66 protein-coding genes and 5 pseudogenes (1 of these 71 cut by a window edge) are annotated in these 53,857 nt (G+C 44.9%); 28 read left to right on the top strand and 43 right to left on the bottom strand.

All coding sequences use genetic code 11. The features are described from left to right. The 18 genes from DW039_RS17545 to DW039_RS17460 all read right to left on the bottom strand — a co-directional run. A protein-coding gene (locus DW039_RS17545; RefSeq protein WP_049703626.1) for a DUF3945 domain-containing protein crosses the window boundary here: on the bottom strand, positions 1-1,020 show its 5' portion. 453 nt of this gene lie to the left of the window's left edge; only the first 1,020 of its 1,473 coding nucleotides appear in the window; it begins with the start codon at positions 1,018-1,020; its stop codon lies beyond the left edge, outside the window. Next, entirely contained in the window at positions 1,017-2,129 is a 1,113-nt protein-coding gene (locus tag DW039_RS17540) for a DUF4138 domain-containing protein (RefSeq protein ID WP_005868893.1), read from the bottom strand. Before DW039_RS17540 ends, DW039_RS17545 begins: the two co-directional genes overlap by 4 nt. Positions 2,130-2,141: 12 nt before the next feature. Next, complete coding sequence (locus tag DW039_RS17535) at positions 2,142-2,327, bottom strand: hypothetical protein (protein ID WP_007564699.1); 186 nt, start codon at positions 2,325-2,327, stop codon at positions 2,142-2,144. Next, on the bottom strand, positions 2,324-3,607 hold the full coding sequence (gene traM / locus DW039_RS17530; protein ID WP_005868892.1) for a conjugative transposon protein TraM: 1,284 nt from the start codon (positions 3,605-3,607) through the stop codon (positions 2,324-2,326). Before traM ends, DW039_RS17535 begins: the two co-directional genes overlap by 4 nt. Next, positions 3,594-4,292 carry a hypothetical protein gene (locus DW039_RS17525; RefSeq protein ID WP_005868891.1) on the bottom strand — a complete coding sequence of 233 codons (699 nt, stop codon included), beginning with the start codon at positions 4,290-4,292 and terminating at the stop codon, positions 3,594-3,596. Before DW039_RS17525 ends, traM begins: the two co-directional genes overlap by 14 nt. Before the next feature lie 4 nt (positions 4,293-4,296). Beyond that, positions 4,297-5,352, bottom strand: a complete 1,056-nt coding sequence (locus tag DW039_RS17520; protein ID WP_005868890.1) for a hypothetical protein — start codon at positions 5,350-5,352, stop codon at positions 4,297-4,299. Positions 5,353-5,358: 6 nt separating this feature from the next. Next, on the bottom strand, positions 5,359-5,955 hold the full coding sequence (locus tag DW039_RS17515; RefSeq protein ID WP_005868889.1) for a hypothetical protein: 597 nt from the start codon (positions 5,953-5,955) through the stop codon (positions 5,359-5,361). Between the two features lie 5 nt (positions 5,956-5,960). Further along, entirely contained in the window at positions 5,961-6,182 is a 222-nt protein-coding gene (locus tag DW039_RS17510; protein ID WP_005868888.1) for a hypothetical protein, read from the bottom strand. Continuing rightward, positions 6,175-8,781 carry a TraG family conjugative transposon ATPase gene (locus tag DW039_RS17505; protein ID WP_005868887.1) on the bottom strand — a complete coding sequence of 869 codons (2,607 nt, stop codon included), beginning with the start codon at positions 8,779-8,781 and terminating at the stop codon, positions 6,175-6,177. Before DW039_RS17505 ends, DW039_RS17510 begins: the two co-directional genes overlap by 8 nt. Further along, complete coding sequence (locus DW039_RS17500) at positions 8,778-9,089, bottom strand: hypothetical protein (RefSeq protein WP_005868885.1); 312 nt, start codon at positions 9,087-9,089, stop codon at positions 8,778-8,780. The genes DW039_RS17505 and DW039_RS17500 overlap by 4 nt, the downstream gene beginning before the upstream one ends. A 12-nt stretch (positions 9,090-9,101) precedes the next feature. After that, a complete protein-coding gene (locus DW039_RS17495; protein ID WP_005868883.1) occupies positions 9,102-9,446 on the bottom strand; it encodes a hypothetical protein in 345 nt (114 codons plus the stop codon). A gap of 18 nt (positions 9,447-9,464) precedes the next feature. Further along, positions 9,465-9,809, bottom strand: a complete 345-nt coding sequence (locus DW039_RS17490; protein ID WP_005868881.1) for a hypothetical protein — start codon at positions 9,807-9,809, stop codon at positions 9,465-9,467. Beyond that, positions 9,806-10,018: a hypothetical protein gene (locus DW039_RS17485; RefSeq protein ID WP_005868879.1), complete on the bottom strand. Its 213-nt coding sequence runs from the start codon at positions 10,016-10,018 to the stop codon at positions 9,806-9,808. Before DW039_RS17485 ends, DW039_RS17490 begins: the two co-directional genes overlap by 4 nt. A gap of 18 nt (positions 10,019-10,036) precedes the next feature. After that, positions 10,037-10,615 (bottom strand): conjugal transfer protein TraO, encoded by a 579-nt coding sequence (locus DW039_RS17480; protein WP_005868877.1) that lies wholly within the window; start codon positions 10,613-10,615, stop codon positions 10,037-10,039. A 309-nt stretch (positions 10,616-10,924) separates the two neighbouring features. Next, the gene (locus DW039_RS17475) at positions 10,925-11,518 is read right to left on the bottom strand and encodes a Crp/Fnr family transcriptional regulator (protein ID WP_005868875.1); all 594 of its coding nucleotides are present in this window, start codon (positions 11,516-11,518) and stop codon (positions 10,925-10,927) included. Positions 11,519-11,762: 244 nt separating this feature from the next. Next, a complete protein-coding gene (locus DW039_RS17470; RefSeq protein ID WP_005868874.1) occupies positions 11,763-12,893 on the bottom strand; it encodes a hypothetical protein in 1,131 nt (376 codons plus the stop codon). Between the two features lie 692 nt (positions 12,894-13,585). Then, positions 13,586-14,068 (bottom strand): DUF3408 domain-containing protein, encoded by a 483-nt coding sequence (locus DW039_RS17465; protein ID WP_005868873.1) that lies wholly within the window; start codon positions 14,066-14,068, stop codon positions 13,586-13,588. Positions 14,069-14,072: 4 nt separating this feature from the next. Further along, positions 14,073-14,771 carry a ParA family protein gene (locus DW039_RS17460; protein WP_005868872.1) on the bottom strand — a complete coding sequence of 233 codons (699 nt, stop codon included), beginning with the start codon at positions 14,769-14,771 and terminating at the stop codon, positions 14,073-14,075. Positions 14,772-15,174: 403 nt separating this feature from the next. Between DW039_RS17460 and mobC the strand changes: the two genes are divergently transcribed. The 3 genes from mobC to DW039_RS17445 are packed head-to-tail and all read left to right on the top strand — an operon-like array spanning position 15,175 to position 17,921. Next, the gene (gene mobC / locus DW039_RS17455; RefSeq protein WP_008770294.1) at positions 15,175-15,513 is read left to right on the top strand and encodes a plasmid mobilization relaxosome protein MobC; all 339 of its coding nucleotides are present in this window, start codon (positions 15,175-15,177) and stop codon (positions 15,511-15,513) included. Further along, complete coding sequence (locus tag DW039_RS17450; protein WP_005868870.1) at positions 15,510-16,910, top strand: relaxase/mobilization nuclease domain-containing protein; 1,401 nt, start codon at positions 15,510-15,512, stop codon at positions 16,908-16,910. The genes mobC and DW039_RS17450 overlap by 4 nt, the downstream gene beginning before the upstream one ends. Positions 16,911-16,937: 27 nt before the next feature. Then, positions 16,938-17,921 carry a hypothetical protein gene (locus tag DW039_RS17445; RefSeq protein WP_005868869.1) on the top strand — a complete coding sequence of 328 codons (984 nt, stop codon included), beginning with the start codon at positions 16,938-16,940 and terminating at the stop codon, positions 17,919-17,921. A gap of 44 nt (positions 17,922-17,965) precedes the next feature. Here the strand turns inward: DW039_RS17445 and tnpB are convergent, their stop codons facing one another. Together tnpB and DW039_RS17435 are read right to left on the bottom strand one after the other, a co-directional pair. After that, entirely contained in the window at positions 17,966-18,268 is a 303-nt protein-coding gene (gene tnpB, locus DW039_RS21345) for an IS66 family insertion sequence element accessory protein TnpB (protein WP_083444256.1), read from the bottom strand. Between the two features lie 3 nt (positions 18,269-18,271). Then, on the bottom strand, positions 18,272-18,628 hold the full coding sequence (locus DW039_RS17435) for a hypothetical protein (RefSeq protein ID WP_004319780.1): 357 nt from the start codon (positions 18,626-18,628) through the stop codon (positions 18,272-18,274). Between the two features lie 648 nt (positions 18,629-19,276). On the opposite strand from DW039_RS17435, the gene DW039_RS17425 reads away from it, so the two are divergent. The 5 genes from DW039_RS17425 to DW039_RS17405 all read left to right on the top strand — a co-directional run bounded on the left by DW039_RS17425 (position 19,277) and on the right by DW039_RS17405 (position 21,418). Continuing rightward, a complete protein-coding gene (locus tag DW039_RS17425; protein WP_005868826.1) occupies positions 19,277-19,588 on the top strand; it encodes a DUF2958 domain-containing protein in 312 nt (103 codons plus the stop codon). A gap of 73 nt (positions 19,589-19,661) precedes the next feature. Next, entirely contained in the window at positions 19,662-19,898 is a 237-nt protein-coding gene (locus tag DW039_RS17420; RefSeq protein WP_005868824.1) for a hypothetical protein, read from the top strand. Between the two features lie 13 nt (positions 19,899-19,911). Continuing rightward, positions 19,912-20,160 carry a hypothetical protein gene (locus DW039_RS17415; RefSeq protein ID WP_005868823.1) on the top strand — a complete coding sequence of 83 codons (249 nt, stop codon included), beginning with the start codon at positions 19,912-19,914 and terminating at the stop codon, positions 20,158-20,160. 43 nt (positions 20,161-20,203) lie between these two features. After that, positions 20,204-20,641, top strand: coding sequence for a hypothetical protein (locus DW039_RS17410; RefSeq protein ID WP_005868821.1), 438 nt, complete (start codon positions 20,204-20,206; stop codon positions 20,639-20,641). A 267-nt stretch (positions 20,642-20,908) separates the two neighbouring features. Then, positions 20,909-21,418, top strand: coding sequence for a hypothetical protein (locus tag DW039_RS17405; protein WP_007569216.1), 510 nt, complete (start codon positions 20,909-20,911; stop codon positions 21,416-21,418). Positions 21,419-21,433: 15 nt separating this feature from the next. Here DW039_RS17405 and DW039_RS17400 read toward each other — a convergent pair whose 3' ends face one another. The 5 genes from DW039_RS17400 to DW039_RS17380 form a co-directional block, all read right to left on the bottom strand. Next, entirely contained in the window at positions 21,434-21,721 is a 288-nt protein-coding gene (locus tag DW039_RS17400; protein WP_007569214.1) for a hypothetical protein, read from the bottom strand. A 110-nt stretch (positions 21,722-21,831) separates the two neighbouring features. After that, positions 21,832-23,358, bottom strand: coding sequence for a type II toxin-antitoxin system HipA family toxin (locus DW039_RS17395; RefSeq protein WP_005868817.1), 1,527 nt, complete (start codon positions 23,356-23,358; stop codon positions 21,832-21,834). Beyond that, positions 23,348-23,668 carry a helix-turn-helix transcriptional regulator gene (locus DW039_RS17390; RefSeq protein WP_005868815.1) on the bottom strand — a complete coding sequence of 107 codons (321 nt, stop codon included), beginning with the start codon at positions 23,666-23,668 and terminating at the stop codon, positions 23,348-23,350. Before DW039_RS17390 ends, DW039_RS17395 begins: the two co-directional genes overlap by 11 nt. A 99-nt stretch (positions 23,669-23,767) precedes the next feature. Continuing rightward, positions 23,768-25,357 carry a type II toxin-antitoxin system HipA family toxin gene (locus DW039_RS17385; RefSeq protein ID WP_005868813.1) on the bottom strand — a complete coding sequence of 530 codons (1,590 nt, stop codon included), beginning with the start codon at positions 25,355-25,357 and terminating at the stop codon, positions 23,768-23,770. Beyond that, entirely contained in the window at positions 25,350-25,700 is a 351-nt protein-coding gene (locus DW039_RS17380) for a helix-turn-helix transcriptional regulator (RefSeq protein ID WP_005868812.1), read from the bottom strand. Before DW039_RS17380 ends, DW039_RS17385 begins: the two co-directional genes overlap by 8 nt. Positions 25,701-25,829: 129 nt before the next feature. Here DW039_RS17380 and DW039_RS21340 point away from each other — a divergent pair. Together DW039_RS21340 and DW039_RS17370 are read left to right on the top strand one after the other, a co-directional pair. After that, positions 25,830-25,989: pseudogene (locus DW039_RS21340) on the top strand (helix-turn-helix domain-containing protein). 126 nt (positions 25,990-26,115) lie between these two features. Next, positions 26,116-27,396, top strand: a complete 1,281-nt coding sequence (locus DW039_RS17370; RefSeq protein ID WP_005868811.1) for an ATP-binding protein — start codon at positions 26,116-26,118, stop codon at positions 27,394-27,396. Positions 27,397-27,701: 305 nt separating this feature from the next. On the opposite strand, the gene DW039_RS17365 is transcribed toward DW039_RS17370, so the two are convergent. Continuing rightward, positions 27,702-28,760: a LuxR C-terminal-related transcriptional regulator gene (locus DW039_RS17365; protein ID WP_007564609.1), complete on the bottom strand. Its 1,059-nt coding sequence runs from the start codon at positions 28,758-28,760 to the stop codon at positions 27,702-27,704. Between the two features lie 304 nt (positions 28,761-29,064). On the opposite strand from DW039_RS17365, the gene DW039_RS17360 reads away from it, so the two are divergent. The 3 genes from DW039_RS17360 to DW039_RS17350 all read left to right on the top strand — a co-directional run bounded on the left by DW039_RS17360 (position 29,065) and on the right by DW039_RS17350 (position 32,459). Further along, positions 29,065-30,297, top strand: coding sequence for a DUF3575 domain-containing protein (locus tag DW039_RS17360; RefSeq protein WP_117853909.1), 1,233 nt, complete (start codon positions 29,065-29,067; stop codon positions 30,295-30,297). Continuing rightward, positions 30,294-31,214, top strand: coding sequence for a DUF5119 domain-containing protein (locus DW039_RS17355; protein ID WP_007564613.1), 921 nt, complete (start codon positions 30,294-30,296; stop codon positions 31,212-31,214). The genes DW039_RS17360 and DW039_RS17355 overlap by 4 nt, the downstream gene beginning before the upstream one ends. 108 nt (positions 31,215-31,322) lie before the next feature. Further along, positions 31,323-32,459, top strand: a complete 1,137-nt coding sequence (locus DW039_RS17350) for a fimbrillin family protein (protein WP_181993396.1) — start codon at positions 31,323-31,325, stop codon at positions 32,457-32,459. Positions 32,460-32,647: 188 nt separating this feature from the next. On the opposite strand, the gene DW039_RS17345 is transcribed toward DW039_RS17350, so the two are convergent. After that, complete coding sequence (locus tag DW039_RS17345; protein WP_005648607.1) at positions 32,648-32,905, bottom strand: hypothetical protein; 258 nt, start codon at positions 32,903-32,905, stop codon at positions 32,648-32,650. A 4-nt stretch (positions 32,906-32,909) separates the two neighbouring features. Then, positions 32,910-33,669 (bottom strand): annotated as a pseudogene (locus tag DW039_RS17340) (ParA family protein). 286 nt (positions 33,670-33,955) lie between these two features. Here DW039_RS17340 and DW039_RS17335 point away from each other — a divergent pair. From DW039_RS17335 to DW039_RS17325, 3 genes are all read left to right on the top strand, one after another. Further along, on the top strand, positions 33,956-34,285 hold the full coding sequence (locus DW039_RS17335) for a hypothetical protein (protein WP_007564632.1): 330 nt from the start codon (positions 33,956-33,958) through the stop codon (positions 34,283-34,285). 3 nt (positions 34,286-34,288) lie between these two features. Beyond that, positions 34,289-35,125, top strand: a complete 837-nt coding sequence (locus tag DW039_RS17330) for a virulence RhuM family protein (RefSeq protein ID WP_007564633.1) — start codon at positions 34,289-34,291, stop codon at positions 35,123-35,125. A gap of 241 nt (positions 35,126-35,366) precedes the next feature. Continuing rightward, on the top strand, positions 35,367-36,005 hold the full coding sequence (locus DW039_RS17325; RefSeq protein WP_007564634.1) for a recombinase family protein: 639 nt from the start codon (positions 35,367-35,369) through the stop codon (positions 36,003-36,005). Positions 36,006-36,279: 274 nt separating this feature from the next. On the opposite strand, the pseudogene DW039_RS17320 reads toward DW039_RS17325, so the two are convergent. The 4 genes and pseudogenes from DW039_RS17320 to DW039_RS17305 form a co-directional block, all read right to left on the bottom strand. Then, positions 36,280-36,771 (bottom strand): annotated as a pseudogene (locus tag DW039_RS17320) (sensor histidine kinase); the annotation flags it as partial. Beyond that, positions 36,772-37,647 carry a radical SAM mobile pair protein B gene (locus tag DW039_RS17315; RefSeq protein WP_004329298.1) on the bottom strand — a complete coding sequence of 292 codons (876 nt, stop codon included), beginning with the start codon at positions 37,645-37,647 and terminating at the stop codon, positions 36,772-36,774. Then, positions 37,644-38,312, bottom strand: a complete 669-nt coding sequence (locus tag DW039_RS17310; protein WP_004329299.1) for a radical SAM mobile pair protein A — start codon at positions 38,310-38,312, stop codon at positions 37,644-37,646. Before DW039_RS17310 ends, DW039_RS17315 begins: the two co-directional genes overlap by 4 nt. Continuing rightward, complete coding sequence (locus DW039_RS17305) at positions 38,309-39,085, bottom strand: MBL fold metallo-hydrolase (protein WP_004329300.1); 777 nt, start codon at positions 39,083-39,085, stop codon at positions 38,309-38,311. The genes DW039_RS17310 and DW039_RS17305 overlap by 4 nt, the downstream gene beginning before the upstream one ends. A gap of 130 nt (positions 39,086-39,215) precedes the next feature. Between DW039_RS17305 and DW039_RS17300 the strand changes: the two genes are divergently transcribed. Then, on the top strand, positions 39,216-40,115 hold the full coding sequence (locus tag DW039_RS17300) for an AraC family transcriptional regulator (protein ID WP_004329302.1): 900 nt from the start codon (positions 39,216-39,218) through the stop codon (positions 40,113-40,115). A 47-nt stretch (positions 40,116-40,162) separates the two neighbouring features. Here DW039_RS17300 and DW039_RS20985 read toward each other — a convergent pair whose 3' ends face one another. Continuing rightward, positions 40,163-40,312, bottom strand: a complete 150-nt coding sequence (locus DW039_RS20985) for a hypothetical protein (RefSeq protein ID WP_004329303.1) — start codon at positions 40,310-40,312, stop codon at positions 40,163-40,165. A 62-nt stretch (positions 40,313-40,374) separates the two neighbouring features. Between DW039_RS20985 and DW039_RS17295 the strand changes: the two genes are divergently transcribed. Beyond that, positions 40,375-41,034 (top strand): AraC family transcriptional regulator, encoded by a 660-nt coding sequence (locus DW039_RS17295; RefSeq protein WP_004329304.1) that lies wholly within the window; start codon positions 40,375-40,377, stop codon positions 41,032-41,034. A 21-nt stretch (positions 41,035-41,055) separates the two neighbouring features. On the opposite strand, the gene DW039_RS17290 is transcribed toward DW039_RS17295, so the two are convergent. The 3 genes and pseudogenes from DW039_RS17290 to DW039_RS17275 all read right to left on the bottom strand — a co-directional run. Beyond that, a complete protein-coding gene (locus DW039_RS17290) occupies positions 41,056-42,003 on the bottom strand; it encodes a relaxase/mobilization nuclease domain-containing protein (protein WP_005868790.1) in 948 nt (315 codons plus the stop codon). Then, positions 42,000-42,392, bottom strand: a complete 393-nt coding sequence (locus DW039_RS17285) for a MobC family plasmid mobilization relaxosome protein (RefSeq protein ID WP_005868789.1) — start codon at positions 42,390-42,392, stop codon at positions 42,000-42,002. The genes DW039_RS17290 and DW039_RS17285 overlap by 4 nt, the downstream gene beginning before the upstream one ends. A 114-nt stretch (positions 42,393-42,506) precedes the next feature. Then, positions 42,507-43,766: pseudogene (locus DW039_RS17275) on the bottom strand (IS1380 family transposase); the annotation flags it as partial. Here DW039_RS17275 and DW039_RS17270 point away from each other — a divergent pair. The 5 genes from DW039_RS17270 to DW039_RS17245 all read left to right on the top strand — a co-directional run bounded on the left by DW039_RS17270 (position 43,748) and on the right by DW039_RS17245 (position 48,175). Continuing rightward, on the top strand, positions 43,748-43,921 hold the full coding sequence (locus tag DW039_RS17270) for a hypothetical protein (protein ID WP_224201638.1): 174 nt from the start codon (positions 43,748-43,750) through the stop codon (positions 43,919-43,921). The pseudogene DW039_RS17275 and the gene DW039_RS17270 overlap by 19 nt on opposite strands. 203 nt (positions 43,922-44,124) lie before the next feature. Then, positions 44,125-45,333: a hypothetical protein gene (locus DW039_RS17265; protein WP_005868786.1), complete on the top strand. Its 1,209-nt coding sequence runs from the start codon at positions 44,125-44,127 to the stop codon at positions 45,331-45,333. 881 nt (positions 45,334-46,214) lie between these two features. Further along, on the top strand, positions 46,215-46,832 hold the full coding sequence (locus tag DW039_RS17260) for a RadC family protein (RefSeq protein ID WP_243635047.1): 618 nt from the start codon (positions 46,215-46,217) through the stop codon (positions 46,830-46,832). A gap of 185 nt (positions 46,833-47,017) precedes the next feature. Next, a complete protein-coding gene (locus DW039_RS17250) occupies positions 47,018-47,428 on the top strand; it encodes a hypothetical protein (protein ID WP_005868783.1) in 411 nt (136 codons plus the stop codon). Positions 47,429-47,776: 348 nt separating this feature from the next. After that, the gene (locus DW039_RS17245; RefSeq protein WP_005868782.1) at positions 47,777-48,175 is read left to right on the top strand and encodes a hypothetical protein; all 399 of its coding nucleotides are present in this window, start codon (positions 47,777-47,779) and stop codon (positions 48,173-48,175) included. Positions 48,176-48,287: 112 nt separating this feature from the next. On the opposite strand, the gene DW039_RS17240 is transcribed toward DW039_RS17245, so the two are convergent. The 3 genes and pseudogenes from DW039_RS17240 to DW039_RS17225 form a co-directional block, all read right to left on the bottom strand. After that, the gene (locus DW039_RS17240; RefSeq protein ID WP_005868781.1) at positions 48,288-48,884 is read right to left on the bottom strand and encodes a recombinase family protein; all 597 of its coding nucleotides are present in this window, start codon (positions 48,882-48,884) and stop codon (positions 48,288-48,290) included. Between the two features lie 41 nt (positions 48,885-48,925). Then, positions 48,926-49,255: a hypothetical protein gene (locus DW039_RS17235; protein ID WP_005868780.1), complete on the bottom strand. Its 330-nt coding sequence runs from the start codon at positions 49,253-49,255 to the stop codon at positions 48,926-48,928. Positions 49,256-49,271: 16 nt separating this feature from the next. Next, positions 49,272-50,124: pseudogene (locus DW039_RS17225) on the bottom strand (virulence RhuM family protein). A 433-nt stretch (positions 50,125-50,557) separates the two neighbouring features. On the opposite strand from DW039_RS17225, the gene DW039_RS17220 reads away from it, so the two are divergent. From DW039_RS17220 to DW039_RS17200, 5 genes are all read left to right on the top strand, one after another. Beyond that, positions 50,558-50,806 carry an AbrB/MazE/SpoVT family DNA-binding domain-containing protein gene (locus DW039_RS17220; RefSeq protein ID WP_005868778.1) on the top strand — a complete coding sequence of 83 codons (249 nt, stop codon included), beginning with the start codon at positions 50,558-50,560 and terminating at the stop codon, positions 50,804-50,806. Then, the gene (locus tag DW039_RS17215; protein ID WP_005868777.1) at positions 50,800-51,120 is read left to right on the top strand and encodes a type II toxin-antitoxin system PemK/MazF family toxin; all 321 of its coding nucleotides are present in this window, start codon (positions 50,800-50,802) and stop codon (positions 51,118-51,120) included. Before DW039_RS17220 ends, DW039_RS17215 begins: the two co-directional genes overlap by 7 nt. 49 nt (positions 51,121-51,169) lie before the next feature. Further along, positions 51,170-51,568: a hypothetical protein gene (locus tag DW039_RS17210; RefSeq protein WP_005868776.1), complete on the top strand. Its 399-nt coding sequence runs from the start codon at positions 51,170-51,172 to the stop codon at positions 51,566-51,568. 99 nt (positions 51,569-51,667) lie between these two features. Continuing rightward, positions 51,668-51,952, top strand: coding sequence for an HU family DNA-binding protein (locus DW039_RS17205; protein ID WP_005868774.1), 285 nt, complete (start codon positions 51,668-51,670; stop codon positions 51,950-51,952). Between the two features lie 12 nt (positions 51,953-51,964). Next, positions 51,965-52,237: a hypothetical protein gene (locus tag DW039_RS17200; protein WP_005868772.1), complete on the top strand. Its 273-nt coding sequence runs from the start codon at positions 51,965-51,967 to the stop codon at positions 52,235-52,237. A 61-nt stretch (positions 52,238-52,298) separates the two neighbouring features. Here the strand turns inward: DW039_RS17200 and DW039_RS17195 are convergent, their stop codons facing one another. The 4 genes from DW039_RS17195 to DW039_RS20980 form a co-directional block, all read right to left on the bottom strand. Next, positions 52,299-52,676, bottom strand: coding sequence for a hypothetical protein (locus DW039_RS17195; protein WP_005868770.1), 378 nt, complete (start codon positions 52,674-52,676; stop codon positions 52,299-52,301). 14 nt (positions 52,677-52,690) lie between these two features. Then, complete coding sequence (locus DW039_RS17190) at positions 52,691-53,017, bottom strand: hypothetical protein (protein ID WP_005868769.1); 327 nt, start codon at positions 53,015-53,017, stop codon at positions 52,691-52,693. 45 nt (positions 53,018-53,062) lie between these two features. Continuing rightward, positions 53,063-53,317: a hypothetical protein gene (locus DW039_RS17185; protein WP_005868768.1), complete on the bottom strand. Its 255-nt coding sequence runs from the start codon at positions 53,315-53,317 to the stop codon at positions 53,063-53,065. A gap of 197 nt (positions 53,318-53,514) precedes the next feature. Further along, positions 53,515-53,715 carry a hypothetical protein gene (locus DW039_RS20980; RefSeq protein ID WP_007564649.1) on the bottom strand — a complete coding sequence of 67 codons (201 nt, stop codon included), beginning with the start codon at positions 53,713-53,715 and terminating at the stop codon, positions 53,515-53,517. Positions 53,716-53,857: the final 142 nt, after the last annotated feature.

The raw sequence follows: 53,857 nt of genomic DNA, 5'->3' as shown, positions 1-53,857 counted from the left end.
CGCTTCCTTAAACTCGGCTTCCATATTGCGCCCCTCTTCGTGTTTTTGCTCTTTTGCAGCTTCTATGTTGGCCGCATGGGCTTCCAGTTTGGGGGTCATGGCCTTGATCAGCTCTTGTGCCTTGCCGGGAGTGATACTCTGTATGTTCTGTATCATGACTCCTTTCCTGTCATCCGTCAGTTGGATGTCGGCAATGAAGTAGCCTTCCGGACTGTGCAGCAGCTTGTTCTCCAGTGCATGGCCGTTGGCGAGCAGGTATTTGTCGGCTTTGGTTAACTTGTAGCCGCCATATTCGCTGGTCTGCCCGATGATGTCGGGAATCTTGATTTCCTGGTTGGTGCGCAGGATGACGGAGTTCAGATCCCGGTCAACTTGCAGCAGGATGTCCTTCTTATTTACGGTGATGGGTACGATGTCACCGGCAAGCAGCTGTTCTTTCTCTTTCTTGCCCAACTTCTTTCCCAGCACCTTGTCCGGGATAACCAACGCCTCTTTGCGGTAGAATACGGAGATTCCGTCATCGTTGAAACGGAGCTTCCCCGGTTTGCCGTGTATCTCCATCAAATCAGACATGACACCCTTTTCCAGCTTGGTGCCTTTCCCGTCGAGGATGTTCCCTTGCTTGTAGGCGTATTCATAGAGCGACTGTCCGGTGTAGCATACCTTCAGGCGATGGTCGATGACGGTAAAGCCGTCCTTGTCATGTCCCTTCAGGTTCTCCCACCGCTTGATGCTGATGCCATCCTTCTCCAGCTCGGCGACATATTTAGGATCATTGGCACGTTCCTTGTCAAAAAGGGCGGATACACGTTCTTTTGATTGGTCACGAAGGCTTTCATCGTACTTTGCTCCGGCTTTTTCCCTGATTTCGCTTACGCTCATGCTCAGCTCTTCCCCGTCTTTGCGGAACCGGAAATATCCGTCCCGGTATTCGGTCTGATAGCCCAGTGATTCGGCGATGCCGCCGAACTGTCCCACGTTGTCGAACATATAGGTGTCTAATGCTTCTCTCAGTTTCATGGCTGTGGCTTGTATAAGGGTTCTGCGGAAAGGATGTATTCGTTCAACACGGCCAGCTTGATGTGCCGCCCGCCGTTTCGCTCGTAAATCTCGATCTCGAATACCTTATCATCGGGTATCGTGAATTTGTCGAAACCAAGTATCAGCCGGTTCCGGCTCTTGCCCTTGATTTTCGTATCAAAATCTTTCTGATAGATAGGTTCGATGGTCGTTTCTTGCTGGATGGCGTTCTTGCTCTTCTTTTGGTCACGCTGGAAACATTTGACAAACTCGATGTCGTAGTCGATGTATGATTTGTTTTTCAGGTCAAAGATGAAAAACATGAAGTCCTCATGCACATACAGATTGGCCATTGACAACTCAAACTTGTTCTCGATGACCCCCAGGCTGTAGATGTTGCGCTTCTTGGTGCGCAGCTCTTGGATGCATCTTTCCATTTCCTCGCTGTTCACATCCACATGGGCGGTATATTTGCGCTGGTCATCAAAATTGTAGGTGAATACGGAGGTATTGCCCCGTTTGATGGTGATGTGGTAAGTGTTCATGGCCTTATCCACCACAAACAGGTTGGAATATGCCACGGCATCTTTGGCGGTTGATACTTTCAACTGGTTGTTGTAGGCGGCCAGAGTGAAGGACACCTCGTTGCCGGGCGTTCCGTAAGCGATGTCCTCCGGAAAGAAGAACTCGGCCAGATGGAGGTCGCTGACTTCTGCCTGATAGTCATGGTGCTGCCATTTCCCGTTGTCCTCGTAAATGTTCGGGTACGAATCCGTGCCGCCTTCGGGAAGGTAGCGGATGTGATAGGTGTAAACGCTTCCGTCGATGCAGACTACGGTCAGGTTGGTCTCTTCGGTGAATCCTTCCGCTTGCGCCGAGAGCCTGACGATATGGGGCGCCTCTTCTACCCGGCTGGCCATGACAAGCTCCTGTTCGCCGATGGCGATATCAGATACTTGCACAGGAAATACCAGGTGTTTCACACAGTCGAAAGAGATAAAGATGTCTTTTTGGCTGATGGCTTGTTTCCGGGGAGTGCCGTTTTCCTGAGCGAAGAGCGGCAGACTGCACACAAAGCAGTAAAACAGTAGATAAATATATTTCTTCATGTTGTCGATATGTTAAACGGTTCTTGAAAAAAAGGCGGTGAATACGGTAATGCCCCATAGAAGAAGCAGGGTAATGCCGAAAGAAACGGTCAGCGGACGGATTTCTTTAAAGGCTCGTCCGTTCCGGCGTGATACGTAGATCCGATAGCCGAAAAAGACCGCTGACAGCGCAAGCAGGTAATTGAGAATGTCTATCATAATTTGTCTATCAATGTTTGAAGGGGATGATTTTTCTTGTTCGTTTTCTCTTGTTCCATTTGCTCATAGAGCTTCTGTAACTCCGCTTGCACGGCTTGCCTACGCAACTTCGATTCCTGACTCTCTTCTTGGATATACATTTCGTAGTTGGACTTGAGATGTACCTTCACTTGTGAGAGGCTCATGTTCAAGATTTGCTTGGCTACCTGGGTGGTGGCGTTGACTACGCTGGTCACTTCGCTGGCCATCGTGCCGATGGAAGAGAGCGGCATGTCAATGTTCTGTACAAGACCTTGTTCCATACGCTTGGCTGCACTGGCTTTCAGGTTATTGGGCAGGTTCAAACCTTCCATGGCATCATTGTCGAAGACAACCACCGATACGGGATTGAGGTTGTCTCCTACCTTCAGGTTGCTGACTACCACATCGAGGCGGTTGGCTCCCAAAGTGGCGATACCGTAAAACAGCGTGTTGGCCGGTATCTTCATGCCGGATAGGGTTACGTCCTGAAGCAACCGCATCCGTACCGTACTGCCCGTGACTACGGTCTGGTCGCCGTGGATGCAAGCCCTGAAGAGGTTGCTGTTTCCCGGTGCGGAGGTCGGTTGGCGGCGTACCCGCTTGCCGTTTTCGGCATGGTAGATCGGGCCTTTTTGCATCAGGCTGTCGGCGGATGGATGGCCGGAAGGGTTGGCAGCGGCTTTCTCCGTTTTTCCCTCTTGGTCATAATTGACAATCCGTTCATACATGCGCTTGCGGTATTTGTCGGATTCTTCCAGTTCCTTGCGGATGCGTGAGTTCTTCTTGGCTTCCCGGATAATCTCGTTGAGCGCCTGCTCGTCCTCCAGTCCGTCCAGTTGGCTTTCCAGCTGATGAGAGAAGCGTCCGTTCCGGCCACCTCCGTATTCTGCCATGACTTCGCTGTACGGATCGTTCTGCATACGGCGGATGCGCTCCAGTGTGGCACGGTCATACCGCTCCTGCTGGTTTTGCAGCTCGAAGTAAAAATCAGATCCTTTGACCTGAGACTCTTTCAGGATGCGTGCCTTCTCCTGCTCTTCCAGTTTGTCCTGCTTATAGGCTTCCATCTTGTCGTTCACCTTGTCGGCCATTTCCGACTGTGGTTCCAAAAAGGCTTGCGAGGCGGCCTGTCTGTCACTCCCTGACGGCACGTTCCCGTCCTCACGGATGAAGAATACATAAAGGAAGAGGATGCCCAGGATTACCGGGATGGCCATCAACAGCTTGTTCTTGTCTTTGATAAGTTTATTCGGTTCCATGGTCGGTTGGTTTAGAGGTTTCTGACTGGTTTTCATTCTTGCCCGGAGAAGCTGCCTGCGATGTGTTGGTGCCGTTGCTTTCCACGGGTTCGGAATAGCGGACAATCCAATCTTCTATCTTGGCTCCGTGCGCATTTTCCTCGCTGCGGGACAGCATATCATAGATGGTGAACTCCGCTTCGATATTACGTGAGATGCTTCCCCGTGCCCGGTACCCGGTCTGCGTGAAGATTATCTTTCCGGAAACGGGTATCGTTTGTGTGTTAATCTCTACATCCTTGATGCGTACCCCGTAACGGATATTCTTTTGTATGAGTGAGTTCAGCATATTCACATCGTTGTACTCGTTCAACAGCTCCTTCCCCTTGTTGCCTATGAGGTTGAGCGCAAGCGAAATGTTCTTCTCGTAGCTGCTCTCGTCAAAGGCATACCAGTGGGTTACGAAGGTCTTTACATGGTTCATGTATTCGTATTGCCGCATATCGCTGGCAGACAGGCTGCTTGCCTCATAGACTTCTCCCTGCCTGTCGATGACGAGAGCCTGGCCGTATGCTTTTTCTATTTTGTTGATAAGGAAGATGATACTGCTGGCAAAAGCGATAGTCAGAATGATGCAGTACCCGGCTGAAAGCCGGATAGTCAGCTTGACCGCATCATCTGCTCCTTTGAATTTCATCAGATTCATAGTTCTATTTTTTATTGTTGTCGTTTATGAAACTTGCCCCGATAGAGGCGGCACCGCCTACGTTGGTCAGCTTGCCGCCTGCCGCTGCGCCTCCCATCAGGGCGATGGTGGCCGCCGTGGTGACGATTGACACGGTTTTCGAAATGATTTTCCCGGCATCGCTGTGTCCTACGATTTTGGAGGATAGCCAGAAACAGCTGCAATAAGCACCAATCAGGGCGAGATCCATTCCTAAATATTGTATCTGCTGCGTAGCTGCGTCCACCATGTCGGCACTTTCCGTATAGATGGCCTTGAAGGTCTGCCATATGATTTGGTTCAGAATATTGATGACGGTGAATACCATACAGGCGGAGCAGAGCGTACCGAACCAGATACTCAACTGTTTCTGAAAGACCGGCAACATGCTTACGGCAAAGACAAACGGGCCGAGAATGACCAGTAGCTTGACAATGACCACGCCGATACCCAAGATGACTACTTGTATGATTCCTACCAATAGGGCGGAAATGCCATGAAGCACAAGGGTGGCGAGGTTGGCGGGGTTGAGCAGCTGCACAATCTTCTCCACGCTGGAGCGTACACCGGTCATTTCGTCCTCTTCCATCTTTTTATCCAGTTCGTGCTGCATGGCGCCGGTGCTGTCTTCTCCGGCTGCTACCTCCGACTGGAGGCTGTGTTTGTCGTATTCGGCAATCATCTCTCCTTGTTCGATGGCTGATTGTGCCATGAACTGGGCAAATTCCTGCGCACGCTCGGAGGTCAGCGAGGTGGCTTCGTTGATTACTTCCATCGTGCCTACGATGGTTTGGGCGATGGGGGTGTATATGCTTAGGCAGAAGAACAGTACCAGGCAACGGGCGATTTCCATCATGTCGGGAAATTTGTCCTCATTCGGGCTTAACAGCTGGCTGGCTCCGTGATAGAGATAGTTGTATGCTAGGTTGCAGATAAAGCAGATGACACCAACACCGAAGGCGATGACCGTCATTTGCGAAACGAGTTCCATCGTCAGACCGTCCGTGATCTGAAGTCCCCAGAGAAAATTATCTTGATTCATAACGCTTTAATTGGTGTGTCGTGTGAAAGCGGCCAACCGTCCCTGGTAATAGGTCTTCCGGTTATGCCCCTTCATGGATTTGTAAATGACCGTGGAACGCACGGATTCGTTAAACTCACGCATCTCTTCGGCGGCTTTTTCCACCGATTCCTTCACCTGCTCGATAAAGGACATGCGCCCTTCCGAGTTCATCGAGAAGTAACTGGTCACGGTGGCCACCTTGAACAGCAGGTCGGTACTCAGGCTCAGATTGACGGTCACACGCTGAAAGTTGAGAAATTTCAGGCAGTGGTAATTCGATCCTACGTTCAGGTAAAAGCTGTAGTCGCTGCTCAGGCAGGCTACGTCGTCCAGCAGGTCGGCAAGCTCTTTCAATGATTTGAGTTCCTTCAACTGGTCGATCTTTTGCAGGCCGAGCCGCAGTTCCTGGGCATCGATCATTTCATTGATTTGTGTAACCCATTTCTTGACATTGGCGATCCATTCCGTTGAGTTCAGCAGGGTGTGGCCGGGATCATGCACGACGAACTGGGCATGAACACTGCCGGTTCCCATCAGCCCTATCGAGGCGGCAAGTCCGAGTATGAGAATGATTCTTTTCATGACGGTTATTTGTTGGTGATGAATAATAGGGTGAATATGACACATACCAGCCAGGCTGTCAGATAGCTCTTGGCATTTTCCTTTTTCGTGGCGAGTGCCCATACCACGAAAATGAGCGCAACGCCCAAAAGTGCGGCGGCAATGCTTCCGGCAAGATTGTATGCGCTGCCGTTGAAGTCGGTTGACCAGCCTAGAAGGGCGGTCAGCCCTTGGGTGGCGTCATCCATACTTTTTCCTCCTTTCCTCCAGATAGCGGTTGATGGCCGTATAGGTCGAGCCGCTTTCGTTGAACAACTGCTTCAGTCGTACTACTGTCGCCTGGCGCGAATCGAAGGCTACGGCGGCGAAGTCGGACACCTCATTGCGGAAGATGAAGGCATCGTTCGACATCTTGATGAAAAACTCTCTCCAGCGTTCCGTGCGCTGCAACGACTCGATCATATAGGCCTCTTCGTCCGTGATGGAAAGCACGGCTTTCACTTCCGGCAGGTTCTGCCGGTGTTCTGAATGGTCGAGGATAATCTTGGTCGCGCAGTTGATGATGATGGAGTCCTTGATACTGGACGGCATGTTTTTCAAAAACAGGATGTTCTGTGCGGCCAGCGTGATGCTTCCCTCCTTTTTACGGAAGGTTCGGTACAGGTAGGCGATGAAGTCTCCGAATTTCTCGTCTTGCAGGAAGTCGAGTGCTTCGTCGATGATTAGCTCTTTGGCAAACCCCTGGCGTTTCTTGATTTTATCCACGATCATTTGCAGGGTGATGATGGCAACGAGTGGAAAGTACTCTTTCTTAGAGGCATCTTCCATATCGAAGGCTATCAGCCGGTCATGCACGATATCCACGTTCTCGGTAGCGTTCAGCAGGAATGACAGCTCTCCGTCCGTATAGGGTTCCAGTAAAAGCAACAGCTCCTCTATCTCGAATTTCTGTTTCTCAAACTCGGTCATCCGTTTGCTGAACACTTCCTTCAGATAAGCCCGGTAAGTTATCAGCGTCGGGAAGATACGCTCATGCTTCTCTCCTATTGAAGAATTGTTCACATAGTCGTAAAATCCGATGACGGATTTCCTGAGAATGGCGTTTTCGGCAGGCAGCATGGGTTCACGTACCTTCCAAATGTAGCTGATAATGGCGACGATGGTCTTTATCTGGTCATCGGCAGACTCGGCATCCGTGGTGTCGATGTACAGGTATTTGCCGTTCTTGTCACGGTCACACAAGAAGGGGTTGAACGCAAATTTCTTCTGCTCGGTAGAGTCGAAGTATTTGCCCCGGTTCAAGGCTATCATCGAGCGGTAAGAGCCGCCGATGTCAATGATCATCACATCCCGGCCCAGCTCATAGCTTTGCAGGATGTAATTGTTCAGCCAGAAAGATTTACCGGAACCGGACGGGCCGATAACGATGCGGTTCTTGTTGTTCAGCGCCGGATAATCCCAGAGGTTTATCTTGGCGGGAGTACCGAAACGGTCATGGTAGATATGCCCTTTCTCGTCCGAAAGGTACATCCCCTCTTTTTGCAGATAGCAGATGGCCTGCTTGGTCGTGTTGACGAAGCCCCGGTAATTGGCCCTGGCATTGCCGGGTATGTTGCAGAAGAACAGGTTGCACAGCTCGGCGTTCTCCACATAGCACGAACTTTGGTTCATAAAGCTGAAGCCTTGCTGTACCAGTGCGGTTTTCCGCATGAGCGAGGTGCGGTCTGTATCGTTCAGCACGACATTGAAGGCGGTATAGGCGGTCTGGTAGTCGAACTGGGTAATCTCATCGCAGAAGGCTGCCTGCTCGCGTTGCTTCTCTGCCGCCGGAGGGTAGAAGTTGGTGATGTAGTTCAGCGCGTCTTTCTCCGCACCGATGGCCGTTACGGTGGCATCTGGATCGGTTATCTCTATCACGATGTTTACGATGTGGTTGAACGGCAGGCCAAGTCCTACGGGGTACAGCATCGAGCATTTGCTCCGTATGCTGTCCGGTATCTCTATGTTTCCCCCGTATGCCTTCGACTTGCCGGTGTGCGGCACGGCCAGTTCCTGAAGATGCTCGCCTTCGTTGGTCAGCGAAAGGATGGAAACGTGCTGCTGCCCTATTTTCATGCTTCCGCTTTCACTGACAGCCATAGGGTTGACGCTCTTCTGCGTGGCATCGTTTTCCGGTGTCTCGTAAGAGAGGTTGACGTAGTCGTAGATGGCGTTGTTCAGTTCCGTATCATCCATCTTGCGTATCTCAAACTGCTGGATGGACGACAAACCGTTCTCAAAGTTCATCAGAAAGGCTTCCATTTCTGTCAGCCGTTGCTGATATTCCTTATAAGGTTGCTTGAACGGGTAGTGCAGCTTTCGCATCAGCGAGGTGCCCGATGCGCTTTTGCGTATCTTACCGTTTCGGCTGCCGTTCGTGAACGTCACATACAGGTTGGTGTAACTGTTCAGTATCTCCTTGCCGTTGAAATGACGGTTGTTCTCCGCTATCAGGGCATTGGAAGAGTATTCTGCATGATGGTATCGCCCCGTATAGTAGAAATTCTGCTGATGGATGACCGTGCCTGCCGGAAGCAGCTTCAAAAGAGCCTCCAACCGCTCATGGATGTATTGCGCCTCGCTTTCCGACAAGGTGAACACTTCGGGCAGAAGCAGCCGGTAGCCGACGGTGATGTCACCGTTCCCGTTGATGACGGCGTTCTCCGTGATGGTCTGGATAGGCAAGACACTTTCCAGATCCACGGATTTGTCCTTCACCTCTATCTCTGTCTGCCGGATATACAGCAGAGCAATCAGCAGGCACAGCGCACAGATTAGCAGGGATATGAGTATGATGATTCCTATCATGGTTGCTGTTTTAGGATGAATTTGAAAATCTGCCGTTTGTCCGTTATCTGCCGGGGGGTGGCGTTCTTGATCCGGAGGCCGGTCAGGTAGTCCGGGTTACCGGCCTTGTGTTCCTTTTTCAAGGTTTGGAACAGCAGACCGGATAGAAACAGAATGGCGGAAATGATTCCGATGATGAGTATCGGGTGCAGCTGCTTGAATATGCTCACGATGATGATGATGGCCGTCAGCAGCATGAAGATGGCGAACTGTCCCGATGACAGACCGAAGAACTTGATCGGCTTGTTGATTTTACGCATGGTTCTCATGGCTCTTCGTTTTTAGATAATCAGGAAGGCTACCATGATGACTACCACGGCGATGATCCAGCCGAGCAGGTATTCCTTGGCATGGGGATTGTTCGTGGCAAGCGAATAGATGACAAAGACCAGAGCGATGCCGAGTACCGCCGCCAAAATGTATTTGGCTACGTCCAGAATGGTGTCCGCACCCTCTTTGGCTTTGTCTGTCACTTCGGATAGGCTGTTAATCTTCAGGCCGCTTTGTGCCTCCGCCACTTGTGCCGTTCCCAACAGCGTGAAGAATATGAGAAAGGTGAAGATAACCTTTCCATAGCGGTTAATGACTTGGTTCGCTTTTTCTCTTACATTTTCGATTGCTTTCATTTTGTTCCTATTTTTTAATTAAACATGAATCGTTTTCAGTCTCTCCCATTGCACATCCTTATACTTGATGGATATGGGCTCTTCTTTCGGCTGTTCCGGCAGTGGTTTGCCTGAGTAGTAGTAGGCTCTTCCATGCAGGTACATATCGGCTATCTCGGCAGCCAATTCCTCTTCTTCCAGCTCAGGCTGAAATACCACGCAGATGACCGGACAGGCTCTCTCCTGCCCTTCCTTGCGCACCGCCTCCCTTATCGGCTTCTCTTTCTCCTTTCCGGAAGAAAGTGCTTTCTTCTTTTTCCGAAAGTAAAAGTGAAGCGTGACACAGGCGAGTATGGCAACCAGTATCAAATCCACTACGTTCATAAGAGTTGCCAGATAATGAGCCAAGTGACCAATGCCGTGATATAGGTGATGATGGCCTCTTTGGTGCGCTCGTGGTTGCTTATCAGCTTTTTAAGTACCGCTAGTCCGGCACATAGAAAGCCTACCCCTATCAGCATGGCGCCTATTTCACGGTATAAGGAGATCAGGCCGGATACATTTGTATCGGCTAACAATATGATAATAAGCATGGTGATATGATTTGTCGGTTAGTAGAGCAGTATCTTTATTCCTACGTTCCAGACAGTGTTCCACTTGTCAATGGATAGGGGATTCCAATGTTGTTGTATGCGGGCAAGCAATGCCGTTCGGGGCAGGATGAATACTTCCAGTTCCGTTTCCAGTTTCGGGCCGATGATGAAGTTGTATTCCTTATCGGGGTGGCGGACGTATTCTGTACCGATGAATCCTCCCAGGCCGATGCCCCAGTAAACGGATTTCAGGTTGCAGGCCAGGGTTCTGTAATAACCGCCGTCCACAAAAAAGTCCTTACCCTTGTCATGTATCGTTTCGGGAATCGTTTCTTCCGGGTTCAAGGTAGAGACTTGCGGTAGGTTGGCTGTATATTCGTAAGGTTTCTCAAAATAGCTAAACCCGGCTTTCCAATAGCTTGTCCGGTTGATGTATCTGGAAAAGGACAGGTTGTAATAGTTGCCTGCATTGCCGAACAGGTTAGTGCCGTAGTTCAATTCAAGTGCCGGGATGTTCTCATAATGGCGTTGCGCAAAAGCGCTTACGGTGCATAACAGCAGGCTAAGGCTGATAGCAGTCAGTCTGATGTGTTCCATGGGAATTACTCTTTAGGTTATTAATGTTATATATTTTTCTATTTGTCTCATACGGTGTTTCCAATTTACGCGGATTCCTGTCGGCAGAACCGAATCAAGGTGCTTATCGCGTTGTTTTCGCTCCAAACATATAGATTATATACGGGAGGACAAATTTTATGAAGGGCTTTTAAAGGGCCTTTCGTGTTTATTTAATGTGCATTAAAAAATACATGTGCCGTAAACCGGCAGGTGTGGAATAATTCTACAGAAAAAAGCCGGATAGGATTAGTTGTGTAAAACTGTCCTGCCCGGCTTATAGGGTTTGGTTTATATGCGCTTTCGGATGTTGCTCAATGCTTGTGGCGTGATGCCGATATAACTTGCTATGTCTTTTAAGGGTATTGAACGTAACAGCCATTTTTCATTGGCCAAAAGCGCTTTGTAACGCGCTTCGGCATCCAGTGTGTAAAACTCCTCTTCCCTTATTATTTTGCGGTTGATGGATCTTACCAAATGTATTCTGGCCAGCTTGTTGAAATTGATGGATAACTCATATAGCTGATGAAGATCTTTTTTGGGCAATCTCCAGATCTTGCATGGCTCCAATGCCTTGATATTGTAGTGGGCATGGTGTTCTTCATGTGAAAGGAAAAAATTGATGAACTCTTTGGCTTGGATAAACCGTGCTGAAATCTCTCTATTCTCTTTGTCCGGAAACCATAACCGGACGATGCCGGATTCCAGATAATAGAGGTAGCATACTTCCTCGCCCCTGGTGACGAGGTGTTCTCCCTTTTTGATATGGATAAGCTCGAAATGAGCATCAAGATACGCCTTTTCTTCGTCTGTCATCCGCACGTGAAGATGGGCGCCCATTACCATGAGCGTCTCATCTATCAGGGTGGCAATTGTTTGAACCATTGAATTTGTTTTATGTTTATATAAGGGTACGGAAACGTACCCTCTAACATGGACGTGGCGTTCCAACAACAAAGGCACGCCCCGTACCAGTTTCATACTGGTACAGGCATGCGCCTGTTGTTGTTAATTCCTTAACGATAGATGCCACTCTTTTGTTAGACAGACGGACGTATGTAAAAAGCGGGCTGCCAATTTTCTGACAATCCGCTGCAAAGATACTATTTTATGGTTTTTGTTCCAACTTTTAGGGATTTAAGTTGACGGCAAGGTCTTCTGGACGAATGCCTACTACCTTTATATAGATATCCCGGTAGATGTTCTCCTTAATCTCCTTGTCCTCTTCAGAATAAAGCCATGCGGTAAATTCATGATAATATTCGCCGGTTCCCAATTTAAAGAAATCCTTATATTGATAATGTCTGCTCACGGGAATGCCTTTCTTGTTTAACAAGAAGCATGATTTAAGCGCATCGTGATATTGCGAGGTCAGTATCGCCTTTATCTTTTCGTCGAAATATTCCAATGTTTCCTGGTCAAAGAAAAACTGTACGGTGTAGGGCCACTTCTCCCCTTTTCCTTTGATGTACTGGTATTGGAATTTGGTTCTCTCCAGCTTTTTGTTGATACCGTTTAAGATGCTGGTCACCTTCTTCTTCCGGTCATGGTTGTCCTTTACCGTTACATCAAATTCCTTGGCAAGTTGGTCAACCGTAACGGTGAAATAAGGTGCTTGTCCTTGGTCAATCTTATACTTGATCAGGTAAATCATTTTCGCCAGGTTCAGATAAAACTTGCGGTAGCCTTTGCGGTTGGGCAGGTTACGGTAGTCTTTCAGTTCCAGCAGATTGTATTCGGTAAGCAAAGTATTCATCAGATCTTTGCTCAGATGCACGTTGTAATTCCGCTTGGTGCGCTTTTTCGTGCCGAAGTTATCCTTTATCTCAAAGCGGTCCAGTATTTGAATGAACTTATATTGCGTCTTGCCGTTCATGGCGTATGCTACACTGAGGTTGGATGTCCCTAAACGGTATAACGCCGCTTCAAAGGTGTTCTCTATCGGATGCTCTATCTTTTGGCCGTTCTGTTCGGTGATATATACCGGACGTTGGTTGCTGAACAGGAAATCAAGCTGCTTCTCGGTCAGTTTTCGTTGCAACTTGGTTCGTTCATACCCCATGACCTCACAAAAATCGTTGATGGAGAACCAGCAGTCGCCGAACAGATCTTTCATTTGTGAAGATGCCACGTAAATGATAATGTCAGACATGACAGTGCCGCCTGCATCAAATAGAACTTCCAATACTTTCGTGTTGGAAGACTCGCTGAGAGTCCTGGGGACTCTGCTCAACTCTTTTTGTGTATTACTTTCCTTCATAGGCGGACACTTGTTGTTTACTGATGCAAAGATACGTTTTTTTACGGAGATAGTGAATCTAACTCCCTATAAATGAAGATTCCAAAGCATTTTTTTCGTGCTGTTTCTTGATTTAGTTGTGTAAAAGTGTCCCGACTACGGCTGTTTCCGATCCCCCAGTTGTGTAAAAGTGTCCCGAATGGCCGGTTTAGTTGTGCAGAAGTGTCCCGGATTCCTGATTTAGTTGTGTAAAAGTGTCCCGAATGCAGATTCTAGTTGTGTAAAAGTATCCCGACTTTCCTGTTCAGTTGTGCAGAAGTGTCCCGAATAGTCGGTTAGTTGTGCAGAAGTGTCCCGGTTACGAGAAGATGCCAGTAAGTGCTAACTTGCAATAATATAGTTGATTATACGGAAAACCTCCCTTATTAGTTGTGTAAAAGTGTCCCACAAATACTTAAATCCCTAAAAACCTAAATAAAACGAAGAAATGATTTTGTTACCGTATTCTTACTTTCGGAAAAAATTTTGAGGTGGAAACAAGTAGAGGTTTGAATTCTTTAACATATTGTCCGGGATAATAGGCAAAGGGATTTTTCCACAGTTGTGTAAAAGTGTCCCGGTTCAATGCCGACCTTCACTAAAACGGTGTGCAAAAATAACGCCTGCCCGACGGATGCAGTCGAACAGGCGTATATATTTTTCCGAAAGTAGAATCAGATGCTCATATACTTCTTCAGTATCGCTTGAATCTCCTTGTTATGGCTGGTCAATATGTCTTCAAGAATGTTGTTTGCGATGTTGTGCATTCCTAATCCAGTGGCCATAGCAATCTGCTTCAGCTTTCTGTGGGTTTCGCTGGATATCCGGATTACTTCGGTGTTCTTTAATTTTCGCTCTTCCAGATATTCCGAGAATTTTTTTCCGCAGACTTTGCTTTCTTCTGTTTTTGGAGAAGACTGCACGGAAGGTTTGGATTCCGGCTTTTCCATTTGTTCCGGCTGAGGTTCTTGGACGGTTTCTTTGACTGGAGCCGATTCTTTCACCTCTTCATGGATGGGGTGCTCAATCGCAGGTTGGGGGATAGTGCTTTCCGCAACACTTCCGATCTGCTGGATTTCCTGCTCTTTCTTACTGGCGCTTTGCAGCAAGAGTTTTCTCATGGCGGCTGATGATGTCCTTTCTTTGTTGGTTGCCATAGCTTTATTCTCCTATATGGTTACAGATTAATTCCAATACCTCTTCACAGAAAGCATCACAGGGATGATGGTACGCTTTACTCAGCGTACTTAAATTGCGTTGATAGTCAACCCTTGAATCCTTGATGTAGTTTTGCATCAACTCGAAAGGCAAGGTTTTTTTATTTTTCAAAATTTCTTTGAACTCCAGCACATTCGGAAGAACACGGTTCATAACACCACGCACGGTAGTCTTTTTACCAATCTTTCGACGGCTTTCGATAATCCCTTCATAGATGTTATAGTAAAAGGTCAATGTAGGTCTTAAATCGGTCTGGTTCGGTTCGAAGGGAATGATGATCACGTCAACGAAGTGCAGCGTTTCAACTACACCGTTTTGTTTCAGGTTACCCGGAAAATCGACAAGTATAATGTCGTAATTGTCCTGAAGGAAATCCAGTTGGTTGATGAACTCTGAGGAAGAGATATTGATAACCTCATATTCTTCTTCCTTTTTCATGATTCCGTCCTCGGCTTCGTCCTCACGTAATTTTCCGATAGTGTTCTGCATGTCGTCGATATCCACCACGGCAATGGATAAGCCCCCCTCTTCGTTTGACTGCGAATGAATATAACCTGCAAACAAAGCTGTCAGCGTAGACTTCCCTACCCCGCCCTTGGGATTCTCAAAAGCTACGACTACTCCTGGTAATATTTGTCCCATAATGTACGTTTTTAAGTATGTGCGCAAATATATAAATAATAAATTAAATAATTGCATACTTTTATAATTAATTTATTATACACTTTTTTACTTAATTGTATAAGTAATTACATATATAAATATAAATATAAATATGTACATACTTAATCTTATAATTAAGTATGTATGTTCATACTTTGTAATAATATAATTAGTAATTATGTATTTTGTAACTAATGGCTTTCCGTTCGCCTGTTACAATGTGCGTAGTTACTTTGTAACAAAGTGAGCGGTTAATCTGGATTAAGAAATCAAGACTTTTGTCTGGTTTTGTTTCACAGCTGAGTATTATTGTATATCTTTGCTAATGCAAGGTATGTTTTTGTGGGTACAAAAAACCTTGCGACAGCCGAGCTGCCGACCAATGTTCGTTACACTCACATACTCTGTATATATGAAAGAGAATCGAGATATAAGTATAAAGATCCGCTTGACGGAAGCCGAGAAAGAACAGCTTCTTCAACGTTCAAAGGAAGAGGGAAAATCCCTTTCTTCCTTTATCAGAGAGTCTGCCTTGAAAGGCAGAAGCATATCGAAAACCGATGTGCAAATGATATATGAACTTCGTAAAATAGGAGCCAATATCAACCAGCTTGCCAAACATATCAATACGCTTCCGTCCGATGAAAATATATTGTATTCATTGGATCGGATTAACCAATACCTTTCGGATGTAGAAACCATTAACCGGAAATTGTTATGATAGCCGAGATACAACCTTCTTTCTCATCCCACCTGTCCATGAGCCGGAAAATTGAATACCAGCTTTCCAAGGTCAAGGAAGGAAACGGAAAAGTGCTTTACACCTCCACTGGTGACGAACTGGCCGCCATGCCAGCCTACATGAAACTTATCTCCCAGTTGAATGACCGGGTGAAACTACCTTATGCGGAATTTATTCTGAGCCTCTATCCGGGAGAAAGCCTTTCCGATGAACAGTGGCTTTCTCTTGCCGGGGAATATATCGAGAGGATGGGGTACGGAAAGTCCTGTTATGCCGTTGTCCTAAATACCGACAAGGCACACAGCCATGTGCATGTGCTGCTGACCACAATTGATGAAGAAGGCAAAAGCATTCCTTCCGGAAATAATTACAGCCGTTCCGAAAAGATCTCAAGGGAACTGGAGCAGAAGTACGGTCTGTTGCCTTTGGAAAGGGAAGGAGGCAAGAGAACCACGTTGGGAGAGGCGCAATACCGTAACTATTATTTCGATGCGGCCTTGAAGAAAGCCATGCGTAGTTATAATTACAAGGATAAGGTATCGGCTGTCCTGGAACAATCCGATACATACCGGTCTTTGAATAAACCCTTGCAAGAAATAAAATTGGCCAATGAAGAATGGCGTGTCCTATTGGGGGATGAAAGCTATGACAACCTTTTCGCATTGCTGGAAAAAGGAGGTTTTTTCAACCCCTTGTTCAAGGATGAACTGTTACAACAGCTTGACCGCATCTACTCTTTTTCCGAAAGTACATCCGATTTCCGAAGGAACCTGGAACAAGAAGGATTGTATATGCGTCTGGTCACCAAGAAGGACAAATCCTATTATGTCTATGGCATCAAGGATTCAGGCTTTTACCTGAAGGACGTTTCACTTCCTCAGAAATATCGTTTTGGTAATATTCGTTTTGATGGCCGGGGCATGAGCGCCGATGAACAGAAGCATTATCTCTATGACCATGTGTTTAAGGCATTGAACGCTTCTTTAGGCTATGAGGATTTTAAGAAAAGGTTGGCGGAAGAATCGATCCGTGTGACGGAACATGTAAACAGCAAAGGCGCATACGGGATTTCCTTTTATATGGAAAACGTGGAAAATGCTCATGTCTTTAAAGGTGCGGATCTTTCCCGTAAGCTCACTTATCAGAATATCCAGAAGCATTTCGATGGTGTGGCTGTCGGTCTCTCGCCACATATCGATAGGGTAGGGGAGTTCCGTGAGCGGGTGGATCGTGAGGCTTTCTATATGCAGGGTGGGGGAGTTATGGCCATTCCGGAACTTGACATTACCGGCAGCGGGAAGAAGTCGCAAGAGGATGATCTCATACCGTCCAAAAAGAAACGGAAACGCAAGAGTGGTCCCGATTTCTCATTATGATGAATACTAACTTAATATATTTGCTTTATGAATTATCAGACCGTTTTACAGAATTATCATCCCACTGAACAGGGGGATTTCATGTTGAGATATGAGATAGGTGGCCGGGGATATGTCGTTTACTCACCGGAGAAGGATGCGTTGTCTTGTATTGAATTACATGGCTTTTCCGAGCTTACTCCTTGGCAATTGGCTTTTGTTCTTTCCTTGGATATGCAGCAGATGAAAGAACAGGACGAGCTTTCTCTCTTCGTATGTTGTAAGCGAGAAAAGCTCTTGTCTTATCTTTTCGATGTGGAGGAAAGCGAAACCGTCTTGAAGACAAAGCACGTGTCCGGTTGGCAGGGCTATCTGATGATGGATATCCATAAGCCGGACAGGGTACGGAACGTGTTCCAGTTCCATCCGGAAACGAAAGAAGCCCGTTTGGTCTTTGATAACCGTTTATGTGTCGCTTCCCTTCGTGAGAAAGAAAAAGGAAAGCTCATCCATCTCTGTTGGAGTCCTTCTGTCTTTGCTGCCATCGATAAGGGAGGAGAGCGTACCGCACCGGCTTATCTGTTGGCTTCTGATGCTGCCTTGTTGCATGGGTATGCCATGAAACAGATTGCGGAATGCTTTGCCGGTACACCGGTTGAAGAACGGGTTATCGGTATTCATGTAGGGGATAATGTCTATGAGGCCTTGTCTTTTGTGTGCTATTACGTCCGTAACGTGCAGGATGAATATTTGGTTATTCCTGAGCGGAAAGATGGGATGGTGATTCTTGAAACCCCGAAATGGAATCCGATACGCCAGGCTAACTTCGTGGCTTCACTGAACAAGATGGCGGTTGACCAGGCGAAGAAACGCTATCCGGAAATGGAGGTTCCGAATGAACGGCCATTCACGTGCCTCTCTTTTGCCCGGAAGTCTTTCGTCTATTTCCCGGATCTGAAGGTGTATCAGGAGGTGTTCTTGAAGATGTATTTGGGGTTGGTGAGGTTACAGGAGGTGCATTTGCTGGGGTAAGGAACAATTGCAGTGCTGCTTATAAAATAGTGGCACTACTATTGTTAGAGTACTTCTATCATTCCTTTGGTTACGGCATCGGCCAGTAGTCTTTTTACAATCCTGCCACTGGGAGGATTGGTTATCCCAAGCGTTATCTCAACCCTGTTTGATAGAGGATGATAGTGCAGGTATTGGAGGATTTTCATACAGGTACAATTCGCATTGATAAAAATGAAAGCGTCACCGTCCCGTACATTCTTTCCCATCTGGTTGGTCACGATGCCGCTAAGCGTATAAAAACTCTTACGCATGTCTGTCGGATACGGGTAAAGATAATATCTGTTGGATTCATTCAAAGAAAACATAGGCTAACGGTTTGAATTCAAAAATATCAGGGTTTGCAATACCTCCGGTGACAAAGGGCTGTTCAAGCGGACTGTAACGCCATTGGGATAGGAGATCTCACATAGCGGCTGGGGAATTGGCGACGGGCTGACCGGAGGGGCAGACAGCAGGGATTTCTCCTTATGGGGAAGACTGACCTGGCCCTTACTGTTTACCTTTACCGGGATAAAGCCGCCTTTGCGCAACAGCTTGGAACGCCACTCGTAGAAACGTTTGGGACGAATACATTCATTCGAACAAAAATCCATAACTGACAGTCCGCTCGACTTGAAACGGGAATAAATAGATTCAAAATCTTCCATGGTCCATTGATGTGACATAACAATTGAGCTTTTTTACTTTGATTACAAAAGTAATATCACATTTTTAGAATGAAAGGGGGAGTTTATCGAATGCTTACATTTTTTTGTTTAATTAATATTATATTCTCCAAAATAAATGTTTTGGCGTATTATATGTTTAATAACCAATAAATTAGATAACTGTTTGATTTTGATTATAGTTGGATTTATATTGATATGGCGAAATACTTGGCTATTATATATCAATGTGAATAATGTTGGATTTTATTCTTCTTTTATTTCCGTACTGCCCTTTTCCTTGTTTTCTGCCTCCCCTAATGTACGTTTTTTCATAGCCCCGTCTGAGAGCCTTTGTTTTTGAACGGCAAATTTATTTCGGTGGATGGATACGAAAGAGTTCCGGTCTTCGCCCTTTGTACCGAAAAAAATAACGCCGGACGGCTTCGCTGTCCCCAACATTTTTTGTCGTCCAAAACTTTTCTCAATCCCTCCTTCCTTCTTGTTGTGTGCCGTAAAAAAAAGGCTTATAAACTCAGATGGGGCATGAAAGCTCAAAAAAAAAGTCGGCAGAAAGAAAAGGTCATCCCGGAAAGGGGTTTTAAAAAAAGGTCTTTAAATCTAGCTGAAGCATAAAATTAGAAGTTTAACCCTTTAAAAATGTGACATATGATTACAGTGACGGAACAACTAAAGAATGTGTTTGAAGCCAACCCTTTGTACTCAAAAGAGGGGCAGGGGCTTAATGCGGAAGTCATCGCAAGGTTTTTCCTTCCTTTTTCTTCGGTGGTATGGTTGGTAACGGAAGCCGAACAGCAGGAAGACGGTGACTGGCTTTTTTTCGGTTATTGCCATATTCAAGAATGGGAATGGGGTTATGTGCTTCTTTCTCAAATTCAAGAGGTGAATGTTCGTGGGTTGACCGTGCAGCTGGATAAAGGACTGAAAACCGGTATAACGGTAAAAGCTTGCCTGAATTGATTAGAGAATAAACGGAGAGGGAACAACCCCTTTCCGCTTTCCAACCGGAATATTGAACTTAAAAACGGAAGTTATGGTTTACGAGACGAATTGCACGGAAATAACACAGGACAAATGGCGTGAGCTGATGAAGTACGGTAGAAAATGCTCCTATCGGCTGCTTACGGCGAGAATCAAGCGGGAATTGCCGGAATTATACCATGCGCTGGCTCTCCAGTTCTATAATCCTTATGCGGAACAGTGCAGGCAGACACCCACACATTATATATTGGTTCATTCGGCCATTGAATATTTTATCAGAAAACAATAAAGGACAAATGGTTATGAAAACAAAAAAGGTTGATAAAAAGAAAACGCTGGCTTATGCGGTGGCATTTTACTTTACGGATGTTTCCGTAAAGTTCATGATGGGGAATGCGATGTATGAGTATGTACATACCGTTTATGACAGGCGGTATGATAACGGTGGCTTTAATACGCTTGCCGTAGTCTATAATTACAAGAGGATGAAGTACGAGGTATTGGTCGTATCGGACGAGAAGGTAGGTGATAAGGAGATTCATATATTATAAGTTTCACAAACAGGGCTTTTGCCATATAAAAACGGCTTTTGAGATGAAAAAGTTATCGGCTTATACGGTTGCATCCAACTGCACCGACTTGACGGATATACGTGACGGCATCGCTGAAATACATGAAGCGATGAAGACTTGCGTTGAATCCGGGAAACATATCCCTTCATTCTATGTTTCCCGGTTGGCCAAACTGGAAACTAAAAAGAAGAAACTGGAGAAACGGACGCAGGTACACATGACCGTCACCATCCGTTTCTTTATAGATGATGATACCCTTACAATGGCAGTCAGGCATTGCCTTTTCTTCAAGCTGGAACCGACTCGGCAGAATGTGATGAAAGCCATCCGTGATGCGGTTCTTAATAACGGACGTTCCATTCTTGACTTTCCGGAAGCATGGGGAGAAGATCTTATGGATGTGTCTTTCTTTGATGTGGAGAATGCCATGAAGAAGCTGCGTTCCTCATTCGGCCTATAAACTTCATTGCATATTTTTCCGAAAGTAAAGTAACCGTTGGATTTTTGGCCAGCGGTTCTTTTTTCAAAAAAGAACCAAAAACTTTGAATACAATCTTTTTTCATCTTCTAACTTATGTATTCGGAAAAAATTCCATGGCATTCAGAAAAGGGATGATAGCGGTTTGGGGATTATAGGGTAGATTTGTGGGGTAAGCTTACAGAGACAGTTTTTATAGGCAGGTTCCGAAAAGCCTTTGAGAGAGTAGGAGAACATGAGTTATAATATATGGCTATAAGTATAAATGATAGACAATTGATTACACAATTTATTACTAATACTCAGAATTTGAATGTTAATTTACCTACAAATGGTGGAGGGTGTGCTAATTTAGTTAGAGGAATTATAGAACAGGCAACAGGAAAAAGAATTTCAGTTAATCCTTTTGGAGCTTCTTTAGAAAGTATGATACAAAAAATAAATACCTATCATGATTTAGCTAAATGTAATAATGGAGATATATTATATTTTGTGCATCTTCCTAATGCTGCTGTAAATTTACATCAAACTATTCATTATGCAATTTTTTGTAATGTTAATAATGCTGGTGTACAGAAAAATGTTATTGGGATAAATGGATTAGCAGATCTTTCTTTTTCTCCCACAGCTTATCATGGTGTTGTAGCATCTGTAATATCTCCGGGTAATTTTAATGGAGTAGGGCAGGTGATATATGATACTGTAGCATTCCCTAATATTCTTGGTGAATTGTATGTTATTGATTATGAATTGATATAGGAATAAGTTTCTTCGTTATTTTATGGCGTACAGTAGTATAGAAATAGAAAAAAACTGAAAATTGAATAGTAAATTTGTTTGCTCCATGTTACGTTTATTACCGCTTGTAATCGGGCTTTGCGCAGACTTTATGTCCTGAAGGCTTTTTAGTACCCCTTCCATTTGGAAGATTTTGACAGCAGCGATGAAGGTGGTGGAGGATATATCCGGCTGGAGGCTTTTCAGTGTGTTCTCCGATGGCTGATATCCTCTCATCTTCAGTTCCAGAATGGTATTGAAGTCATCATTTCGCATAGCCTTCATGAAAGCCTCCTCTTGTTCGTTGGCAATGTCCGGATTTGGATCGTATGCAGTTGCTTGCCGAACAAGAACAGACTTTTTATTAATGTAATAGTGTCGCTATTCGTCTGTTTTTATCTTCTAGCTAAAGGCAGTAACAACCGTTCCACAAGTTCTTTCTTGTTCTCAACGGGCATCTTGTTTCTGCCTTTGGCAATGACTTCAGCAGCCAAATCGCTTTTACGCCCGGCAATGTATTTCTGTCGCTTTCCGTTTATGAAGGCCTCGATACGGAAATCATGCCGGGTGTTTTCGATGATGTTGATTTCTGATACCAAAAAGCCATCCTCTGTCTCGTAGGGTTCGACAATGGTGGGCAGGTAGTGTTTCATGGTTTTCCCTATGATCGGAGATACCAAACCGGAAAGATGCTCTTCGATGCGGTCTTTCCAATAGTCATCGATTTGATGATTGGTGGCATAATCGTAAAAATGGCTGATGGCAAGGCTGACTTCTTCGATTATCCTTTTCGCATTCTTTATTCCGTTCTGTTTGGCAAATTGCATCAGGTCATCTTCCGTGATGTCGTTATCTTTTCCTGCAATGCTCATGGAGTGTGCGTTTTCGTATGCCGCACCGTCCAAATTGGTGGTGAATGTCATGTCGTAGGCTGGGGTGATGTGCCATGTGCCGTTTCTTTCCATCAGGAAAGAGAAATTCTTGATGTGGTCATCCACATTGCCGCCCATGATATTGAATACCGTCCTACGGTAGAGTTCGGACTGTTCGCTTGCCGGGATGTTCAGTTTTCGGCAGACTTCAAACAAATCCTCATAGCTCGTTGCATCCGGATTCATGGCAGCAAGTGTCTGTGTATGTATCTTCTCTCCGTTTATCCTATCGTAACGCTCCGTCAGGAAGTGATGTTTTCCCTCAATTTGAATGAGTCGGGAAGGCATCATCGTAATCCCGGCTTCCTTTGCCATCTCATAATATACCATTTCCATTTGCGTGAACGGAAAATCGTCCCCTTCTGCAAACTTCAATATGTAGTAGGTATAGCCCTCCGGTAAAGGGACTTGGCCGGAACGTATATCATGTGTCGTTTCATTGATGGCGATGATGGCTTTCGGGTGCTGCCCTCCGGCTGATGTACCTATCTCATAGATACTTTGCAGTTGCAGTGCTTCGTCATCTTGCACGGATATTTCCTCCCGTTCCTCAAAGATACGGCGTGCCAGTTGGTATAAACTCTCTATCTGGAGAGTGGAAGAGGATTCCAATCCAGGAGTGGCCGGGATGAACTCAAAGGCTCCCATTCCCCGTTTCCCGATGAAAGACAGTTTATCTACCGGTGTGAGTTTGCGCTTGGGGATATGGTTTTGTGCCGCCCATTGGTCGAAGACCATGTTACCCCACCGATCAGGCAATGAATCTGCCAAAAACGGTGGGAGACCTTGATAAGTCTTTTCTTTGTTTCCGAGTATGGGCATACCCTTTGCCGCCGGTCCTTTGACAGAAGCGGTCAGTGGGGCGATTTCCACTCCTTTCTTGATGAAATCCGGATGATAGTTGAAGACGGCTCTTTTGTTTCTTTCGTCCCAATAGAGCTTTCCGACTTCTTCTCCCCATAACATAACACTCACAACATTATTTTCCATGTCTTATCCTTTTCGGCTTTTTATTCATTATTCGTTCCATTGTATAGGCTGAAACAGGTATTTCCGGCATCAGATCATCCATCTGTTCCAGACAGTCCACTACTCGTAACAGGGCAAGAAAGTTGCCCATATTGATGTTATAGGCCTTCCCGTTCTCAAACTGGCGTAAGGTGATAAGGCTGACACCGGCTTTCTCGGCAGCCTCTTTTTGGGTGAGCCTATAGGTTAGCCTGTATTCCTTAAATCGTCTGCCCAGTTCCACTATGATTTCCGGATTGGCCATGGCTTGGGTGATGTGATTCGTTGTCATTTTACAAAGGTAAATATATTAATTGTTAAATCAAAATATGATATATAACAATTAATATATTTACTGTTATATTGAATTGTGCGCGATGTAGTTTGTGTGCTAATCCCCCAATTCCATGCTACGTTTATTGCCGCCTGTAATCGGGCTTTGCGCGGGTTTTATGTCCTGAAGGCTTTTTAGCATCCCTTCCATTTGGAAGATTTTGGCGGCAGCGATGAAGGTGGTGGCGGATACATCCGGCTGGAGGCTTTTCAGTGTGTTCTCCGATGGCTGATATCCTCTCATCTTCAGTTTCAGAATGGTATTGAAGTCATCATTTCGCATAGCCTTCATGAAAGCCTGCTCTTGTTCGTTGGCAATGTCCGGCATATGGATCGTATGCAGTTGCTTGCCGAACAAGAGCAGGTTTTCTCCGATAAAATCGGCGTGTTCCGGCTTGACCCCGCAATCCTTGGCAGTCTCATGCCAATGCGATACGGTTTCCTGTATCTCTTCGATAATCTGTTTGTGTTTCCGGATACCCATGTTCTCACCTACCTTTTGCAGATCTTCCATCGTGAAATTGTCTTGTTTGCCGTTGAGTGACAGCTGGTGGCGGTTCGTCCATTTGCCGCCCGGTGTGTATGAGTAGCAGAGGTCGTATGCTGGGGCCAGTTTCCACTTCCCTTGTCTATCCATCAGGAAAGATAAGTTCTTGCTATGGTCGTCATGGTTCCGGCTCATGACGTTGAACACCATTCTTCGGTATAGTTCCTCCTGCTCTGGATAAGGGAGGTTCATCTGCCGCATGATACGGAATATCTCTTCGTATGAATGGCGTTGGTCACGGTCATAGTGGGCAAGCCCGGCCAATGTCTGTACATGGATCTTCTCTCCGTCTTCCATACGGTCAAAACGTCGTGTCATAAAGTGATATGACTCTTTTTCCTGAAGTAACCGGCATTCCATCATATCGATACCGCAGGCTTTTGCCATCCGGTGATAGGCATATTCGATATTTCCTATTCCTTGTGGATTGTCCGTTATCTGCGTGTGTTCGCTGTATTTGCCGCCATCAAATTTCAACAGCCAATACCCGAATCCTTCAGGAGCTTTTACCTGTCCGGAGCGTACCTCTCCGGTAATATCGTTGTAGGCGATGATGGCCTTGGGCTTGGCACCTCCGGCAGATGTTCCCACTTTCAGTATATCCAGAATGTTTCTTCCTTCCTGGCGCAGTTGGACCTGAAAAGCCATTCTGTCCGTGAATACGGATTTGGCAAGCTCAGTCAGTTCCTCGATATGGAGCACTGATGATTCGTTCATGCCGTTGATTGGCGAGGACGGCTCAAACTCCAGTGCGCCCATGCCACGTTTGCCTACATAGCAAAGCCTGTCTAAAGGGGTAATCTCTTCTCCGGACAATCCCTTGCTGGCAAACCATTCATTGATGATCTGGTTTCCGAAAGTGTCCGGCAGTGAATCGGCAAACAGGCCGGGCAACCCCTTGAAACAGTCGGTACGGTTTTCAAGGAACCGGTAGGGGGTGTTCCTGTACTGGCTGATGGGCATGATGATGGGAGAAATGTCAAGACCGGAGCGGATGAACTTCCGTTCATAGTCGAACAAGGCGGCATTGCTTTCCTTTTCCCAATAGAGAGAGCCTACGCTTTCTCCCCATAGCTTTACATCTACTATCAAATCATTCATGGTTATCTTGTTTTAAATGGCGTACACGGTAGCGTTTCTTTCCTTGCAGTTTTTTGAGCTCTATCGGGCTGACCCGGATTTCCGGTACCAGTTGCTCCAGGTTCTCCAGCAGGCCGAGCGAGCGGAGTACGCTGATGAACAACAGCAGCGATACCGATTTGCCCTTCTCGATGTTCGCAACGGTCAAGGGGCTTACACCGGAAGCCGTTGCCAGTTCTTCCTGCGTGATATGCTGCCTGATACGTGTCTCTTTGATGCGCTGGCCGATTCTCATCAGCACAGCTGGATTGCTCATTTCATTCCACATGGTTGTTCCTTTTTTGCAAATATACAAATAATCCATGTAAATATATAGATTAACTTGAATATATGATGTTAATCTATATGAATACAATGATTATAGTTGCTTTATCGGCTGTTTTTTTCTTTGAACTAGGATGAAAACTGACTAAAATCACAATGTGTTGTGAATATGAAAGAGCTAGGAAAGATGATTAAAGAGTGCAGGAAGAGTTTGAAGGTCAATCAGCTGGAACTTCTCCGAACTGGCGGGCGTGGGCATCAATACGCTGGTGGCCATCGAGCGTGGAGAAGGCAATCCTAAATTGGCTACTGCTTTCCATTGGAGTTGATTAAAGTGCGGAAAAATGTATAAGATTGCTTCTATTATCTGTTTATTTTAGTATATTTGTGCTTTAAATAAGTGCGGATAAATGTATTATACGCTGTTTTTACATGTATAAAAATGCTGTTTGTAGATGAAAAGATTTGTTTTGCAACAACTTATAGAATGGAAAAACCGTGAGGATAGAAAACCTCTGATTTTAAATGGTGCCCGACAAGTTGGGAAAACATGGCTGCTCCATGAGTTTGCCAAACTTGAATACAAAAAAGAGGCTTATGTGGTATGCCGTAAGAATAACCTTGCACGCCAGCTTTTTTCTCAGGATTTCAATGTTGACAGAATTTTACGGGGGCTGCGTGCGATGACTTCCGTTGACATTACTCCGGGTGATACGCTTATTATCCTTGATGAGATACAAGATATCCCGGAAGCACTGGAATCTTTGAAGTATTTTAAAGAGGAGGTTCCGGAGTATCATATAGCTGTGGCAGGTTCACTTTTGGGGATATCCCTTCATCAGGATGTGTCTTATCCCGTAGGGAAGGTAAATGTCATCAATATATTTCCTATGAACTTTGAAGAGTTTCTTGTCGCCAAGGGAGAAGAAGAAGCTTGTAAATTGCTTATGAGTGGGGATTTTGAAACGATAAGCCTCCTGCATGACAAATATACGGATCTCCTTCGGCAATATTATTATGTAGGTGGTATGCCGGAAGTTGTACTCAAATATGTAGAAACGGATTCCTTGCTGGAAGTCAGAAGAATACAGTCGGAGATTTTGCAAGGCTATGATCTTGACTTCTCAAAACATGCGCCCAAAGAACAGGTTCCGCGTGTCCGAATGGTATGGAACAGCATTCCTTCCCAATTATTTAAAGAAAACAAGAAATTCATTTACGGAGCTTTGCGAAAAGGTGCCAGAGCCAATGATTTTGAGATGGCCATTCAATGGCTTGTAAATGCCGGGTTGTTGTATAAAGTGCCTCGATGTACCAAACCGGAGCTTCCGCTTGATATTTATGAAGACCTGTCGGCTTTCAAACTCTATATGGTTGATTTGGGGCTTATGGGTGCTATGGTCAAGACAGATCCGGCCCAAGTCTTGATTAAAAACGACATATTTAAGGAATACAAGGGAGGAATGACTGAACAGTATGTATTGCAGCAGATGAAAAGTAAGGGCGTGTCACCGATTTATTACCATAACACAGACAATTCGCGTCTTGAGTTGGATTTTGTTATTCAACGTAATGCCCAAATGGTGCCGATAGAAGTGAAGGCCGAAGGGAATGTCCGGGCCAATTCGTTGACAGCATTACTGGGAAAAAGACCGGAATTGCATGCGGAGAGATTTTCTATGTTGCCTTATAAAGTACAGGGTAATCTTACAAATTTTCCGCTATATGCAATATAGGTGTATCCTTTTCCCATGCCGGTCATACCGTTAGAACTGATTGATAAGTATGATGCGTATGTTGGCCGGTATGTCTATCTTTGTGGCAATGAAAACAGAGAGAGGATTGATTTACGCCTTGTTTTCCGGGACGGAAAGGAGATTGGCACGGATGATCTGAATCTGTATTATAATTGATGTGACGGCTTGGATGTCCCCCGGATGAATGTTCGGGGGATTCTTTTTCTTTTGGGCGTTCCTGTGGGACGGTCAGGCTTTCCGTTGCAAGTCCTCGCCTAAAGGCTGTGGGCTTTACTCTGCAATCCCTAACGCATGGCTGAAAAGTCCTCTTGCCGGTGTTCTTCTTCATACAGCCTCATGCGTTCTTGTAATGCTTCTTTTAAATTGTCGCTTTTTTTCAGTCCGAGTTTGGCACGTATGTTCGCTCGTTGGCTGGTTATGTTTCCGCTACTCCGATGTAATAATTCGCATATTTGGCTGACGGTCTTGTCTTGCAGTATTAAACGGCAGATGTTTAATTCGGACGGGGATAAATTGGGATATATTCTCCTGATTGTATCAAGTTTACTTTTTTCCTTTTTCTGGTATGCGGCAAGGGCTGTAAAAAGATTTTCTTTGGATTGTTCCCCTATTATGCTTAACAGGGAGCTTGTCTTTTCTTCCGGGTTATTCTCGCTTAACAACTCGGCGAACGCGAATAGTTCTTCCTTTTTCATTTGGAGACGTTTCAAAAGCATTTCCTCTTCCTCTTTTAGCAAGTTGCTACTTTTTAGCAAGCTGCTGATATTACTGTGTAAGGATCTTCCTAATAAGGGGATCATGGTGTATATGATGATGATCAAAGGCAGATAACTGTATAGGAACGGTTCGTCGGTGATAAGTGTGCAGATTGTATAGGAAGCTATGGTAAGGGAGGACAATAGGATGGAGATATTACTCATATAGGCACAGATGGAAAGCATGGTAAATAAGAGAGAGATACTAATGTTACTCATTATCAATGCTCTTTGATAACTATATTCATATCCGCTACATATTGAGCAATAAATTATTTCGATAAAAATCTCGATATGTATGGCTATCAGTATAATGGAAAAGGTCGTGGTCAGATTTACTCTCTTTTTAAAATAAGCGAGAGTGCACATAATGATAAACAGGAATAATACGCTGTTAATATAATAAAACTGTTCATTAGGAAATGGAACTGAATATATGTATATGGGTGCGCATAAGGCCAGCATGAGCAGGGATAGATGAAAGACACGTTTTTGTTGATACGTTATTATCATTTCTCTTTCTTTTTTGTCGTAAGTTTGAGTTTTTATTGAACTTAGAAAAGTAGCGGCTTTTGTGCTGATTTTCATGTGTTTTATTGTTTTAAGTGTTATTAAGTATAATGTTTCCTGCAAAAATAACTGTTTTTTTTTTTTTTTTTGTATGTTTAAGTACTTTTCTTTATGATGTTAAGTGTTTTTAATTGTTGTGTAAGCGTGATTGGCTGCTGTGGTAAGTGTTGTAGCTGTTGTGTGGTTGTCTTTTTAAGTATTTATAAGTTTAAAATACTTGTTTTTTGCTTTGGAGGTTGGTTTATAAGTGCATATCTTTAGCGGTTGAAATTCAGGGGGTGTAAAAGCCTGGGTTTGGATTGTCATATTAACAAATGATTAAATGACGAAAAGATGTTTTTTTTATATTAAATGTGTATTGTTCGTGCTCGTGTTGAGTATAAGCGGAGAAATATCCGCTCAGGAGAAGCGTGATTCGGTAAGGATCTATTTTCATCAAGGAAAGGTAAATATAGATACATGTTTACTTGACAATGGGAACGAGATGGAGCGGTTTGCTAAAATCTGTTCCGCATTGAACGACTCCGTCCGTCTTATCAGGAAAATTCAAATAATAGGAGGAGCTTCCCCGGAAGGAGGGGGGCTGTTGAATGGAAGGCTGTCTGAAAAACGAGCAGAGGTTTTGTGGCGGTATATATCACCTTATATAAAGATTCCGGTATTGGAGAGGGATTTTCATTTTTCGGGAAGTGACTGGAACGGACTTATAACGATGGTGAGAGCGGATGTGAATGTTCCGGAGAGGGAGGATGTCCTTCGTTTGTTGGAGAAGATCGTACGTTTGGAAAACCAGGACAGCCCTTATTGGGGGGGAGAACTGAAAAGACTGAAAGGGGGGAGGCCATACTCATATTTGTATAAATTCCATTTTCCGAAACTTCGTTCGTCGATGGTGAAAATATGCTATGATAGTGATCCGATAAATCCCGTCAGAGATACGGTATATATACATACACGTGATACGTTGTGCATCCGTGATACCGTTACCGTCATAGCTCCGGTAAAGAAACGGCCGTTTTGCATGGCGGTGAAAACAAACTTGCTTTATGACGCTGTTTTGATACCTGACATCGGGGTTGAGTTCTGTTTGGGGAAGAACTGGTCTGTGGCCGGGAATTGGATGTATGCCTGGTGGAAAAGTGATCGGAAGCATAATTATTGGCGTATCTATGGGGGAGATGTGGAGTTGCGCCGCTGGTTCGGTCGGAGAGCGGTGGAAAAACCGTTTTCCGGGCATCATGTCGGATTGTACGGGCAGATCGTCACCTATGATTTCGAATTGGGTGGGAAAGGTTACTTGGGGGATAAATGGAGTTACGGGGGAGGCGTGGCTTACGGCTACTCGTTACCTGTGGGACATCGGTTCAATGTGGATTTCACGTTGGGAATCGGCTACCTTGGAGGATCGTACAAGGAGTACATCCCTTTGGACGGTCACTATGTATGGCAGACCACTAAAAACCGCCGCTGGTTCGGCCCGACCAAGGCGGGTATCTCTTTGGTGTGGTTGATCGGGCGGGGGAATTATAGCCGGAAGAAAGGAGGCAGGCAGTGATACGGATACGCTTTAGTCTGGTGTTCATATTTTTATGGATAGGACTGACGGCTTGTGAGCATAAGGATTTATGTTACGATCATCCGCACTTTGCCACGGTGCGGGTAATATTCGACTGGACCAAGATTTCCAATCATGACAAGCCTGAAGGCATGAGGGTCGTATTTTATCCGACCGATGATGAAAGCAACACGTGGATATTTGATTTCCCCGGAGGAGAGGGGGGGGAAGTGGAGCTCCCCGAGAATGATTACCGGGTAATTTGCTTCAACTACGATACCGACGGGATGGTTTGGAAAGGAAACGGCAGTTACACGCTTTTTACTGCCGATACGCGTGATGTTCGGTCACCGGATAACCGGACAATGGCTGTCACCCCACCCTGGCTGTGTGGCGACCATATAGACGGAGTTATCCTCAAGGACATTCCGGGAGGAAGCGCGGAGATAGTACGGCTAACTCCCGTAAACATGGTATGTCACTACACGTATGAGGTGAACGGTCTTCGGGGACTGGATAGGGTGGCGGATTTGCGGGCCGCTCTTTCCGGCATGTCCGGCTCGCTTAACATGTCCGGCGACAGTTTGCCCGCCGGTCTTTCGGAGAGCCTGCTCTTTGATGGAATGGTTTCACGGAATCAGATTATAGGCGGATTCTATACGTTTGGACATTCCGCACTTGAAGGAGAGCCCAATGTTTTCCGGCTGTATCTCAAGAACCGTTCCGGCAGCATGTCTGTATTGGAACAGGACGTGAGCGACCAAGTGCATGATGTCCCGGTAGCGGGGCATGTCGGTGATGTGCATCTGGTGTTGAATTTTGATTATGAGGTACCATTCGAGCCGGGAAGTGACGGTGCGGGATTTGATGTGGACGTTGATGATTGGGATGATGTGAATGTGGATATAGTGTTATAAACGGATATTTGAGTTTTCAGTGCGGATTGGATGCCGGGTAAACGCTATGTCAACTATTAAGTAATCGAGTTTATTAATTATATGTATCAATTTAATTTATTTTTATTTATGAAAAAAAGTACAGTAATGCTTTGGGCAATCTTTGGAGCACTACTCATGGGTTGCTCAGACGAGGAGATTGCGAATGTGGAAACCTCCTCACGAAATGCGATTGGTTTTAACGTGTTAAGTAATGCGGCGGAAACGAGGGCTACCCCTACTACCAACACCAACTTGAAGAACACCGATTTCGACGTGTTCGCTTTTACGGCGGATGGTACTGCCTTCATGGGAAAGGTCGACACGGAATTTGGACATGACGGAGTGAATATCGTGTACAAAGATAATAAGTGGGATTATAAAAATGCGGGCGATCTTCGTTATTGGCCTACCGAGCCTTTGGACTTTTACGCGTTCAATCCCGGAACGGTTGATGAAGCCATGCAGTGGAGTTATATGTGGGAAGCCACCAAGGATACTCAAAAGATAACTTATTCCTGCTCCGATGAGTATGGATCTGGTATCAATGCTCATGAAAACTACGACGTGATGTATGCCATAGCCAAAGGCCAGACAAAAGACAAGAACAACGGAGTAGTGAAATTTAACTTCAAGCATATTCTGTCACAGGTCGTATTCAAAGCAAAGACCGAATACGATAACATGCAGGTGAATATAAAGGACATCAAGATTTTTAATGTAAAAATGGGCGGCGTCTACACATTGCCTGCGACAGCCGATGGAACGGGAAGTTGGGCTGTGGGTGATTGGCCTGAAAGCTCTACAGGAGGAGGTTTTATTACCGTAGTGCAAGGCAAATCCATCGAGGTCAATAGTAATACCACAGCTACCGATATTTCCGAAAAAACTCCTATGCTGAATATACCACAGAAGCTGACAGCATGGAAAGTTTCCGAAGAAGCCACCAATACCAAGATAAAAGCCGACGGTGCGCATCAATGTTACCTGTCGATCACCTGCAAAATCCAGCAGTCCGGAGGTTATCTGTTGGGTTCAGCAGATAGTTACGGAACAATTTATGTTCCGTTCGGAGATACATGGGTAGCGGGCAAGCGTCATATCTACACGTTGATTTTCGGTGGTGGTTATACTGATCAGGGAGAGGCTGTGTTGAATCCGATCCAGTTTAATGCAGAGACAACAGAATGGGTTGATGCAAATAGCAACGTAAACGTTAAACCTTAAACAAAAAGTTTATCAATATCGTACCCGTTGGCAGGTTAAACATACGCAAGATTAATCCCGCCAACGGGTTCTTTATAGGGAATCGCATTTTCAATATACTTTTTGATGTGTAGGGGTGCTTTTTGCGTACCTTTTTCCTGGAGAATTTCTTTTGTGGAGTGTTTGCCCTGTATATTCCCGATACGCTGTTATAGCAGGGAACTGTTTTTATCCAAGTAGTCAGATATAGCCTCTTGCAATACCGATTTTAGCGAATCGCCTTTGCGGATCGCGATCAGCTTTAAGTTCTGGTGATAGGTTTCGTCCATGACAAAATTACAATGCACGGTTTTCGCTTTCTTCGGCTTTTGAGCCTCTTTTTGCCCGGCCGTGGATTGGATCAGGCTGTCTAATCCCCCGGTCAGCCCGGCCGACATACTGTTTTTTAAATCGTTCTTCTTTGCCATATGGTTACTTTATTTCTGTTAGCAGTTCGTTACATACCTTTTCGTAGTCCTCTGCCCCGGCAGATTTGGGGGCATAGTGAAAAATATCCTGCCCTTGTGTCGGGGCTTCGGCCAGCGTAATGGCGTTGCGTATATGGGTGCTGAACACTTTGCCCTGGAATGTTTCCTGTACCAGTTCCGAAACGCTCTTGTTCAGGTTCTTTCTTCCGTCGTACTGGGTTATCAGAACCCCGGCTATCGAAAGATCCGAGTTCAAACGTTGCTGCACCTTGTGGACGACCTGCATAAGTTTGGCCATTCCACGCATTGCCAGGAATTGAGCCTGAACCGGGATAATCAACCGATCCGAGGCCGTCAGTGCGTTAAGCGTGAGCAGCGACAGCGAGGGGGGGGCAGTCGATCAGGATATAATCGAATTTTTCCTTTTGGCCCTTGATAAGGTGGGCTAAGATAAGTTCCCGCCCGGCCTCGTTGATTAACTCCGTTTCAACGGCCGAGAGATCCAGGCAGGAGGGAACGACGCTAAGACCGCCCTTATGCTCGTAGATCGGCAGGTCGTATTCGCCTTTCATCGCACCGTAGATCGTTTGGGGAAGCTCCGCGGAGAAGCCCAGCGATTCGGTCAGGTTGGCTTGTCCGTCAAGGTCGATCAAAAGAACCTTGTACCCTTTTTGACGTAACGCGCCGCCCAGGTTGATCGTGGTTGTAGTCTTTCCTACTCCCCCTTTGTGATTCAATACGGAGATTACTTTTGCTTTGCTCATAAATTCAGTTTTTTAAATGGTTGTCATGTCCGCAAATATAGTCAAAAACTAATATACTAAAATACTAAAAGTAGTATTTTTCGTTTTTTGCGTGTTTTTTGTGCCGATCGGGGAAGCGTACCGAAATAAATCCGGTTTCCACCTTTCGGTACGTTTTGTTTCTGTACCGGAATTAATCAAAGATTAGAATAACCATAAATGTTTTTATACGTTAATCATACGTATGTATATATGTATATATTTGTTTTTGAGTATCTTTGTGTGCTATAAATAAAAAATAAAAGACATGAGCACTTATTCGTATAAAAATCCGAAGTTTATAAATTCCCCTAAAGGGATGGTTGAAGTTGTAGAAGTGATTTATGACGGCAAAGATGATCCGGCCTATTCACTGGCTATTATTAAATGGGAAAATACCTATAAATTAGGTATTCGTTGGAACATCGCTTATAGTGAATGGGACGATTACCGCAAACAGAACGGGCAAGATGAATGTATAGGTAATCCACAGTCGAGAGGTATTCCCACCTGGTTTGTTTTGCCCGATGATATGATGTTTAGTGAGAAGTTCAGCGGTGCGATGCAGAGGCTTGATGAATTAAGAAAAGGTAAATAAGTAATGGAACAGGGAGAAATCATATTATACCAGCCGGATGAAGCGGTCAAGTTGGAAGTGAGGCTGGAAGATGAAACCGTTTGGCTGACACAGGCGCAAATTGTGGATCTTTTTCAATCCAGCAAAGCAAATATAAGCGAGCATATAAAAAACATATATGATCAGAAAGAATTAGAGGAAAGTTCAACTGTTCGGGATTTCCGAACAGTTCGACAGGAAGGCAAACGGCAAGTGATGCGCAATCTGACTTATTACAATTTGGATGCGATCATATCCATTGGGTTTCGTGTCAATAGTAAAAGAGGTATTTTATTTAGGCAATGGGCGAATAAGGTTTTAAAGGACTATCTTTTAAAAGGGTATTCCATTAATAAACGTTTGTCAGAACTTGAAAGGACTGTCGCTCAACATACCGAGAAGATAGATTTTTTTGTGCGTACTGCCTTGCCCCCGGTCGAAGGCATTTTTTATAACGGCCAGATTTTCGATGCGTACAAGTTCGCTACCGATCTGGTAAAGTCGGCCAGGCGTTCGATCGTGCTTATCGACAACTATGTGGACGAAACGGTTTTGCTCATGTTGAGTAAACGCAGCGTCGGTGTCTCGGCCACCATTTACACCCAGCGTATCACGCAGCAACTCCAACTTGATCTTGACAGGCATAACAGCCAGTACCCACCTATCGACATCAGGACGTACCGGGACAGTCACGACCGTTTCCTGATCGTTGATGAAACGGACGTGTACCATATCGGAGCCTCGTTAAAGGATCTGGGGAAAAAGATGTTCGCTTTCTCAAAGCTGGATATTCCGGCGGCTGTGATTACTGACCTGTTATAATATCCTTTGTCTTATGAATGGGCTGTCGCAAAAGAAAAACCCGTTCTTGATGAACGGGTATATCCTTGACTTGGTTACGTGTTTTGATAACAGAGGCTTTACCAAGCATTACAATGCAAAGATAGTAATTATAGGTTAATTAGCGAATTTCTTTTTTGGATAGATCCGGAAATAATGCCTCCTTGAAAGAGGTGGATAAGGTGATTAAAACAATAGATAAGGAAGAACAAAAGCAAAAGGGATGAATGTGGTTATTTATTCACGTGTAAGCTCGCAGTCGGCCAGGCAATCGACCGAACGGCAGGTTGTCGATCTGGAGAGGTTCGCAGCCGGACGGGGGTACGAGGTGACGGCGGTCTTTGAGGAAAAGATAAGCGGACGAAAGGCCAATATCGAACGCCCGGTTTTAAGCCGTTGCCTGGAATACTGCACAGATCCGCAGAACCGGGTGGATATGTTGTTGCTGACCGAGATCTCACGCCTGGGGCGTTCAACCCTGGAGATCCTAAAGTCACTCGATACGCTGCACACGCATAAAATATGCGTGTATATTCAAAACCTGAACCTGGAAACGTTACGGCCGGACAAGACGGTAAACCCCTTGTCCTCTCTGATCACTACCCTGTTGGGGGAACTGGCCGCGATCGAACGCCAGGGGATCATCGACCGCCTTAATAGCGGACGGGAGTTGTACATCCAGAAAGGGGGCAGGCTGGGACGGAAGCCGGGAAGCCGGAAAACGGCCGAACAGAGGAAAGAGGAATACCGGGAGGCGATCGCCTTGTTAAAGAAAGGCTACTCGATCCGGAACGTGGCGAAGCTCACGGGAAAGGCCGTTTCGACGATACAACAAGTAAAAAAAGACTTCATTAGTAGCTGATTATCGGAACAAATATTGTATTTTTGCAACAAATACGAGTAAATGCACATAATTAAAAACGAGTATTTACACGTGTCTAAAAACGAGTATTTGCACGAAAATAATCAGAATCTAAATAAAAACGGTTATGGCAACAATGGCGGAGAAAATGGCGGCTTCACTGGAGGAATTAAGAAAGCTCCAGGAGAAAGACCGCTGTGTCGTCCTGCAAGGGACGGCCGAGATAGGGAGGACGCATTTAACCCGGCTGTTGGATAACGGCTGGTTGCAGGAAGCCTAATCCGAAGCCGTCTTTTGCGGCGGCATTTGAAAGACGTTCAAATGCACCGAATACTCGTTGTTGCTCATCTTCGGTCATGCCCGTACCGGTATCTTCAACGATAAGTTTCAGCAAACCGTTATCATAATCCGCTGCCAATGATACACTACCGTTATCCGTGAACTTGATGGCGTTTGACAACAAGTTGTTGCCGATTTGCAGGATACGTTCCTTGTCGGTCAAAACCACCGCATCGGTGTGGCTCTCCACTATCAAAGTCAGCCCCTTGTTCATGGCAATGGGCATGAACTCCGTTTCAAGAATATGCGTGATTGCGGAAATCCTGCAAGGGGAAAGGTTGGGTTGCTCCTTGCCGTTGTCCAGACGGAAGAAATCCAGCAGCGTGTTGAGCATCTCCCGCATACGCTCGGAAGATTGCCGGATATTATCCACATACATGGTGCTTTTATCCGCGCTACAACTTTTCTGCATCAGTCCGGCATAGCCTCATTTTGTCAATCGTATTTTTTCGTGGTAGAAGTAGTTTACGATGACAGGTTTGCCTTTTTCCGAGCGTCCGTATGGCAGATCGTTTATACGATACGGGAAGCCCTGCTCCTTGGCGTAATTTGAAATGTCCTGCTCCAATGCCTGCCAGTATTCAAGCCTTTTTTTATTGTAAATTTCCTCGTAAAGCGGTATGAGGTCAGGATACTTCTCACGGATATACGTCATTATCCCGCCTTTGAACTGCCCGCGTAAATTCAGGTTTTCAAGCCAGATTAAATCAGCATAATCTTTTACCTCCTCTATTATTGCCTTTACGTCTGTTATTCTGGGGAATATGGGCGAGACGAAGCATACGGTGCGGATACCTGCCTCGTATGTCTGACGCATCGCTTTCAGACGGCGTTCAATGCTTACGGCGTTGTCCATATCTGCGCAGAACTGCTCGTCGAGCGTATTGACAGACCATGACACAGTCACTTTGGGAAAACTCTTCAACAGGTCGAGATCGCGAAGGACAAGATCGGACTTTGTGCATATCATAATCTCGGCATCGCTTCCTCGCAGCTCTTCGAGCAGCCTTCGGGTACGGTGGAATTCTTCTTCATACGGATTGTAACCGTCCGTCACAGACCCTATTACAACACGTTCACCGTCGTATTTATGAGGATTCGTTATCGGCTTCCAGTTTTTTACATCTAAAAACGTACCCCACGGCTCGGTGTGCCCGGTGAACCGTTTCATGAACGATGCGTAGCAATACCTGCAGGCGTGGGGACACCCTACATAAGGGTTGACCGAATATCCTCCCACCGGCAGAGAGGATTTGGTCATTACACTCTTTACATCTATTTCCTTTATTGTATCCATATTCATTGTATTCGTCTGGTAAATTGTTCCGGCAATTCCTGAATCATTCTTTCGTCGCCCATAATCGGCAGCAAATCCTCTTTCATGAACACCGGTATGCCATGAGCCTTTGCCTGTTCTGCAATGCTAAGCACCCATTCGGGGCGCGAATATGACTTTCCTTTTCGGTTTCCGGTCTCTGTGCCTATGACAATCCAGTCAATTCCCTCGAAATCAATCTCGCCGATATCATCGAAGAGAGGTTCAAACGTGACATGGTAGTGTCGTGCTTTGATATTCTTTTTCAAATCATCAATCCTCCTTTTCTCGGAACTGCGCGTAACGGTCACGCCCATCCATACGTTCTCGTCGTCAGAGGAGAAACTGATTTTGTCAGGGCGCTTCGTCAGAAAGATATAGGCGTGCTGGGGATTGCTGCTGATCCGCTCGAAAATTTCTGCGTTCCATTCAGGCTTCCAATCGGAGAAATCGCTCATTCCTGTCATGAGCCACACATGAGGACGGGACGTATCGATGATGCGCAGTTTTCGTTCCATGTATTCAGGCACGGAAAAGTCGTCGGTAATGTGGAAACGGCGGCAGTTGTTACGGGCATAGCAGTAAGGGCATCCTATAGTGCACCCTACCACTATGTTCATGTTTTTTATCAGGGATTTAATGCAGACACTCATAACACAACTGTTTCTCCGTCCTCCGGGATAATCAGCCGGCTCATGTCGGCTTCGTGATGCGTTGCCTCATTGCGCAGAATTGCACGGGTGGTCTGGCAATGGTCGATGGCATCCATGTGTACGGCTATCAGCTTGATATGCGAAGGCAATTCGTCAAGTATCTGCATCACTTCGTTCTCGTCGGGGATGATAGGACCGTCCGTTTTGGAAAATTCGGGAAAGATTGCACCTCCGGAGTTTACCACGATATAGTCAGGATTGAACCGTTCCACGGTGTCTCGGATACATGCTTCCCATCGGCAGTCACCCATTATATAAACGGTCGGGAAGCCCTCGGCTTTTAGCACATAACCTGATACAGGTCCCATCATCTGCCCGATCTGCCCGAAACCATGATGTCCGGTCGTGCGGTAAATGGATATGCCGTCTATTGTTTTTATTTCTTCGATGGGTATCACATTTGTAAATCCGTCGTTTCTGATGGCGTCCGCGTCCTGGGGCTGAACGTAGAAAGGAATTTCTTTGGGCAAATGTGTGGGGACACTCGGCTCGTAATGGTCGATGTGATTGTGGGTCAGGAGCACCATGTCCACGCCTCCGATAATATCCTGAATAGGAATGGTGAGGTGTACCCTCGGTGTTTTATTCACACCGAGGGCCGATATCAAAGTGCCTTTGTCGGCTAAAACGGGGTCAATTAGCATGGTGTGTCCCGCATACCTGATTTTCAAGGTGGCATTGCGCACCAATTGTACTGTAGATGTCTTTTTCATGACTATATGTCTTGTTATTGATTACGGGTGCAAAGTTCGGAAGAATCCGGCGAAACATCTATGCCTGAAAAAACGGTAATTATGCCATTTTGATAAATGAAATTATTATCTTTGCAAAAACGACAAGGATATGGACGAGATAATCAACCCTGATCGACTGGTCAGCGTACCGTTCAACAAGACACGCTGCGGCGTGGATTTTTACATCAATACTGCCATAAACAAGGACATCGGACTTGTGCTGACAGAAAACAAGCGGTTTAAGACAGACTTCTTCAGCTTCTACTTTTTCCGTAAGGCAAACGGATATTTGCTACTGAACTTCCGCAAGATTGAACTGCGCGACGGCATGGTTCTCCTGCTTTCACCCCATCAGCAACAAGAGTGGCATGTAGATGAGACGGCGTTGGATTACACGTTCCTTATATTCCGCGAAGATTTCATGCGTACTTTTATCGCCGACAAGTTCTTCGTTTTTCGCCTTTTGTATTGTTACCAGACAGATACGCCGCCTTACATCAATGCCACACATGACGAAATGAAGGAATATATGCGGCTGCTCGGAAAGATTAAGTATGAGCTGATGAATCCAGTGTCCGATACGTACAATATCATTGTTTCCTTACTATATTATCTTTTGCTGATTATCAATCGTACATACGCTGCCGCCTATTGCTTGCCCGCTGAAATTGCTAAAAACAATTTCGCTTTTCGGTTCAAGGACTTGTTGGAACAGAATATCCGCACCCACCAGCGGGTGCAGGAATATGCAGACATGCTTCATGTCAGTCGCATCACACTCAATAACTCAGTAAAAGCCCAATTCGGAGTATCAGCTACCCATTTGATAAAACAACGTCTGCTTGAGGAACTGAAGAACGAATTGCTATTCTCCAACCGCACTGTCAGTGAAATGGCGGATGATTTCAATTTCTCTGATCCGAGCCATCTCATGCGCTTCTTCAAACAGCAAACAGGCAAAACATTTACTCAGTACATGACGGATTACAATAAAGGCATATACGAATAACTTCTTAATATAGTCGATAGCGGCTATCGAAATATGGTTGTTGATGTTCAGGCGTTTTTGTACTGCATGAACCATTTTACGATTTCTGGATCTTCGTGCGAGCCGAGTAAGAAAGGCTTGTCGGTATCCAGCGTCTTTATCCGTGCCATGTCGTCGGCCGACAGGGTGAAGTCTAATATGTCGAGATTCTGCTTCATGCGTTCCGGTTTCACAGACTTAGGAATAATTATGCACACTGATATTTATCGCGCCCGGACAGGTGTTCGGTGCGGAAGATGACGGCATGCAGTTCCAACCAGATGGCTACCTGCTTATGTTCCATCCCGACCTGCTGCGGAATACACCTCTCGGGCGGATAATGCGTGAATATTCGTTCTTTTCCTACGAGACAAACGAGGCATTGCACCTTAGTGTGGAAGAACGGCAAATCATCATGGATTGCTTCCACAAGATTCAATATGAATTGAACCATCCGATACACCGTCACAGCAAGAACCTCATCACAGACAGCATCAAGACGTTCCTTGATTACTGCACACGTTTCTATGACCGTCAGTTCATCACACGCGACAACCAAAACCGAGACATCCTCGCAAGATTTGAGCGGTTGCTTGACGAATACTTCCATGATGGGGCTGCTAAACGGATAGGCTTGCCCACTGTACAGTATTGTGCAGACAAGCTCTGCCTCTCGCCCAACTATTTCAGTGATTTATTGAAAAAAGAAACAGGTTCAACCGCCCTGCATTTCATTCATGACAAGTCTATTGAAATAGCCAAGACGGAACTTGCATCTACAGACGACACCGTTAATGAAATCGCCTATAATCTCGGTTTTCAGTACCCGCAACATTTTACCCGACTGTTCAAGAAAGAGGTAGGTTACACTCCGAATGAATATAGAGCGCAAGTGTCGTGAGAATTGGATTAGTACAGAATATTAGAACCCAACACCTCTCTTGCGCTTAACTTTCTTCCTTCTGCGAAGTATATCCACCATTTCCTGATTGGCTTCCGCATCAGCAGTGTTATAAGATGAGCCACTGCTTTTTAGCAATCCCCAAGAGCCGTTGAACAACTCGCTTTGTGCCGTGCCGGACGGTGCGCTTGGTGTAGCCGTTTCATATATTCCGGCTGTTATTCCCATACGTTCCCTGCATCTGTTGTGCTGCAAAGCCGCGTCAATCTTGGAATAACTGAAACGCCTGTCCACTTTGGAGCCGTTGAAATGGTAGCCATTCATGGAGAATACAACACCCTGCACCTCGCTGGTCTGCCCCTTATGCTTGAAATGTACTTCCACTCCCTGCCGTTTCAGGTTGGCGATAAGCACGTTCCAGTTGCCGCATCTGCCGACTTCCATTTTGATGATGTCGTAAAGCGCATATTTCGTCCTGTCTGGCTCTTTCAGGCGGTTGCGTTTGACATTGTCCTTTCCGCCAGCCATATGCAAGCCGTATTTCAAGGTCAATTCCTTGCAGATGCGGGTACTGCGCAGACGCTCGTGCCTGTCCGATATGGTATTGCCGTTGTTGTCTATGCGGTTGAAAGCAATATGCACGTGCGGATGCTCCTTGTCGAAATGCTGGGCGATGAAGAACTGCGTATTCTTGATTCCCATCCGTTCCATATATTCAAGCGCGATGCCTGCCATGATACGGTTCGTCAGCCGTAACTCATCCTCTTTGGAAAAACTCAACGCGATATGTCCGACAGGTTTTGTCACCTTATCGTTCATCCGTGACTGGGCATTGAAACTCATGGCGATAGTTTCCAGATTTTCCATAAACAAGCCTTCGCTTGCTACTATCTGCGTATCCTTCTTCTTGTCGATGATGTAATCCACCGCACCCTTGAAGTCGCTTCCTTTTACGATTTTCGCCATCATATCCCTATCTTGGTTATAAGTTCATGAATCCTTGCCACTGCCACCTTGCAGTCCCACCGTTCATCGTGGAAGCCTCCGGCGTTTGCCTTACGCGCAAGCTGGTTGAGATTGTTAGCCATGCCGCAGAGTTGGCGGATGTATCCGGCATGTTCCTCCGACAGCCGTTCTTTCACATGACCGTTACGGAAACATTCCCTCATGTACTCGCTTGGTGATACGCCCGCCTCATGCGATCGTGTCAGCAGGCGGAAGTAGTCGGCTGCCGTCATTTTCACTGCGATACGGTATTTCAGTTTCTCGGTTGCTGTTAATTCTTTGTATTTTCTTACCTGCCTCAAATCCGCAACTAAGCCCTTCAACGTCCTTCTTGCGTGTACACGTCCTCTCATTACTGAATTATCAGATAAATTGAGGCAGAAACACCCACTTCTGCCTACAACATCCCCTTACCCCACAATGCGACTTGAGACAATACGCAGTATCATACCCATAAGTTGTAGGCGTTATCCAAAATCAGTCTGAAAAATATCTGCGTAAGCATTGTTACAGGTATAGATATTCAGCACATACCGCCTTGATGTCCTGATCCACTTGGCTGGTACAGAGATAAACCTGAAGACAAACGCTTTTATGCGACTTGTTGCATTGAGTCCGAACCTCTTTACGTCAAGTCTTTGGATAATGGCCTTGTAGAAGTTACGGATAAGTGCTGTAAGAAGAAGGAACACAGTGTTCTCGGCCATGAAGGATTTGGGCAATCTGTCCCACCCGAAACCATTGTTCATATCATCAAAGATACGTTCCTTTCCTCCACGAAGGTTATAGAACTCGACAATTTCTCTTACGGAAGATTCATAGTCGTTAGTCAGGATACAACGGTATGTGTATTCTCCTTCCCAAAGATCCTGCACACCATCCATCCGTTTCTGTCTTTGAATCACAAGTCGGTATGCTTTACCCTTCCACTTCTCAACAAGGATAGAGTTCAATTCAAACTCAATGCCATTGATTTCCTCAGTCTTCCAGCCTCTGAGAGCAAATATGTCATTGTAGAGCGAACTGCAGCGGTTAGTGCGGATATAGAAGGACTTGCAGTGTTTCTCTATTTCCTCCACGATTTCCTCGGAACATGATCCGCAATCAGCTCTGAAACGATTGATAGTGAGCCTGTTCTGTTCAAATCTCTCAAAGAACCTCTTCAGCGTGTCCTTCTGATGAAAACGAAGGTTTTCGTTAAGCCAGATGAGCAGAGCTAAGTTTACTTAAGCTCTGCCATGGCGAGAAAACGTGCCATGAAATGGAACTTTTGTGTTACCATCGCTATTCTCAATGCCAACAATCAAGTCACCAATAACCGCCACGCCAGGGCGATAACCAGAGAACTTCTTGTATGTAGGCTTTGCATCATACTTCTCACCCTCTTTCAGTTGGTCAGATGCAAACATACAATTGAGCAGTAAAGTATTGAGAGTGTCAGCCGTGTTGAAATCGTAGTTCTTACCCGTATCTGATGTGTATGAGATGTTTTCTTGCGTCAGTTCCTTTATCGCTCTGAGGATAGTATCAGAACTACAAGTATGAAGTGTCGGATGAAGCGAGAGATGGTTCATCAAATGAGTAGTGACATCCTCAATACATGAGCCACCACAGAAGTAGATACTCATGAGAGAACGGATGATTTCGCTGTACTGATAACCTAACGATCTACACCTTAGACCGAGGGTTGAGTCGATTACAGATGACAATGTGGAGTCAAATTGCTCATCAGGTAGGGCGGAAGGATTTCGAGGAATTTGGACGACGCATAGGGTTGGGCAATAAATTGATAAAGCGTGAGCTTGATGAGTTTGTCAAAGAGAAACCATTGGTGCAAGTATTGATAGACCGTTCCTTTTTATCGGAAGAACTGAAAAAGTAATATAGGATGTCTATGGGGTACAGGTGTAAGATGCTTTCTTTCTGATGAAGGGCGGATAAAGCATTCTTCAGGAAAGTACTTCTCCTTTTCCCATACCGGTCATACCGTTAAAACTGATTGATAATTATGACGCGTATGTTGGCCGGTATGCCTATCTTTGTGGCAATGAAAACAGAGAAAGGATTGATTTTGTAAGTATTATCATGGCAAAAGAACTGATTCGTGTCCCTAGGGTGCTTGGGGAAAGCTATAATTCCGTGCTGATTGAACGGTTGTATGAGGCAGGTGGAAATGTCATGCTCGATCTGATCATATACCTGGGCAGCTATCACCTCAAAGACTTGTTCGGGACTTCCTGGTTCTCCGTAGAAGACTTCTGCCGTAAGATGGGGTATGACCGTACCAACTTGCAGCGCAAGCTGGATAGCCGGCAGCTCGCGGCCATGTTCGGAAAGAATATGCAGCCGGAATATGTATGTACCGACACGGCAGGACAGAGAATCAGCCATCCTATCGAGACGGTTTTTGAGGCGGCTCTCTATAAACTGGGATTGGAGAACCTCTGCTATCCGACCATTGGCGAGGATGGCCGTACATCCTATAATTTCGTGCAGATCTTGAAACGTTTCGACATAATGACCGATTTCAAGACGAAGAAGTCAACGAAAAGGCTGTACTCGGCAGTGGTAAGCCCGGAGATAAAGAATTTCATGTTCTCGCTCTATAACCTCTTGGAACTTCAGGATTACCGTAGCCTGCCCAGCCGTTACCGCTATTTCTATCTGGAACTTTCCAAGATGGTTTACCTGATCAAGTATAAGACCACCAAGAATGAGGCTCCTTTTTATGTGCTGACAGTCGATCAGCTGGCTAAAAAGCTCGGCATAGAGATTGCCGAACCCAAAGACCGGAAAAAGAAGGTCGCCTCGATACTGAAAAAGATGAATACTTACCTGAAATATACCAATTTCAATTTCTCTTTTGTGAAAGGCGATCATGAGAGATGGGCATATACCGTGTTGTTCTCGTTTCCTAGGCATACGCTGCACTATTTTGATGAAGGACAATATGCTGTCGTGGTGAAGAAATTCTATAAGAACCTGCTTGGGCTGTATGTCGAGATTGCCTACCCGGACACGGATATGGCTGTCAGGAGGAAGAAGATCAAAGAGGTGGAGGAAGATGCCGGACTGTATAAAGAGTTCCTTTTATGGGCAAACTCCCCGGAAAGCGTAGAAAAGAAAAAACAGATATATATCAGTGATTTCGTGGCTGTATTCGGCAGGTTTCCGGAAGGATGGGCACAGGAAGAGTTGGAGAGTGCCAATGGAACGGAAGTTGCTCCTGCTCCTGAAGAGTTCATATCTCCGGAGACGGACGGGGCGGTGAACATGGACGATCCAGCTGTGTAGAACCGTCCACGTTTCACGGTTTTTTATAGAATTAGTTGTGTAGAAGTGTCCCTATTGGGGTGATTAGATGTGTGGAGTCATCCGCTTTGCCTGTTTTAGTTGTGTAGAAGTGTCCCGTTTGTTGCTTCTAGTTGTGTAGAACCGTCCACTCCTTTTGCTTTAGTTGTGTAAAAGCGTCCGGTTTCACTTGTCAGCTGTGTAAAACCGTCCACCCGTTAATGAAGGGAATAGGTAATCCCTGTTTTTTTTATATGTCGGTATATCAGTGAAATAAAAGAGAGAAATTTTTAAATAAAAGGTATCGGCTGTGTAAAACCATCCACCAAAATACATAATAAAGACCTAAACTCCTAACCCCTTTAAATATCCCCAAAGCGATAACATAGAAATGACTGGGAAAATAAATTTTCCCTTCACATGCCCTATACGTACTTTCGGAAAAAGATTTTTCGGAAGTATGTGTTGATTTTCACGTTTTTTTATATGATTGGAAGGCGGTTCTGTTCATCTTCTGTATCCGAATTAGTTTTTCAGGGCGTTCCCTTCTGACCGGGCTATTCGTTGCAAGTCCTCGTTACCCTCCAGGCTTTTCCCTGCTATCCCTAACGCTCTACGCTCCGGCTATGCCGGAAGAGAGGTATGATGATTTTTTCCTGAACTGATAGGAACATTGCGAAGGTAGGCGTGGCCGGAACGCCCGATATTGAAAAGCCAAATCTCCATCCTCCCATTCCGGGAGGTAGTATTTACCAGTTCAATCCCGTTCTGATCCGTCTTTCCCGCTTTCTCTTCAATGCACTGTTCCCAATCAGTTGAGGAAAAATTTATGGTTGGGGCGACAAGCGATGTTTGCGAGTATTAATCTTTTAATTTTTGGCAGTATGAAAACGAAGAGAACCGTATTTGAAGTGAATGACGTTTATCGGGTGATGGAAAACAGCGAGTTGATTTATACCTTGACGAACAGTGAGAAACTGAAACGTGAAGAATATAAGTATGAACAGATGGAAATAGAAGGATTGTGCTTGTCTGATGTACTGGAAACACTAACACCCAGCCGTAAAAAAGTCGCTTATGCGGCGATTGAGCTATATAAACGGCTGAAAGAAGGGCAAGTTGAAAGTCCTGCGCTTTTATCCAGCAATAATGTTTATAAAATGATGCATCCTGTTTTGTGCGATATAGCTACTGAAGAGATGTGGGTGCTGTTGCTGAACAGTTCGTCCAAACTCATCCGTAAAGTCCGTATCTCATGCGGCGGGATAAATACCGCCCCTGTGGATATACGGGTTATCATGAAGCAGGCATTGTATTATAACGCCGTATCTTTTATCATGGTACATAACCACCCATCAGGAGCACGCAAGCCCAGCAGTGCGGATGACCGCTTGACGGAAGCAGTTAAAAAAGCCGCTGAAACATTAGACATCCGTTTGGTTGACCATGTGATTGTGGCAGGCAATAACTATTATAGCTATGCGGACGAGGGAAGATTGTAAAATAGGTAAGGTGGACGGGAGAAATCCCGTCTGCCCGGGATTTCGGCTTCGGGGTTCTTTTTTGGCAGTCACCCCAAAAAAGAACCAAAAAAATGCTTCCCGGACTATCGGATGCGACATCGTAAAATACGCAAAGACGTGGCTTTTCAGAATAAATACATATCTTCGCGCCAAAGGTGATCGGAATGAATGTATTTTCTACTTTTGATACAGGCGTTATGGTGGCTCTCTTACTGGGCATTGAGTTTCTTAGAAGTGATATCCGAACGATTCTCTATTGTAAAAGGAATGATCCCAGGATTCTTAAGAGTTGCTTATATACGCTGCTTATATTATTGACCAGCCTTTATTCTATTGTGGCCGGAGCCATGCTTCATCCGGAACCCGTACCTGTTTATGAGTTGATACCCGGTTTTCAATATGGGGTTTATGGCTTTTCTTTTTCGTTTATATTGCTCGCTGTTGCATGTCTTTATCGTAAAACATTACCTTTTGTCCTTTTGGGCTACGCTATGATATATGTGATCGGTGTATTGATACCACTACTTAGGTATGTAGTGTCTATGATGGATTATTTCACTCGCACAAGGGTATAGCAGGTTAATTTCTTGATTGTATCGGATTGCCCTTTCTGTGGGCTGCCTCCCCCGGCTTCTTTCCTCCGATCCGAGTCCGGCTTTTTGCTCGGCAAAGGTTTCGGGATTCCGCAAATGGCAAGTTACGGCCATGCGCCTTTACTGTATGGAAAATAACGATGAAGAAGTGTCTTCCCGACATTTTCCATAAGTGAAACTTGGCTTATTGCTTGCAATCCAGACCTTGATATGCCGAAAAAAGGCTCAGAACTCAGATGGGGAATGACATCAAAAAAAAGGTCGGCTGACCAAAGACCTTCCCGATACAAAAAATGAAAAGGTCTTGAATCTAGCTGAAGAATAAATCAGATGTTCAACTTAAATAATGCTAATATGGAAAATTTGATTACACAAATCAACAAAGAGAGATTGGTTAATAGCGACACAGCTCTTATGATGAAGGAATTATACTATTACGTGCCTTGTGAGTATTGGTATGACAAACAGGATAGGCTACGCACCGATATTGAGGGAAGGAATACCCCGATGTATATGTGCGAGTGCCCGACACTGGCAGCATGTATCCAATGGATGATACAGACTCGTGAATATACGTTTCAAACAGAACAAAACGTGGCGGTCTGGCATGTGGTTGTGAGGGCTGGAGATTATGTGTTGTATGACTCCGAAAGTAATGCGGACGCTTTTTGTTGTTTGGAAGAAGCATTGGAAAAAGCGGTACAGGAGTGCATGGAGTTATTGTATTAAAATTAAAAAAAATCAGTCCCCGTGAAGGGGACTTTCCTATAATCTTGCTGAGAGGTGGAATTGCAGACGATCTTTGAGAATCATCTTTGAAGGATGGGCAGAGGTTTATTCGTTATTTGTTATTTTTGTTCTCGGATTTCAGCGCAATTCCATTCCTTCTTAATAGGCGATATACTGTTCCGCTACTGCCTATGTTTAATATTTTCTGTATCTCCCTTACCGGCGTTCCGGATTCATAGAGTTGGATGCAGCTTTTCTGCTTGGCGATGTTGTTTTTGTTGATAAGTGTCTTTCTGCCGAATTTGACACCTTTTTCCTTGGCGATTCTTCTGCCTTCTTGGGTTCTCTCATAGATAAGGTCTCTTTCAAACTGAGCGAAAGCACCGAGAATGTTGTTCATCAGTTGGCCGATTGCGCCTTCCGTACTGATGTTGTCTTGCAGTGAGGTGAATTGGATGCCCCTATTCTTGAAATCTTCCAATAGCGTAAGGATATTCTTCAGCGAACGGCCAAGCCGGTCCAGCTTATATACGACAAGTGTGTCGCCTTCCCGGAGAAAGCTCAGGCAGGCATCCAGTTCCGGGCGGTTTTGTTGACGTCCGGTCATTTTCTCAGAGAAGATTTTCTCGCATCCGGCAGCCTTCAACGCTTCCAGTTGCATATCCAGATGTTGTTCCTTGGTGGAAACACGGGCATATCCTATTTTCATCCTGTTTTCGTATTTAAATGTGTAATGAAGGTTTTAATTCTTCACTTTTTCAAATATGAAGACATTAATTCTTCATATTCCTCACGGCTGTATTGGTTGAACCCCTTTTGCTTCATTGCCAAAAGAAGCCTTTCCAGTTCTCCGATAGTCACTACCTGTTTGCCGATAACGGTAAATTGTTCCCATTCTCCCTTTTCGTTGAGCAGGTATTCCCGGTGTGCAAAACAGTAAAGAGAACCATCGATGTCATTCCGTTTCTGCCATTGACGCAGGTGCTTCAAACTGGTGAAATCACGGGTGACAGTACGTGGAATGGGAACCAATACGTCAATTTCCATCTTGAATTTTATATTCTCTTCCGCTTCTCGCATGGGTGATTAGCTTATTTCATAATACATCAATTATCGTATGGGCAGGAAGTTCCAGTTTGGAGAAAGCAAACATTTTCTTGCCCAAATCCTTTAGCGATGCCCCAATATGATATACTTCCGTATTATCAATGATTAAGAAGCGGTCATGACTACTTTTGTAGGTTCTAGCTTCAATGGGAGGATATTGGTCATTGTGTTTGTTTAAATCAAGTTGGAGCTGTGCGTTTATTTTGTGTATAAATAGTAGCTGATACTCCACTGTTTCGTTTGCTCAACATGAGTAACACGGATTCATCTACATAGTTGTCGATAAGCACAAGTGAGCATTTGGCAGACTTTATTAAATCTGTAGCAAACTTATACGCATCGAATATCTGACCGTCAAAGAATATACCTTCCACCGGAGGCAATGAGGTGCGTACAAAGAAGTCTATCTTTGCATCATGTTCAGCAATGGTTTTCTCTATTTGGAAGAATCTATTGTTCATTCTATATTCCATGTCATTGAGCCGTTGGTTTATAGAATAACCTTTCAATAAATATTCTTTTAAAATTTTATTTGCCCATTGCCTGAATTGCGTACCTCTTACGCTTTTAACTCTGTATCCAACTGAAATTATTACGTCTAGACTAAAGAACTTGACAGGCTTATCGGAATTAGCAATGTGCAAAAAATGCACATTGCTTTTCTCTTCCAATTCCTTTTCCTTAAAAACATTATTTATATGTTTGGTAATAACGGTTCTGTCACGTTGAAAAAGTTCTGCTATCTGCGCTTGTGTGAGCCAAACGGTTTCATCTTCTAAACGTACTTCCAACCTTACAGCTTCATCCGGTTGGTATAGTATGATTTCTCCTTGCTTCTCCATTATATGTTTCGCTTTTATTATATTGTTGCAAATGTACGAAAAAGAAACGTTATAAAGTCTGTTTTTTCCGTAAGTATTACCTTAAAAATTTGTTCCCTTTTTATTTTAATAAAACAGAAACATTCTGCTGTTTTAAAAATCAGTTATCTGTTTGCTATTCATAGTTAGGGTATCAAATAACTAAAATTCAAATGGAAACGCAAATCTATATTTTATGCAGATTTGTTTGTTAGAAGCGGAGAAAAGGACACAAGACATGATAAGAATCATAGGTCGGGGAGCGCCGCACGGCAAGGGGGGCACTAGCCTCCCGACGAGTGCAGCCGTTGGCCGGGTTATCGGTGAAAATGGAAAAAAGTTGGCTTTTCTTTTGGTATTGTTATAACTTTGTCTATATTTGTGTTGTGATAATCAATTTTAAAGTTATAACATTATGGTAACAAACATTATTCAGATTGGAAACAGCAAGGGGATAATACTTCCTTCCGAGATATTGAAACAGTTGCGTTTGTCCTTGAAATCGGCTGTGAGCATTTCTTTGGACGGGAACAATATTGTGATAAAGGCACAACCACGGCAGGGATGGGCGGAAGCTGCCAAACGTGCCCATGAGAATGGGGATGATGAGTTGCTTATCCCTGATGTGTTTGAGGATGAAAAGTTTGAGGATTGGACATGGTAGAACAGTATGGAGTGTATTGGGTAGAGTTAGACCCTACCCGTGGGGGTGAAATGGCAAAGACACGGCCATGTGTTGTTGTAACTCCTTCAGATTTGAATATGTACCTTACAATAGTAGTCATTGCTCCGATAACCTCCACCATAAGGAACTATCCTTACCGGGTTCTGTGTTCTGTAGCCGGGCGTGATGGGGAGATAGCCACGGATCAGATTCGCACGGTGGACAAAAGCCGGCTGAAAAGAAAGATTGGAGATTTGAATTTCAGTGAGATAAAAAGACTGAAGGAAGTGTTTCATCAAATGTTCTGTGAATAATGGAAAGTGTGCAAATAACAGGTTATGTAGCGTATTCAAAAAAGATATTATGAAGCCAACTACTTATATTAATTGGGACGGTCTGAAAGACATTCCATTCTTCTACTGCGATACAAAGGAAGATGAAGAAAACAAGGATTTCGACATCTATTACCAGGGCAAGCTGGTGTTGCATGACTACAACCATTGCGGACACTACCTTTACACTGCTGCGCTGCTGTTCAGTAAAATCAGAAACATTACAGCCGACTGGGTGAACCTGCATAACCTTTGGATTCTGCGTGATTGCGTGCGCGAGAATTACAATCACGGCATAGGAGTGGACGACCTTATTTTCGGAGAGAATTTCGATGGCAAGAACCTCGATACACTCACACCGCTTACCAAGAAACGCTTTGATTATTTGTGTAAGCGGATTAAGGAACTTGACCCATACGCAACAATTTAACACTTCATTGGGCGAAGGCAGGGCTTGCTGCGGATGCCAGACTTTAAATAATCCATTGGATTAATTATCTTTGCACGCTAATTTTCAAATTATAAAGAAATGACTAAATCGGAAATCGTAAAGGAAATATCTGCCAGAACCGGCATCGACGGCAAAGCGGTGCTTGCTGTTTTGGAAGGATTCATGAACGAGGTAAAGACTTCGTTGGGTAAGGAGGAAAATGTCTATCTTCGTGGATTCGGTAGTTTCATAGTGAAGAAGAGAGCGCAAAAGACAGCTCGGAATATCTCTAAGAATACTACTATGATTATTCCGGCTCATAACATACCGGCATTTAAACCGTCTGACGAATTTTTGAAAATGGTAAAACAACAGAACGCATAATAGGTAAACACAATGAAAGATCAGTTACGATTATTGAGAGACTGTATCAATAATGATCGTCCGGCAGTTGTCTTTCAGGGAGACGATTTTTGCGCTCCTGAGATTTTGGAAGCAGCAAAAGAAATTTATCGTAAACATGGTTGTTCCGAAGAATTTCTTTTTGACTGGCAGCTGCTTATCAATGAGGTGAAGGCTTACCAGTTAGAAAGTCCGGCAACTGTCAAATTGCCGAAACTCTCCCCGACAGAAACGGAACTGGTGCGGGAAGAGATGACTAAACGCTAAAAAATATTCTCGTTTAATACGCACCTTTTATTCTTCAGGCAGCGTATTGAACGGGATGGGATTAAAATGTTGGCGAACCTGCTTTTTTCGAAAGTTCCTGCCAATAGTTGAAGTCACTCGGTGAAAGATGCTCTTGCATCCAGTCACGCATACCAATATCGTTTCTTTCGTTCACATATCTCGTAAACGGAATCATTGTCTTACATGCTTCAAATCCAAGCATTCTCATATGGCGTGAAATGTTGGGAGGAAGACCTTCCAACCACTCTTTATAATACATTATCAATCTGTTTTCTTGGATTGGAACCGCTTGTTGGTGGTAAATATAGCTGGCGTTTCCGATTCTAATATCTCTGGCCTTATTTTCCCGTTCTTCTTCAGGTAGCCGACTTAAATATTCAGCTTGTGCTATTCTGCATTTGGAGTTTGGATGTTCCATGGTATTTTATATAATTAAGACTCTTCAATGATACGGTTCATCAAATCACATATTTTTTGGCAGCTATGACGGTCTGCGCAAGCAGGATAGGGGCATTTCTCAAAGGATGCCTGATTATCCGTAACTATGAAACCTCCGGAACGACGTACATAACTTACCGGATGAAAATAAATATCTTCCTTTTTCGGCCTATAAGTACATAGTCTTATAAGGCTGTTCAGCTCTTTGCAAATTTGCTCACATTTTTCTTTGGGATAATGTGGCAAATCACTGAATGCTTCGTAGGGGACAAAGGCAAATGCTTTGTCATCCCACATGACAGGTGTGTAATTCTGTACCATTTGTTATTTGGAATAAGGATGGCTGGCAGATTCCGTATTTCTGTATCAGTTAGGTAATCCGTCACTATTTAAGTGCGCCTGGGCAAACTCCCGGAGGTTCGTTTCGGCAATGCACTTTTCATAAATCTCATCCAATACTTCTTGCATATTTTCTACTTTATTGAATTTTAAGGGGCTGCCGTTTGTTGCGGCTTGCCTTTCCAGTTGTTCGATGATACTGGGAAATATCCCACGCAATAAACCGACGGTAGCTACGGCTGTAGCTGGTTCTACCTCTATTGTAATCTTTTTCTTTTCCATATCGTTGTATTATGTTATCAAAAGTAATAATTATTAGGATATTGGTAAGCATTTCTTCTGAAAAACTTTTTAAAGATATTGTTTTAAGATGACATACTGTGTTTTTGCGTTCACGCAGTATTCTTTCCCACCCTCCCCTTCATCGGAATGACTGTTCTCATTTCCGGTTTACCCGTAGTCATCCGCTATGCGGCTGATTATGGGCAAACCAGAAAAGAGAAGTTCCAAACGTGGGCGGGATTGCAATGGTCATCATCCGGAGCTTCGGCATTGCCGAAACAACCTCCTTCTTCCGTATTGCAGCCCCGTCCTTTTACCGTTTGTCCCGGCAGTCCGTTGCTAACCCGTTCCCCCCTGCCACTTGTGGCAGGGAGATAGGAATACGGTTTTGCAGGCAAAACCGTATGGCTTGTTTTACTTTCCGTACTGCCCTTTTCCTAGTTTTCTGCCTCCCTTAATGTGCGTTTTTCATAGCCCCATCTGAGACCCTTTGTTTTTGAACGGCAAATTTATTTCGGTGGATGGATACGAAAGAGTTCC

It is taken from the genome of Bacteroides sp. AF39-16AC (genome assembly GCF_003602735.1).
Classification (GTDB): domain Bacteria; phylum Bacteroidota; class Bacteroidia; order Bacteroidales; family Bacteroidaceae; genus Bacteroides; species Bacteroides uniformis.
This window is presented reverse-complemented; position numbering and strand designations above follow the sequence as displayed.

Excerpts from the sequence above, each read along its gene's own strand:
- DW039_RS17485 (WP_005868879.1), bottom strand. The coding sequence starts at position 10,018 with ATGCTTATTATCATATTGTTAGCCGATACAAATGTATCCGGCCTGATC.
- DW039_RS17245 (WP_005868782.1), top strand. The coding sequence starts at position 47,777 with ATGTTCAACTTAAATAATGCTAATATGGAAAATTTGATTACACAAATC.
- DW039_RS17220 (WP_005868778.1), top strand. The coding sequence starts at position 50,558 with ATGGTAACAAACATTATTCAGATTGGAAACAGCAAGGGGATAATACTT.
- DW039_RS17435 (WP_004319780.1), bottom strand. The coding sequence starts at position 18,628 with ATGTCACATCAATGGACCATGGAAGATTTTGAATCTATTTATTCCCGT.
- DW039_RS17395 (WP_005868817.1), bottom strand. The coding sequence starts at position 23,358 with ATGGAAAATAATGTTGTGAGTGTTATGTTATGGGGAGAAGAAGTCGGA.
- DW039_RS17300 (WP_004329302.1), top strand. The coding sequence starts at position 39,216 with ATGGACGAGATAATCAACCCTGATCGACTGGTCAGCGTACCGTTCAAC.
- DW039_RS17390 (WP_005868815.1), bottom strand. The coding sequence starts at position 23,668 with ATGACAACGAATCACATCACCCAAGCCATGGCCAATCCGGAAATCATA.
- DW039_RS17325 (WP_007564634.1), top strand. The coding sequence starts at position 35,367 with ATGAATGTGGTTATTTATTCACGTGTAAGCTCGCAGTCGGCCAGGCAA.
- DW039_RS17515 (WP_005868889.1), bottom strand. The coding sequence starts at position 5,955 with ATGAAAAGAATCATTCTCATACTCGGACTTGCCGCCTCGATAGGGCTG.
- DW039_RS17185 (WP_005868768.1), bottom strand. The coding sequence starts at position 53,317 with ATGGAAAAGAAAAAGATTACAATAGAGGTAGAACCAGCTACAGCCGTA.
- DW039_RS17400 (WP_007569214.1), bottom strand. The coding sequence starts at position 21,721 with ATGAAGGCTATGCGAAATGATGACTTCAATACCATTCTGGAACTGAAG.
- DW039_RS17370 (WP_005868811.1), top strand. The coding sequence starts at position 26,116 with ATGAAAAGATTTGTTTTGCAACAACTTATAGAATGGAAAAACCGTGAG.
- DW039_RS17475 (WP_005868875.1), bottom strand. The coding sequence starts at position 11,518 with ATGGTTCAAACAATTGCCACCCTGATAGATGAGACGCTCATGGTAATG.
- DW039_RS17465 (WP_005868873.1), bottom strand. The coding sequence starts at position 14,068 with ATGGCAACCAACAAAGAAAGGACATCATCAGCCGCCATGAGAAAACTC.
- DW039_RS20985 (WP_004329303.1), bottom strand. The coding sequence starts at position 40,312 with ATGAAGCAGAATCTCGACATATTAGACTTCACCCTGTCGGCCGACGAC.
- DW039_RS17480 (WP_005868877.1), bottom strand. The coding sequence starts at position 10,615 with ATGGAACACATCAGACTGACTGCTATCAGCCTTAGCCTGCTGTTATGC.
- traM (WP_005868892.1), bottom strand. The coding sequence starts at position 3,607 with ATGGAACCGAATAAACTTATCAAAGACAAGAACAAGCTGTTGATGGCC.
- DW039_RS17250 (WP_005868783.1), top strand. The coding sequence starts at position 47,018 with ATGAATGTATTTTCTACTTTTGATACAGGCGTTATGGTGGCTCTCTTA.
- DW039_RS17525 (WP_005868891.1), bottom strand. The coding sequence starts at position 4,292 with ATGAATCTGATGAAATTCAAAGGAGCAGATGATGCGGTCAAGCTGACT.
- DW039_RS17470 (WP_005868874.1), bottom strand. The coding sequence starts at position 12,893 with ATGAAGGAAAGTAATACACAAAAAGAGTTGAGCAGAGTCCCCAGGACT.
- DW039_RS17540 (WP_005868893.1), bottom strand. The coding sequence starts at position 2,129 with ATGAAGAAATATATTTATCTACTGTTTTACTGCTTTGTGTGCAGTCTG.
- DW039_RS17240 (WP_005868781.1), bottom strand. The coding sequence starts at position 48,884 with ATGAAAATAGGATATGCCCGTGTTTCCACCAAGGAACAACATCTGGAT.
- DW039_RS17350 (WP_181993396.1), top strand. The coding sequence starts at position 31,323 with ATGAAAAAAAGTACAGTAATGCTTTGGGCAATCTTTGGAGCACTACTC.
- DW039_RS17235 (WP_005868780.1), bottom strand. The coding sequence starts at position 49,255 with ATGCGAGAAGCGGAAGAGAATATAAAATTCAAGATGGAAATTGACGTA.
- DW039_RS17505 (WP_005868887.1), bottom strand. The coding sequence starts at position 8,781 with ATGATAGGAATCATCATACTCATATCCCTGCTAATCTGTGCGCTGTGC.
- DW039_RS17380 (WP_005868812.1), bottom strand. The coding sequence starts at position 25,700 with ATGGATTATTTGTATATTTGCAAAAAAGGAACAACCATGTGGAATGAA.
- DW039_RS17215 (WP_005868777.1), top strand. The coding sequence starts at position 50,800 with ATGGTAGAACAGTATGGAGTGTATTGGGTAGAGTTAGACCCTACCCGT.
- DW039_RS17415 (WP_005868823.1), top strand. The coding sequence starts at position 19,912 with ATGAAAACAAAAAAGGTTGATAAAAAGAAAACGCTGGCTTATGCGGTG.
- DW039_RS17365 (WP_007564609.1), bottom strand. The coding sequence starts at position 28,760 with ATGAAAATCAGCACAAAAGCCGCTACTTTTCTAAGTTCAATAAAAACT.
- mobC (WP_008770294.1), top strand. The coding sequence starts at position 15,175 with ATGTTCGTTACACTCACATACTCTGTATATATGAAAGAGAATCGAGAT.
- DW039_RS17420 (WP_005868824.1), top strand. The coding sequence starts at position 19,662 with ATGGTTTACGAGACGAATTGCACGGAAATAACACAGGACAAATGGCGT.
- DW039_RS17535 (WP_007564699.1), bottom strand. The coding sequence starts at position 2,327 with ATGATAGACATTCTCAATTACCTGCTTGCGCTGTCAGCGGTCTTTTTC.
- DW039_RS17495 (WP_005868883.1), bottom strand. The coding sequence starts at position 9,446 with ATGAAAGCAATCGAAAATGTAAGAGAAAAAGCGAACCAAGTCATTAAC.
- DW039_RS17195 (WP_005868770.1), bottom strand. The coding sequence starts at position 52,676 with ATGGAACATCCAAACTCCAAATGCAGAATAGCACAAGCTGAATATTTA.
- DW039_RS17315 (WP_004329298.1), bottom strand. The coding sequence starts at position 37,647 with ATGAATATGGATACAATAAAGGAAATAGATGTAAAGAGTGTAATGACC.
- DW039_RS17510 (WP_005868888.1), bottom strand. The coding sequence starts at position 6,182 with ATGGATGACGCCACCCAAGGGCTGACCGCCCTTCTAGGCTGGTCAACC.
- DW039_RS17385 (WP_005868813.1), bottom strand. The coding sequence starts at position 25,357 with ATGAATGATTTGATAGTAGATGTAAAGCTATGGGGAGAAAGCGTAGGC.
- DW039_RS17200 (WP_005868772.1), top strand. The coding sequence starts at position 51,965 with ATGAAAGATCAGTTACGATTATTGAGAGACTGTATCAATAATGATCGT.
- DW039_RS17405 (WP_007569216.1), top strand. The coding sequence starts at position 20,909 with ATGGCTATAAGTATAAATGATAGACAATTGATTACACAATTTATTACT.
- DW039_RS17335 (WP_007564632.1), top strand. The coding sequence starts at position 33,956 with ATGAGCACTTATTCGTATAAAAATCCGAAGTTTATAAATTCCCCTAAA.
- DW039_RS17500 (WP_005868885.1), bottom strand. The coding sequence starts at position 9,089 with ATGAGAACCATGCGTAAAATCAACAAGCCGATCAAGTTCTTCGGTCTG.
- DW039_RS17490 (WP_005868881.1), bottom strand. The coding sequence starts at position 9,809 with ATGAACGTAGTGGATTTGATACTGGTTGCCATACTCGCCTGTGTCACG.
- DW039_RS17285 (WP_005868789.1), bottom strand. The coding sequence starts at position 42,392 with ATGAGAGGACGTGTACACGCAAGAAGGACGTTGAAGGGCTTAGTTGCG.
- tnpB (WP_083444256.1), bottom strand. The coding sequence starts at position 18,268 with ATGTTTTCTTTGAATGAATCCAACAGATATTATCTTTACCCGTATCCG.
- DW039_RS17310 (WP_004329299.1), bottom strand. The coding sequence starts at position 38,312 with ATGAGTGTCTGCATTAAATCCCTGATAAAAAACATGAACATAGTGGTA.
- DW039_RS17210 (WP_005868776.1), top strand. The coding sequence starts at position 51,170 with ATGAAGCCAACTACTTATATTAATTGGGACGGTCTGAAAGACATTCCA.
- DW039_RS17205 (WP_005868774.1), top strand. The coding sequence starts at position 51,668 with ATGACTAAATCGGAAATCGTAAAGGAAATATCTGCCAGAACCGGCATC.
- DW039_RS17450 (WP_005868870.1), top strand. The coding sequence starts at position 15,510 with ATGATAGCCGAGATACAACCTTCTTTCTCATCCCACCTGTCCATGAGC.
- DW039_RS17270 (WP_224201638.1), top strand. The coding sequence starts at position 43,748 with ATGTGGAGTCAAATTGCTCATCAGGTAGGGCGGAAGGATTTCGAGGAA.
- DW039_RS17410 (WP_005868821.1), top strand. The coding sequence starts at position 20,204 with ATGAAAAAGTTATCGGCTTATACGGTTGCATCCAACTGCACCGACTTG.
- DW039_RS17265 (WP_005868786.1), top strand. The coding sequence starts at position 44,125 with ATGGCAAAAGAACTGATTCGTGTCCCTAGGGTGCTTGGGGAAAGCTAT.
- DW039_RS17425 (WP_005868826.1), top strand. The coding sequence starts at position 19,277 with ATGATTACAGTGACGGAACAACTAAAGAATGTGTTTGAAGCCAACCCT.
- DW039_RS17330 (WP_007564633.1), top strand. The coding sequence starts at position 34,289 with ATGGAACAGGGAGAAATCATATTATACCAGCCGGATGAAGCGGTCAAG.
- DW039_RS17345 (WP_005648607.1), bottom strand. The coding sequence starts at position 32,905 with ATGGCAAAGAAGAACGATTTAAAAAACAGTATGTCGGCCGGGCTGACC.
- DW039_RS17290 (WP_005868790.1), bottom strand. The coding sequence starts at position 42,003 with ATGATGGCGAAAATCGTAAAAGGAAGCGACTTCAAGGGTGCGGTGGAT.
- DW039_RS17190 (WP_005868769.1), bottom strand. The coding sequence starts at position 53,017 with ATGGTACAGAATTACACACCTGTCATGTGGGATGACAAAGCATTTGCC.
- DW039_RS17305 (WP_004329300.1), bottom strand. The coding sequence starts at position 39,085 with ATGAAAAAGACATCTACAGTACAATTGGTGCGCAATGCCACCTTGAAA.
- DW039_RS17445 (WP_005868869.1), top strand. The coding sequence starts at position 16,938 with ATGAATTATCAGACCGTTTTACAGAATTATCATCCCACTGAACAGGGG.
- DW039_RS17520 (WP_005868890.1), bottom strand. The coding sequence starts at position 5,352 with ATGAATCAAGATAATTTTCTCTGGGGACTTCAGATCACGGACGGTCTG.
- DW039_RS17360 (WP_117853909.1), top strand. The coding sequence starts at position 29,065 with ATGACGAAAAGATGTTTTTTTTATATTAAATGTGTATTGTTCGTGCTC.
- DW039_RS17260 (WP_243635047.1), top strand. The coding sequence starts at position 46,215 with ATGAAAACGAAGAGAACCGTATTTGAAGTGAATGACGTTTATCGGGTG.
- DW039_RS17460 (WP_005868872.1), bottom strand. The coding sequence starts at position 14,771 with ATGGGACAAATATTACCAGGAGTAGTCGTAGCTTTTGAGAATCCCAAG.